Here is a 54,505-nt window from a genome sequence, read left to right as displayed (position 1 = left end):
TGCCTTCAATACCGGCCAGACGTTTCTTCAAGCGCTGATCCAGTGCATCCAGACGTTCATCGAACGCCTTGGCGTTGCTCTGATAGCGCTCGGCATTGGCCGGGTCTGCGGCGCTCAAGTCAGCAGCCATTTTGTCGGCAATAACCCGCGCGTTCACCGGCGATAGCCAGAGATGCGCATCGAGGCTGCCCGGACGATGATCGTGGTCGTGTTCGTCGGCTTCTTCGGCATGGGAATGACTGTCTGCGGCGAAGCGGCGCAGTTTCATGCCAGGCAGGTCCTGTACCGCGACGCTCGGCAACGTACGACCGTTCAGCACGCGAGGCAGGAAACTTTCCATGTCCGGGCCGATCCAGTACAGCAGGTCCACCGATTGCACCTTGCGCACGTCGGACGGACGCAACGCGTAGTTATGTGGCGAAGCCCCCGGTGGCAGCAGCACTTCGGGAATAGCCACGCCGTCCTGCACCGCAGCGGCAATCAGTTGCAGGGGCTTGATGCTGGTGAGGACTCTGACCTCGGCCTGAGCCGGACCGATCAGCAGAAAACCGGTGATGAATACGACAAAAACAGAAAAAAGTCGGGACACGATGACCACTCAATGAGGCGAGAACGGGTAACATAATAACGTCTCTAACCAAACTCGTCGCCGCTCATGCCTATTACACCGATTGCCAGCCGTCCTCACGACCACTCGCACTGCGTTCACAGCGCGCTGTCCGAGGCCGATGCCCTGTGTGCACAGAAAGGCTTGCGCCTGACCGCGTTGCGCCGGCGGGTGCTGGAACTGGTCTGGCAAAGCCACAAGCCGCTGGGCGCCTACGACATTCTGGCCGTGCTCAGCGAGCAGGACGGCCGCCGCGCCGCGCCGCCGACCGTATACCGGGCGCTGGATTTCCTGCTGGAAAACGGTCTGGTGCACCGCATTTCCTCGCTCAACGCCTTCGTCGGCTGCGTTCACCCTAAACATTCGCACCAGGGTCAGTTCCTGATTTGCCGCGAATGCCATGCCGCCATTGAACTTGAGCAAAAAACCATCAGCGACGCTATCGTTCACAGCGCCAAGGACGTCGGCTTCATCGTCGAGGCCCAGACCGTCGAAGTGGTCGGCCTCTGCTCCGGTTGCCGGGGGGCTTGATGAGCGATGCGCTGATCCGTCTGGAGCAGGTGGCGGTCCGGTTTGCCGGGCAGAACGTGCTGGACAACATTCACCTGAGCGTCGAACCGGGGCAGATCGTCACCCTGATCGGCCCCAACGGCGCCGGCAAGACCACGCTGGTGCGCGCCGTGCTCGGGCTGCTGAAACCCGACAGCGGCAGCGTCTGGCGCAAGCCGAAGCTGCGCGTCGGTTACATGCCGCAAAAACTCCACGTCGATCCGACCTTGCCGCTGTCAGTCCTGCGCTTTCTGCGGCTGGTGCCGGGCGTCGATCGTCCGCGTGCGCTGGCGGCACTCAAGGAAGTCGGCGCCGAGCACGTCATCGACAGCCCGGTGCAAAGCGTTTCCGGCGGTGAAATGCAGCGCGTGCTGCTGGCCCGTGCCTTGTTGCGCGAGCCGGAACTGCTGGTGCTCGACGAGCCGGTGCAGGGCGTCGATGTTGCCGGGCAAGCCGAGCTGTACAGCCTGATCACCCGTCTGCGCGACCGTCACGGTTGCGGTGTGCTGATGGTGTCCCACGATCTGCATCTGGTGATGAGCACCACCGATCAGGTGGTGTGCCTCAACCGTCACGTCTGCTGCTCCGGGCATCCCGAGCAGGTCAGCGGCGATCCGGCCTTCGTCGAGCTGTTCGGCAACAATGCGCCGAGCCTGGCGATCTATCACCACCATCATGACCACGCCCACGACCTGCACGGTTCGGTGGTCAAGGGGCCTTTGACGGGCCAACCTCACGTTCACGGAGATAGCTGCAAGCATGGCTGATTTTCTGTTCTACGCCCTGCTTGCAGGTCTGGCGCTGGCGGTGGTCGCGGGGCCGCTGGGCTCGTTCGTGGTCTGGCGGCGCATGGCCTATTTTGGCGACACGCTGTCCCACGCCGCACTGCTCGGCGTGGCGCTGGGCTTTCTGCTGGATGTCAGCCCGACCGTCGCGGTCACCGTGGGCTGCCTGCTGCTGGCGGTGCTGCTGGTGACCTTGCAACAGCGCCAGCCGCTGGCGTCCGACACACTGTTGGGCATTCTTGCGCCGAGCACGCTCTCTCTCGGGCTGGTGGTACTAAGCTTCATGCATGAAGTGCGGATCGACCTGATGGCCTATCTGTTCGGCGACCTGCTGGCGATCAGCCCGACCGATCTGGCGTGGATCCTCGGCGGCAGCGCAGCGGTGCTGGTGTTGCTGGTGACGCTGTGGCGGCCGCTGCTGGCGATCACCGTGCACGAAGAACTGGCCCGGGTCGAAGGCCTGCCGGTGGCCGGTTTGCGCATGGCGCTGATGCTGTTGATCGCAGTCGTGATCGCCGTGGCGATGAAAATCGTCGGTGTGTTGCTGATTACTTCGCTGTTGATCATCCCGGCGGCTGCGGCACAACGTCACGCCCGTTCGCCGGAACAGATGGCACTGGGCGCGAGCGTGCTGGGCATGCTCGCCGTGTGTGGCGGGCTGGCGTTGTCGTGGTTCAAGGACACCCCGGCAGGCCCGTCAATCGTTGTGACGGCGGCCGCACTGTTTCTGCTGAGTTTTGTTCTGCCCCGTCGAGGGGTGTAGACTTGCTCGTTTTTTGCGCAAATAGAGAGTCGCAGGAATGAAGCCGTTCGCCTCCCGTTATCTGCTCCTTGTGGCCTTTTCAGTGCTGCTGGGCGCCTGCCAAAGCACGCCGCCGGTGGCCGAAGTCCCCGATGCGCGGGCCACGGCCATCGCACAGCTGGAGCAAAGCCTGGCCAGCAGCGAACTGGCCACTGCCGAAGACCAATTGGCAGCCTTGCAGGCCGAAACCCCCAACGATCAATCCCTTGAGCAATACCAGCGTCAGTTGGCCGAAGCCTATCTGCGTCGCAGCCAGATCGTCCTGCAGAAGGGCGATGTGAATGCGGCCGCAACCGCGCTGGCCCGTGCCCGCGTGCTGATGCCCAAGGCCCCGGCACTGACCGGTGGCGTCAATGGCGCGATCACCGAAGCGCGCAAGGCCGAGCTGGAGAAAGCCGAAGCAGCGCTGCAGGCCGCTGAAGCCAAGCCGAAAGCCAAAGTGATCGATCCGACTGCCGAGAGCACCACGGTTGCGCTGAATATCACCGATAGCCGCAAACTTCGCCGCCAACTGGATGCGATCGCCGCCGATGTGGTGAATTACGACTGTGCGGTGAGCATTCAGGCCCCGCGCACCAATGATTACCCGTGGCTGGCGACGTTGATCACCAAGCGCGTTAAGAAGCTTGATCCGGACTTCGATCTGCAAATCAAAAAGCAGATCCTGCGCAGCGTTCCCGCTCAAGTGGTTTTGAGTCCTCGTAAACCATAAAAAATCGCGAGCAGGCTCGCTCCCACAGGTACAACATGATTCCTGTGGGAGCGAGCCTGCTCGCGATGACTGTTTCAGAAATTACAAAACTATCAAGCCGGAATCGCCTTGGCCTTAGGCTCCCGATCCCAGACCCGATGCTGCCCGATCGCAGCAAAGAATGGCTTGGTCAGCGCGCCTACATCCTTGCCTTCTAGCAACCCCGCATCCGCCTCCAGCTTCAGCACGTCCAGCAACTGTTTGGCCTCGCCATGCAGCGCAATCGCCTTCAGGTGTTTGTACGCCTCCAGCAGGTAATGCAACGCCACGCCGTCACCGCTTAACGCTTTAACCGACGCCGCGCCACCCGGCACGAACACCGCGTCGAACGCTACCGATGGCAAACCCTCCATCGACGCATCCACCGCCAGGCTTTTGCCATCCGCCGTTTTCACCGGCGCTGAGGTCGGGCCGAGCAATTTGGCGTGCGCACCTTCTGCCGCCAGCGCCTTCTTCATCGCATCAATCGCCGCACCATCGACGCCGTTGGCCGCAAGGATCGCAACTTTTCGTGTCTTGATGTTCTCCGGCAGCAGGTTGGCCTGACTCAGCGCCGGCGAACGATCCAGTGATGTTTCAGGCACGTCCACGGTACCTTTGCCTGGCGCTGGCAGACCCAGGTTGGCCGCCACGCGTTTGGCCAGCTCCAGATCGATGTTGGCGAGAATCTCGTTCACTTCTCGCGCCCGGATGAACTCACGCTCAACCTTGCCCAGTTCGAAACTGTAGGCGGCGATGATGTGCTCCTTTTCGTGCGGGCTCATGCTGTTGAAGAACAGCCGCGCCTGAGAGAAGTGGTCGCTGAACGACTCGCTGCGCTGACGGATCTTGTTGGCGTCGATACGTTCCGGGTAGCTCTCGAAGCCGCCGTCCTGCGCGGCCGGTGGCGTCTCTTTCGGCCAGCCGCCATCGATGGAATTGGGTTCATACGAGGCACGGCCCTTGTCGATCACCGTGCGGTGCTGGGCATCGCGCTGGCCGTTGTGGAACGGTGCGACCGGGCGATTGATCGGCAGCTCATGAAAGTTCGGCCCGCCGAGTCGGCTGATTTGCGTGTCCGTGTAGGAAAACAGTCGGCCCTGCAGCAGCGGATCATTCGAAAAGTCGATGCCCGGCACGATATGGCCGGGGCAGAACGCGACCTGCTCGGTCTCGGCGAAGAAGTTGTCCGGGTTGCGGTTGAGGGTCATCTTGCCCAACGGCGTGATCGGAACGATTTCTTCGGGAATCAGTTTGGTCGGGTCGAGGATGTCGAAGTCGAAGTCGTGCTCGTTTTCCTCCTCGATGATCTGAACGCCGAGTTCCCATTCCGGGTAGTCACCCATTTCGATGGCTTCCCAGAGATCGCGCCGATGGTAGTCGGTGTCTTTGCCCGCAAGTTTTTGCGCCTCGTCCCAAACCAAAGAACAGGTGCCGGCGGTAGGGCGCCAGTGGAATTTGACGAAGCGCGATTTGCCCTCGGCATTGATCAGCCGGAAGGTGTGCACGCCGAAGCCCTGCATGCTGCGCAGGCTTTTCGGGATGGCCCGGTCGGACATGGCCCAGATCACCATGTGCGCCGATTCCGGTACCAGCGACACAAAATCCCAGAACGTGTCGTGAGCCGAGCCGCCGGTAGGGATCTCGTTATGCGGTTCGGGTTTCACCGCGTGGACGAAGTCAGGAAACTTGATCGCGTCCTGAATGAAGAACACCGGCATGTTGTTGCCGACCAGATCGAAGTTGCCTTCGTCGGTGAAGAACTTCACGGCAAAACCGCGCACGTCACGGACGGTGTCGCCGGAGCCGCGCGGCCCCTGGACCGTGGAAAAGCGCACGAATACCGGAGTTTTCTTCCCCGGATCCTGCAGGAAACCGGCCTTGGTGAGCGCCGCATGGTTCTCGTAGCTTTGAAAGAATCCATGGGCGCCGGTGCCGCGGGCGTGAACGATGCGCTCGGGAATCCGTTCATGGTCAAAGTGCGTGATCTTTTCACGCATGATGAAGTCTTCCAAAAGCGACGGCCCGCGAGCTCCGGCCTTGAGGGTGTTCTGATTATCAGCAATTTTCACGCCCTGGTTGGTGCGCAGGGCCTGACCGGTAGCGTCGGAGCGAAACTTCTCCAGGCTGTCGAGTTTGGCATTGGTGTTGGCGCGATCCGGGGTATCGGTGCCGGCCAGTTGGCTTTTGTCATTGGCAGGTTTCTTGGTACTCATCAGTCATGAACTCCTGTTTGTCCCGGGATTGCTCCGGAACGCTTGAGTGTTTCCCAGGCACGGCACCCAGGGTTTTCAAGTCGCTTAAGTAGTGACTGACGAGGGTTTCGGGCGTTCCTTTTTTATGACCTTTGATCCTGTTATTGCCAAATCGAAGGTTATTTGCGAAATAAATGCTAAGAACCTCTATACGGACAGGCTAAAATGCGCGCCCGGCTAACCGCTGATCCTTTTCCAACGCGCCCCACAAGGTTCGCTACGTGATCGAGTTTCAAAACGTCCATAAGACTTACCGCGTCGCCGGTAAGGACATCACCGCGCTGCATCCGACCAGCTTCTCCATCGAGAACGGTCAGGTGTTCGGCCTGATTGGCCATTCCGGTGCGGGAAAAAGTACCCTGCTGCGTCTGATCAATCGCCTGGAGCAATCCAGTGGCGGCAAGATCATCGTCGACGGCGAAGAAGTCACCGCGCTGGACGCCAACGGCCTGCGCCGTTTCCGTCAGCAGGTCGGGATGATCTTCCAGCACTTCAACCTGCTGGCATCCAAGACTGTGGCCGACAACGTCGCGCTGCCGCTGACCCTGGCCGGTGAACTGTCCCGTGCCGAGATCGACCAGCGTGTGGCCGAGTTGCTGGCGCGGGTCGGTCTGTCCGATCACGCCAAAAAGTACCCGGCGCAGCTGTCCGGCGGTCAGAAGCAGCGCGTCGGCATCGCCCGCGCCCTGGCGACCAAGCCGAAGATCCTGCTGTGCGACGAAGCCACCAGCGCCCTCGACCCGCAGACCACCGCGTCGGTCCTGCAACTGCTGGCCGAGATCAACCGCGAGCTGAAACTGACCATCGTCCTGATCACCCACGAGATGGATGTGATCCGCCGCGTGTGCGATCAGGTCGGCGTGATGGATGCCGGCGTGATCGTCGAGCAAGGTTCGGTGGCCGATGTGTTCCTGCATCCGAAACACCCGACCACCAAGCGTTTCGTCCAGGAAAGCGAGCAGATTGATGAAAGCGAGCAGCGCGATGACTTCGCTCACGTGCCGGGCCGCATCGTGCGTCTGACCTTCCAGGGCGAAGCGACCTACGCGCCGTTGCTCGGTACCGTCGCCCGGGAAACCGGTGTGGACTACAGCATCCTGGCCGGTCGTATCGACCGCATCAAAGACATTCCTTACGGGCAATTGACCCTCGCCGTCACCGGTGGCGACATGGAAGCGGCGTTCGCCCGCTTCACCGCCGCTGACGTTCACATGGAGGTGTTGCGCTAATGGAAGACCTGATGAGTTTCTTCACCAATATCGACTGGTACGAAATCTGGCTCGCCACCGGCGACACCCTGATGATGCTCGGCGGTTCGCTGCTGTTCACCGTGCTGCTCGGCCTGCCGCTGGGCGTGTTGCTGTTCCTGTGCAGCCCGCGTCAGTTGCTCGAAGCCAAAGGCGTGTACGCGCTGCTGTCGTTGGTGGTGAACATCCTGCGTTCGCTGCCGTTCATTATTCTGTTGATCGTGATGATCCCGTTCACCGTGCTGATCACCGGCACCTCGCTGGGCGTGGCCGGTGCGATTCCACCGCTGGTGGTGGGTGCGACGCCGTTCTTCGCGCGGCTGGTGGAAACCGCCCTGCGTGAAGTCGATCGCGGCATCATCGAAGCGACCCAGTCGATGGGCGCGACCACTCGCCAGATCATCATGAACGCCCTGCTGCCGGAGGCCCGTCCGGGCATCTTCGCAGCAATTACGGTGACGGCGATTACACTGGTTTCCTACACGGCGATGGCCGGTGTGGTCGGTGCCGGTGGCCTGGGTGACCTGGCGATCCGTTTCGGCTATCAGCGTTTCCAGACCGACGTGATGATCGTCACCGTGGTGTTGCTGCTGATTCTGGTGCAAGTGCTGCAAATGGTCGGCGACCGACTGGTCGTGCACTTCTCGCGCAAATAACCGGTTTTGTAATGACATGAGCCGGCCATTCGCTGGCAGGCGCCAGACGGGCGCCGTAAAAAGGAGTTAGCTGAATGAAAAAACTGATTGTTGCCCTGGCTGCCTTTGCAGCGTTCTCGGCCCACGCCGACGAAACCCTGACCGTTGCTGCCACTCCGGTACCGCACGCGGAAATCCTCGAATTCGTGAAGCCGGCACTGGCCAAAGAAGGCGTGGATCTGAAGGTCAAGGTCTTCACCGACTACGTACAGCCGAACGTACAAGTGGCCGAGAAGCGTCTGGACGCCAACTTCTTCCAGCACCAGCCGTACCTCGATGAGTTCAACAAGGCCAAGGGCACCAGCCTGGTGTCCGTGACCGGCGTGCACCTGGAACCGCTGGGCGCCTACTCCAGCAAGTTCAAGAAAATCGAAGAGCTGCCAAGCGGCGCCAACGTGGTGATCCCGAACGACGCCACCAACGGCGGCCGTGCGCTGTTGCTGCTGGCCAAGGCCGGCGTGATCACCCTGAATGATCCGAGCAACATCCTGTCGACCGTCAAGGACATCGCCCAGAACCCGAAAGACCTGAAGATCCGTGAACTGGAAGCCGCGACCATCCCGCGCGTGCTGACCCAGGTCGACCTGGCGCTGATCAACACCAACTACGCGTTGGAAGCCAAGCTCGATCCGTCCAAGGATGCGCTGGTCATCGAAGGCAGCGACTCGCCTTACGTGAACATCCTGGTGTCCCGCGCGGACAACAAGGACAGCGACGCGATGAAGAAACTGGCCGCTGCGCTGCACAGCCCGGAAGTGAAGAAATTCATTACCGAGAAGTACAAAGGTGCGGTGTTGCCGGCGTTCTGATTTGATCGTGCCCATGCTCTGCGTGGGCATGCATCCCCGGGCGCTCCGCGTCCGCTGGGACGCAGAGCGTCCCTTGCTGCATTCCCACGCAGAGCGTGGGAACGATCAAAACGAAAAGGGGACGCCAGTGGCGTCCCCTTTTTTGTGCGTTCAGTTTTTACTTGCGGCTCAACATCACCGGCAACTGCGCCACCAGCTTGGCATTATTCAGCGGCGCCCGAATAAACCCGCGCTGTGTCCCGTCCGGCCCGATCACCGCCAGGTTGCCGCTGTGATCCACGGTGTAATTCGGCTTGCTGGTGTCCGCCGGAATGAACGGAATGCTCACCGCGTTCGCCACCTTCTGCAGCTCGTCGATGGACTTTGGCGTCAGGCCTATGAACTGTGGATCGAAGTAGCCCAGGTACTGTTTCAACTGCGCAGGGTTGTCGCGGTTCGGGTCGACGCTGACCAGCACGATCTGCAACTTGTCCACGGCATCCTTCGGCAGCTCGCTCTTGATCTGGCGCAACTGGGCGAGGGTGGTCGGGCAGATGTCCGGACAGAAGGTGTAGCCGAAGAACAGCAGGCTCCACTTGCCCTTGAGCTCGTTGATCGTGACCGGTTGGCCGTTCTGATTGGTCATCGTCACGTCCGGCAGGTTGCGGCTCTGCGGCAGCAGGATGATGCCGGCGTCGATCAGTGCGGTCGGGTCGCCCTGGCCCTTGCCGCTCAGCACTTTGTTGACGGTCAGGCCGAGGATCAGCGCGATCACGGCGACGAGGATGAAGACGGTTTTCTGGGTTCGAGTCATAGGTTCAACAGTAAGTAGTGGTCTACGAGCAGGGCGATGAACAGCAGAAACAGGTACCAGATAGAGTACTTGAAGGTGTTGATCGCCGCGTGCGGCCGAGTGCCACGGTACAGCACCACGGCCCATTGCAGAAACCTGGCGCCCAGCCCGAGCGCGCAGATCAGGTACAGCAGGCCGCTCATGTGGATCACGTACGGCAACAGGCTGACCGCCAGCAGGGCGAAGGTGTACAGCAGAATGTGCACCTTGGTGTAGTGCTCGCCATGGGTGACCGGCAGCATCGGAATGTCGGCCTTGGCGTATTCCTCTTTGCGGTGGATGGCCAGCGCCCAGAAGTGCGGCGGGGTCCAGGCGAAGATGATCAGCACCAGCAGCAGCGGTTCGGCACTGACGTGGCCGGTCGCGGCGGTCCAACCGAGCAGCGGCGGAGCGGCGCCGGCGAGGCCGCCGATGACGATGTTCTGCGGCGTCGCACGCTTGAGAAAACCGGTGTAGATCACCGCGTAGCCGAGCAGCGAGGCCAGGGTCAGCCAGGCAGTCAGCGGATTGGTGAAGGTCAGCAGCAGTGCCTGGCCGAGCAACGCCAGCACCAGCGCAAAGGTCAGTGCTCCTGTGGGCGAAACCCGGCCCTCCGCCAGCGGCCGTTTGTGGGTGCGGGCCATGACCGCATCGATGCGTCGGTCCACCACATGATTGACCGCCGCCGCGCCACCGGCACACAGCGCGATCCCCAGGTTGCCGAACACCAGCACCGTCCACGGCACCCCGGCGCGGGTCGCGAGGAACATGCCCACCAGCGAGGTGATGAGCATCAGCACCACGACTTTCGGTTTGGTCAGCTCCAGGTAATCACGCCACAGCGCCTGCGCCGGACGTTCGCCGATCAGAATCGCCATGGCGTCTCTCCTTTAATCGTGATGGGCGCCGCCGAGTGTTTGCGCGGGCTCAGGCGCCAGCGCGCGATCATCGGCTGCCTGACCCGAACCAGGCTGGTTCGCGCGTGATAGTTGACCAGCACCATGGTCAGCAGCAGCGCTGCGCCGCCAGCGTTATGCGCCACGGCCACCGGCAGCGGCAGATGAAACAGCACGTTGCTGATGCCGAGGGTGATCTGCGCGGCGAGGGCGATCAGCACCAGCCCGGCCAGTCGCGTCATGCCGACCACTTTCAGTTGCCAGGCCAGACCGAGCAGGACGACCGTCACCAGCAACGCGCCGATGCGGTGGGTCAGGTGAATCGCCGTGCGTGCATCGCTGTCGAGTTGCCCGCCGAGGTAGTTGGGGCCGATGTGTTGAGTCAGGTGAAAGCCGTTGGCGAAATCCGCCGGCGGCAGCCATTGGCCGTGGCAGGTCGGGAAGTCGATGCAGGCCACCGCCGCGTAGTTGGAACTGACCCAGCCGCCGAGAGCAATCTGGCCGATCACCAACAACAATCCGGCAGTCGCCCAATATTGCAGACGCTTGGGCACGGTCAGCGCCGGCAGTACGCCGGACAGTCGCAACGTCAGCAGAAACAGCAGGCTCAGGGTCGCGAAGCCGCCGAGCAGATGCCCGGTTACCACTTGCGGCCAGAGCTTGAGCGTCACCGTCCACATGCCGAACGCCGCTTGGGCGAACACCACCGCCAGCAGAAACAGCGGCAGTTTCAGCGGTTGCCCCGGATGACGACGATTGACCCACGCGCGACCGGCCAATACCGAGATCAGCAGGCCGAGGGTGCCGGCGAAGTAACGGTGGATCATCTCGTTCCAGCCTTTGTGCGCCTCCACTGGCGAGTCGGGGTAATGCAGTTCGGCATGGGCCAGCTGGGCTTCGCTTTTCGGCACGCTGATGAACCCGTAGCAGCCCGGCCAGTCCGGGCAGCCGAGGCCGGCGTGGGTCAGGCGGGTGTAGGCGCCGAGCAGCACGACGATCAGTGCCAGCAGGGTGGCAAACAGCGCGAGGCGAAATCCAGGTTTGGCCATGACGATGCCCTTATCCGATGTTCGACAGTTTCAGCAGGTGGCGCAGGTCGTTGAGCAGATCCTTGCCCTTGACGCTCGGGTCGTAGCGCAGCACGAGGTTGCCGTGGGGATCGATGATCCACAGTTGCGGCGTGGCCTTGTCGCCTGTGGCCTTGCTGAAGGTCGCCGGGTCCAGCGGGTAGCGTTGCAGCTGCGGGTATTCGCGGGTCAGCTTGGCTTCGTAGTCGGCAGTCAACGGTTGTGCAGCGGCCAGGGCGTGGCTGGCGCGCCCGGCTTCGCGGCCCAGGCCGATCTGGATCTGCCGCGCCAGGTACACCAGTTGCTGGCAGTCCACCGCACAGTCTTTCGGCGCGGTCACGAGCATCTGCCAGCGCGTTTCGTCAGCCTGGATACCGAGGTCAGCGCGGGTCTGGCCGTTGCCGATCAGTTCGCCGTGATAGCTGCGACCTTCCGGCACCCAGAACTGCAACTTGTACATGCCGGTGGCGAGGATCATCGGACCGACCACGCCGAGCACGATCAGCAGCAACTGGATGCGTCCGCGACGGCGACTGGCCGGGACTTTCGTTTCAGACATGCTGGGTGGATTCATGGCCGCTCCCATGGTGTTTCTCCTTTGCGTTGTGCCAGCCGAGATAGAGGTAGAGACCGAGCAGGGCGGTGGCCATGGCGAACCACTGCACGGCGTAACCGAGGTGTTTTTCCGGGCCCATCGCGACTACCGGCCAGTCGGCCTGATAGCTGGCGGGGCCGGGTTCGGCGCGTAATTCGTAGGCGAACCCGTCGCGTTCGAGGGTTTTCCACAGCTTCGCGGGTTCGATGGCGGTGACGGTCTGCGGCCAGGTGCTGCTGACCGGATCGGCATGCAGCTGGAAGGTGGCACCGGGGGCGACATACACCCAGGCATCGACATTCACGGCATCGGCTGGCGTATTGAATTGCGGGGCCGTGCGCCGGTCCGGCCACGGCAGCCAACCGCGATTGACCAGCAGCCACTGGCCGCTGCGTTGATCCTGAAACGGTTGCAGCAATTCGACGCCGACCTTGCCGTTGCGCTGGCGGTTGTCCAGCAACAGGCTGTGGGCGGCGTCGAACTGGCCGTGCAGATGCACCCGGCGAAAGGCCGGATCGGCGCTGTGCAGCAACTCGGTGCTGGCCATCGGTTCGGCGGCGCGGCGTTCGGCGTAGCTGGCGAGCAGGGCGGTTTTCTCCGCGCCCCGGCCCAGTTGCCAGAAGCCCAGCGAAATCAGCAACGGCAGCAGCAGGCCGACCACCAGTGTCGGCACCACACCCGGCCGGAAGCGCTTCATGGCCGCGCCAGAAAATCAGTGAACGCGATCGCTATACTCAAGTGCATCGCTTGTTCCCCCGGAGTTCTTCCCATGCTCAAAGCAGCCATCGTCCTGATGCTGATTGCCACGGTGGTCAGCCTGTTCAGCGGCCTGTTTTTCCTGGTCAAGGACGACAGCAGCTCGAATCGCCTGGTGATCGCCTTGAGTGTTCGGGTGGCGTTGGCCGCTGTCACCGTCGGCCTGATCGCCTGGGGTTTCTACAGCGGCCAACTGGTGTCCCACGTGCCGTGGTAGCTGCAAGCGCCAAGCTACAAGCTACAAGCCTTACCGTTTTGACTTGAAGCTCGCAGCTCGCGGCTTGCAGCTGCTGTTAAAGCACATAAACGAAGATGAACAAGCCGATCCACACCACATCGACGAAGTGCCAATACCAGCTCGCCGCTTCAAAGCCGAACTGATGTTCGTTGTCGAAATGGCCCTTCATGATCCGCATCAGCATCACGAACAGAATGATCGTGCCGATGGTCACGTGGGCGCCGTGGAAACCGGTGAGCATGAAGAACGTCGCGCCGTAGATGCCCGAGCCGAGGGTCAGCCCCAGTTCGTGGTAGGCGTGGATGTATTCTTCGGCCTGGAAACCCAGGAACGCGCAGCCCAGCAGCACGGTGATCGCCAGCCACAGTTTCAGCGCGCCGCGATGGCCTTTCTTCAGCGCGTGGTGGGCAATGGTGATGGTCACGCTGGAGCTCACCAGCAGGATGGTGTTGATCAGCGGCAGGCCCCAGGGGCTGATGACTTCCTTGGGCGGCGGGAACAGTTTCGGATCCGGCGTGTGCAGCAGCGGCCAGGTGAACTGGAAGTTCGGCCAGAGCATGTGGGCGATGCCTTTGGTGCCTTCGCCGCCCAGCGCCGGGCCGGAAATGTGCCGCACGTAGAACAGCGCGCCGAAGAAGGCGATGAAGAACATCACCTCGGAGAAGATGAACCAGCTCATGCCCCAGCGGAACGAGCGGTCCAGTTGCGGGCTGTACAACCCCGCGCGGCTTTCCTTGATCACCGTGCCGAACCAGCCGAACAGCATGTACGCCAGCAACAGACCGCCGACGAAAAAGATCAGCGGGCCGTGGGATTCCGGACGCGCTGCCTTCAGATCGTTGAACCAGGTCGCCAGGCCGTACACGGTGACGAACATCCCCACCGTGGCCACGATCGGCCACTTGCTCTGGGCCGGGACGTAATAGTGCTCATGAGTTGCCATTTATTGTTCTCCTTATCGGGCACGCTTAACCGCCAGTGTTTGCAGCCACCGGAGGATGTCGGGCGGTGATATCGAACAGCGTGTAGGACAGCGTCAGGTGCTTCACGTCCTTGGGCATGTCGCGGTCAACGATGAAACGCACCGGCATCTCGATCTGCTGACCGGGCTGCAGCACCTGCTGGGTAAAGCAAAAGCATTCGGTCTTGTGGAAGTACGCGGCCGCATTGCTCGGCGCGATGCTCGGTACGGCTTGAGCGCTCATCGGTTTGTCGGTGGGATTGCGCGCGATGAAGATCATCTCGTTCACCGCGCCGGGGTTGGCCGTCAGCTCGTCATGCTTGGGATAGAAATCCCATGGCATGTCGGCGGTGTTGGTCGACAGAAACTGCACCCGCACCTGCCGCGTAGCATCGACGGTCTGCTCGCCCTCGTACTGCCCGGCGGTCTTGCCGTTGATGCCGAACGCCTTGCACATCACGTCGTAGATCGGCACCAGGGCAAAGCCGAAGACGAACATCGCCACCACCACGCCGAGCAGTCGGGTGACCAGCTTCTTCATCGAGATCGAGTCAGCCATGGTGGCGGCCCTCAACGGCTACAGGGTTCATTTCACTTCCGGCGGTGTGGTGAAGGTGTGATACGGCGCCGGAGACGGCACGCTCCATTCCAGACCTTCGGCGCCATCCCACGGTTTGGCCGGAGCCGGTTCGCCGCCACGGATGGTCTTGATCACGATGAACAGGAAGAAGATCTGCGTGGCGCCAAACATGAACGCGCCGATCGACGAGACCATGTTGAAGTCGGCGAACTGCAGGTTGTAGTCCGGAATCCGTCGGGGCATGCCCGCCAGGCCCACGAAGTGCATCGGGAAGAACGTCAGGTTCATGCCGACGAAGGACAGCCAGAAGTGCAGCTTGCCCAGAGTTTCGTCGTACATGTGGCCGGTCCATTTCGGCAGCCAGTAATAGGCCGACGCGAAAATCCCGAAGATCGCCCCCGGCACCAGCACGTAGTGGAAATGCGCGACCACGAAGTAGGTGTCCTGGTACTGGAAGTCCGCCGGGGCGATGGCCAGCATCAGCCCGGAGAAACCGCCGATGGAAAACAGGATCACGAACGCCACGGCAAACAGCATCGGCGTCTCGAAGGTCATCGAGCCTTGCCACATGGTGCTGGCCCAGTTGAACACCTTCACCCCGGTTGGCACCGCGATCAGCATCGTCGCGTACATGAAGAACAACTCGCCCACCAGCGGGATGCCCACCACGAACATGTGGTGCGCCCAGACGATGAACGACAGGAACGCGATGCTCGCCGTGGCGTAGACCATCGAGGTGTAGCCGAACAGCGGCTTGCGCGAGAAGGTCGGGATGATCTGGCTGACGGCACCGAAGGCCGGCAGGATCATGATGTACACCTCGGGGTGGCCGAAGAACCAGAACACATGCTGGAACAGCACCGGGTCACCGCCACCGGCGGCACTGAAGAAACTGGTGCCGAAGTGGATGTCCATCAGCATCATCGTCACGCACCCGGCCAGCACCGGCATCACCGCGATCAGCAGGAACGCGGTGATCAGCCAGGTCCAGACGAACAGCGGCATTTTCATCAGGGTCATGCCGGGGGCGCGCAGGTTGAGGATGGTGGCGATCACGTTGATCGCGCCCATGATCGAGCTGATCCCCATCAAGTGAATGGCGAAGATGAAGAACGTCACGCTTTCCGGGGCATAGGTGGTGGACAGCGGCGCGTAGAACGTCCAGCCGAAGTTCGGCCCGCCACCGGGGGTGAAAAGAGTCGAGACCAGCAGCAGGAACGCCGCCGGCAGCAGCCAGAAGCTGAAGTTGTTCATCCGCGGCAGGGCCATGTCCGGCGCGCCGACCATCAACGGGATCATCCAGTTGGCGAGGCCGACGAACGCTGGCATCACCGCCCCGAATACCATCACCAGACCATGCATGGTGGTCATCTGGTTGAAGAATTCCGGCTGGACGATCTGCAGGCCGGGCTGGAACAGCTCGGCGCGGATCACCATGGCGAACGAGCCGCCGAGCAGGAACATGCAGAACGCAAACCACAGGTACAGCGTGCCGATGTCCTTGTGGTTGGTGGTCAGCACCCAGCGCATCAGGCCTTTGGCGGGGCCGTGGGCGTGGTCGTGCTCGGCATGACCGTGGTCATCGATGACAGCGCTCATGGCCGGTCTCCTTCAAGTGAGTGGACTGGGCAGGCCGGGACGCAGGGCCCCGACCGGTTCACGAAGTACGCAATAGACCGGCTCATTTGCTTTCCGCCTGTTTCAGCTCCAGCACTTCTTTTGGCGTGACCATGTCGCCCTTGTTGTTGCCCCAGGCGTTACGTTCGTAGGTCACGACCGCTGCGATATCGACTTCCGACAGCTGCTTGCCGAACGCCGCCATGGCGGTGCCGGGCTTGCCGTGGAAGACAATGCTCAGGTGCGCGTCTTTCGGGCCGGTGGCGATTTTCGAGCCCTTGAGTGCCGGGAACATCGGCGGCAGGCCCTGGCCTTCGGCCTGGTGACAGGCGACGCAGGTGGTGTGGTAAATCTTGTCGCCACGTTCCTTGAGTTCGTCGAGGGTCCATTCCTTGCTGGTCAGCTCCTTGAGCTGCAACGCTTCGGCCTTGCGCTCGGCGAGCCATTTTTCGTAGTCGGCCTTCTCCTTGACGTCGACCACGATCGGCATGAAGCCGTGGTCCTTGCCGCACAGTTCGGCGCACTGGCCACGGTAGAGGCCGGGCTTGTCGATGCGGGTCCAGGCTTCGTTGACGAACCCGGGGATCGCATCGCGCTTGACCGCGAAGGCCGGCACCCACCAGGAGTGGATCACGTCGGCGGAGGTCACGAGGAAGCGCACCTTGGCGCCGGTCGGCAGCACCAGCGGCTTGTCGACTTCGAGCAGGTAGTGCTCGCCCTTGGCCTCCTTGTTGTGGATCTGCTCGGCGGGCGTGGCCAGGTTGCTGAAGAACTCGACGTCCTGGCCCAGGTATTTGTAGTGCCACTTCCACTGATAACCGGTGATCTGGATATCGATATCCGGCTCACTGGTGTCGTACATCTTGATCAGGGTCGCGGTCGCCGGAACGGCCATCGCCACCAGGATCAGCAGCGGGACGACGGTCCAGAGAATTTCGACGGTGGTGCTTTCGTGGAATTTTGCGGCGACCTGCCCGGTAGAACGGCGGTGCACCATCATCGACCAGAACATGGCGCCGAAGACGATGATCCCGATCACCACACAGATCCAGAAAATGGTCATGTGCAGGTCGAATACTGCGTGACTGATTTCAGTCGCTCCAGGCGCCATATTCACAGTCCAGGCAGCGTGCACCGGGCTGAAAATCGACCACAACAGGAGGCCCATCCAGACGTGTGGATGTCGCATCATTGCGGGTTCCCCTTATCGTTCTTGTTATCCCGCCGGCTTTCACCAGAGGCAAGGGAGCGGCTGCATCAGACTACGAACTTGAATCGCCGGGCCTTGCTGCGTGGGCAGTCGGGCGTCATCAGCTAACTCCATTCAATGGCGAGTATAGACAGCCACCGAGAAATGCAATGTGCGGACGTAAATCGAATGAAACAGCTGACGCTTGCGTTCCAGGGCACGAATGGAGAAGGATGCAGACGAGTGGTGGCAAACCGATATAACGCCGGTGCATCAAGGATGAAATAATTATGACAAATGCGTCTTAGCATTTTTCGTAAGCCAGCTAAGTTATGTCTTCCCTATTTCATTGCCTTGTTTCCTGGAGTTTTCATGAACACCGCCGCATTGCGCGAGCAAATACACATAGCCCGACAACACGAGATTGAAACCGGAAAGCTGACCCGTCAGCTCGAAGCTCAAATGCAACACCTGCACCCGGCGATCCAGTTGCCGGAAACCGACGCCAACGGCGTGCTGACGCGATTTGTCGCCGCCTACATCGACGAAGTGCCAGACCTGCTGGATGCAGCCAATGAAGTCGCCAGGGAAGCGGGAATCGAGTCGCAGATCAAACCGGTGCTGAAAATCGCCGAGCAGTACTTCCTCCAGCCACCCGTGGGCCTGGACAGTCTGCTGGACGAAGCCTATCTGGCGCACCGTTTTGTCGAAGAGGTCAACGACCTGTACATCAAGCATTTCGGCCAGCCACTGATCCCCTTGGACATGACGGTCGCCAATCTGATTGCTCACCAGTTGATCGGTGAGGAATTTGCCAACCAACTCGACGAAGTGGTGCACCACGCGGTGGACAGCATGCTCGACGACGACAGCTTTGCGCTGGAGTCGGTGGAAGCCTACCGCGAGAAACTCAGCAGCCCGGACACCGGTGCGGCATGGAAACGCTGGCCGTGCATGAGCCGGCGTCTGGGCGTGGGCCTGGAGCTGGATCAGCCTGCGGCTTGATCTCGGCGCAAACGATTGGGGGAACAGATTGCTCTGTTCCCCCAAGTGTTTTCAGCCCGCCGCTCCGATCCCGGTGGTGGTGCGGATCCGCCCCTCGAGCCGTCGCTTCAACCCGCGAGACTCGATCAACAGTTTCGCCCCCTTGGCCGCATTCGCCCGGCCCCACTCTTCGAGCAGTTCCAGACACGAATGGTCGATGTAGCTCAGGTTATTGAGCGGCACGTGCACCGTTGTGCCCGGCGGAATGCTGCCCAGTACCTGAGTCAGCGCCGGCACCTTGAGGAACGTCGCGGCGCCCACCAGACGCAACTCCATTTCCCCTTCCTGCGGCAGATCGATGAGGCTGATTTTCAGGCGTGAAGCCTTGAACGCCAGTTTCAACAACGTCAGGCCGAAACCGATCAATACGCCCGTCAACAGGTCGGTGAAGATGATCGCCAGCGCCGTGGCGGCGTAGGTGAACATCGGCATCCGGCCATAACGCCCCAGACCACGAAACGCCTTGAGATCCACCAGTTTGAAACCGGTGTAGACCAGAACGCCCGCCAGACTCGCCACCGGAATGCTCTGCAACACGCTCGACAGCAACAGCACGAACGCCAGCAGCCACAGGCCATGGAAAATCGTCGAGTAGCGTGTGGTGGCGCCGGCCTGGACGTTGGCCGAACTGCGTACGATCACCCCGGTCATCGGCAGCGCGCCGACCAGACCACAGAGCATGTTGCCGACGCCTTGCGCCGACAGCTCACGGTCGAAATCCGAACGCGGGCCGCTGTGCATGCGATCCACCGCGGCGGCGGACAGCAGGGTTTCGGCGCTGGCGATGAAGGCGACGGCGAACGCGGCGATCAGCAGCGTCGGGTCGGCCAGGCTGAGCAGATCCGCCGGTGTCAGCCAGTCGATGGCTTCGGCCAGATTCGCCGGCACTTCAACCCGCTTCACTTGCAGCGCCAGCAGCAGGCTGGCGCCTGTCGCCAGTCCGACTCCGAGCAGCGCGCCCGGAATGAAACGCAGCGAATGCGGGCGGAATTTTTCCCACAGCCACATCACCGCGATGGTCGACAGCCCGAGCAGCCCGGCCTGCCAGCCAAAGGACGGCAAGGCCTGCGCCACCGCGCCGGGGAAAGCCGTGAGGTTGTCGAGACCGGAGGGTTTCGGTGAAGCGTCAAGCATCACATGCACCTGTGACAGCACGATCAGCACACCGATACCGGCAAGCATGCCGTACACCACCGCTGGCGCCGTGACCCGGAACCAGCAACCGAGCTTCAGGCGTCCCGCTACCAGTTGCAGGAAACCGGCGAGCAGCAGGATCGGCCCGAGCATTTCGATGCCGTGCTGGCGCACCAGCTCGAACACCAGCACCGCCAGACCCGCCGCCGGCCCGCTGACCTGCAACGGCGACCCCGCCAGCCAGCCCACCACCAGACCGCCGATGATCCCGGTGATCAGGCCTTTGGCCGGCGGCAGCCCTGACGCAATGGCAATGCCCATGCACAGCGGCAACGCGACCAGAAACACAACCACCGAAGCTAGCAGCTCCCGTGGCAACACAGCTTTCAATTGAGCCGCACGCATGGCGATACTCCCGAAGTTTTCTTCAGGCGTGGCAAGGCCTGGCCGCTGAAACAGCGGCCGGCGTCAAACCACACGGATTTTTAGGAGGATTTAGAAGCGCGCTTTGGGCGTCGCCACCGGAATCGGATGGCTGCCGTCGAGCGGCAGGAAGCATCCCTGATCCGCGTCGTAAGCTTTGATTTCGCTGGTTTCGATGTTGTAGACCCAGCCATGGATGAACAGATGACCGTTCGCCATGCGTGAGGCTACCGAAGGATGGGTACGCAAGTGCTGCAGTTGGGCGATGACGTTTTCCTCGGTGAGGATCGGCATGCTTTCTTTTTCGTCGGCGCAGTTGCAGTTGTCATGCACCATGGTTTTCGCGACTTCGGCGTGGCGCAGCCAGGCTTTGACCGTCGGCATCTTTTCCAGGCTGTCCGGATTGAGTACCGCACGCATGGCGCCGCAGTCGGAGTGGCCGCAAATGATGATGTGCTGCACGCCAAGTGCCAGAACCGCATATTCGATGGCGGTGGAAACGCCGCCGTTCATCTGGCCGTAGGGTGGTACGACGTTGCCGACGTTACGGGTCACGAACAGATCGCCGGGCGAACTCTGGGTGATCAGTTCAGGAACGATGCGCGAGTCGGCGCAGGTGATGAACATGGCCCGTGGCGACTGGGCCGTGGCGAGTTTCTTGAAGAGTTCTTCCTGCTGCGGAAAGACCTCATGATGAAAATGCAAAAAGCCGTCAACGATACGCTTCAACGCTGCATCGGCGGATTCCGCCACAGGGGCGGCTTGCGCCGACGCAGCCAACGGCTGTTTATCCTTGTCACTCATGATTCATCCTCATTGGCGGATTCGGGGAGTCGTTCCCGTGTATTCCGGTGTGAAGCCAGTGGCTGTTTAGAACATCCGGGTCATCCCGACCCGTCAGTCACTCGATGAACAAGGTAACTGCCGAAACTTAACTCAAACTGAATCAAGCGCTCTAGAACGTGTGTTCCAGGTCACAAAAAACGTGACCGGCGTAAACCGGCCAAGCATTCCTTCCTCTCAACCAAGGGCCAATTGTCGCTAAATCAGCGCCATCTGGCGACCCGGCGGACAGAAGGCCGTGCAGTCGAGGTTGTAGCCTTCGCGGTGATTGAGTCCCAAGCGCTTGATCGCTTTGGCGAAGCGCTGGGCGAGCAGATCGGCGAACGGACCCTCGCCACGCATCCGGGCCCCGAAACGACTGTCGTACAGCTCGCCGCCACGGCTCTGGCGGATCAGGCTCAGCACATGCGCCGCACGCTGCGGGTAGTGCGCCTCGAGCCATTCCTCGAACAGCGGCGCCACCTCCAGCGGCAGGCGCAGCATCATATAGGCCGCGCTCTGGGCGCCGGCCGCGTGGGCCTCGGTCAGCAGGCTTTCGATTTCGCTGTCGTTGATCATCGGAATCATCGGCGAACACAGCACGCCCACCGGAATCCCCGCCTCGCGCATCACCCGAATCGCCCGCAACCGGGCCTTGGGCGCAGCGGCGCGGGGTTCGAGAATGCGTTTGAGTTCGTCGTCCAGGGTGGTCAGGCTGATCATCACCGCCACCAGCCGCTGTTGTGCCAGTTCGGTGAGCAGGTCGAGGTCGCGCAGGATCAGCGAGCCCTTGGTAACGATGGTCACCGGATGCCGGTAGCGCAGCAGCACTTCGAGGGTCTGGCGGGTGATCCGGTGTTCGCGTTCGATCGGCTGATAGGGATCGGTGTTGGAGCCGAGGTTGATCGGCGCACATTGATAGCCTTTTTTCCCCAGCTGTTCTTCCAGCACCTGGGCGGCGTTGGTTTTGGCGATCAGTTTGGTTTCGAAATCCAGCCCCGGCGACATGTCCCAATAGGCGTGGCTGGGCCGTGCATAGCAATAAATGCAGCCATGCTCGCAGCCGCGATAGGGATTGATCGAACGGTCGAAGGGCAGGTCCGGCGAGGTGTTGCGGGTGATGATGGTCTTCGCGGTTTCGAAGCTGACTTCGGTGCCCTGAGTCAGTGGCACTTCCTGATACCAGCCATCATCTTCGGCCACCGAACGACTCGGCGCGAAGCGGTTGTGCGGGTTGGTCGCGGTGCCGCGACCGCGCGGGGGCAAGGGGCTGGTCATCACGGGTGTCCTTGGTCTGTACATGCATACAGTATCCGCAAGGTGATGGATGGTCCACTACCGTTCAGCCGTCCATCAATAAATCGCGCAGTTAGTTGTAAGTTTGTTTAGAGATAAAGTTGCAGTTGTGCAAATTGAAGAAACATAAGTTGGCTGTTCGTTCACTGTTCAAGTTCGTAGTATCCACTCCGCTTCACACCACTTGACTATATAAAAGACAAAAGGATTTGATGATGTCGTTTTTTAATTCGCGCGGTATTTTTCTGCAACTGATGCAGCCCGGCCCATCGGAACCCAATACACTGGTTTCCATGCAACTGGCGCGTAAGGAACTGGGCTGGGATGCCGAGGCCGGCGTACAGACCGAAATGCTGGTTGATCCGATTTTTGTCACCGCGACCTCCCGGGATGGCGGCCATACCTTCAGCATCGGCCGTCTGGAGCACGATGTGGATCGTGACGGTGAAATCGGTGAGCAGGATCGAGCCAAACTGGTTGCCCTGGCCAAAGCCTATGCCAGTATTACCAATCCGTAACAGCCATTAAATAAATAACCCCCGCATGATTAATCATGCAGGGGTTATTGCGCTTATTTGTGGCTTGTTACTTGGCCAAGATCACCGGCTGATGTTGTAGTCATATCGTCGGTGCGTAACTTGGCAATCTCTTTCGCGGTGACAGGGGATGCCTTGTTACCCCAACTTCCACGAATAAAACTCACGACATCCGCCACTTCCTGATCCGACAGACGCCAGGCGAAGCCAGGCATGGTGAACGTCGACGGCGCCGTGTGCGTCGCAGGCAGCGTGCCGCCCTTGAGCACGATGTGGATCAGCGAAGTCGGGTCGTCCGATTGCAACACCGGATTACCTGCCAACGCTGGGAACACCCGGGTGTAGCCATGGCCGTCGGTGCGGTGGCAGGCGGCGCAGTTGTCGATGTACACCGACGCGCCACGCTGACTGTCGTCACCATTCCACAAGGCCTTGGCGGCTTTTTCGTCGTACTGGTGCGGCTGGTCGGCAGGATCATTGGCCGGCAGCGATTTCAGGTAACGGGCAATCGCGGTCAGGTCGGCGTCGGTCATGTACTGCATGCTGTGGGTGACCACGTCGCTCATGCCGCCGAACACCGCGCTGCGGTCGCTGCGACCGGTCTTGAGAAACTGCACCAGTTGCTCTTCGCTCCAACTGCCGAGACCGTCCTTGTGGTCGCCGCGCAAACTTTTGGCGATCCAGCCTTCCAGCGGCGCACTGCCTGACAGAAAACTGCTGCCTTCGGCCGCGCTCAGGGATTTTTCCTGCATGGTCAGGGCCCGTGGCGTATGGCACGCGCCGCAATGTCCGAGGCCTTCCACCAGATACGCCCCACGGCTGACGACGGCGTCGTCCGACGCGGCTTTGTAATCCTCGACCTTCGGCGCGAACAGCCAGCGCCAGCCCATCAGCGGCCAGCGCATGCTCAATGGCCACGGGATATCGCTGGCCTTGTTCTCTTGCGCCACCGGTTCCACGCCGTGCATGAAGTAGGCGTAAAGCGCCTGCATGTCGGGTTCGCTGACACGGGCGTAGGACGGGTACGGCATCGCCGGGTACAAGGTACTGCCGTTTTTGGCCACGCCATGCCGCACGGCCTGGTCGAAATCCTCGAAACTGTAGTCACCGACGCCGGTTTTATCCGGGGTGATGTTGGTCGAGTAGATCGTGCCAATCGGAGTTTCCATCGGCAGGCCACCGGCGAACGGCTTGCCATCCTTTGCCGTGTGGCAGGCCACGCAGTCGCCGGCACGGGCGAGGTATTCGCCTTGTTTGATCAAGGATTGATCAACTTCGGCGCCATGAACGGCAGTGCAGCCGAGCAGCGCGAGGGTCGCGATAACGAGAGTCTTCATGGTCATCGCTCCTTAAGCCTGAACCAGCGGGCCGGGGTTTTTCAGGTATTGCTCGCGGATCGCTTTCGCCGACCAGTAGGTCAGCGCGGCAACCAGGCCGGTGGGGTTGTAGCCCAGCCCTTGCGGAAACGCCGAGGCACCCGGAACGAATACGTTGTGCACGTCCCAGCTCTGCAGGTAACGGTTCAGCGCGCTGGTCTTCGGATCGGTGCCCATGATCGCGCCACCGTTGAGGTGGGTGGTCTGGTACGACGCAGTGTTGAAGTGGTCGCCGACTTTCTTGCCGATCACGGCGATGGCTTTCGGGCCCATGGCCTCGGCGATCTTGCCCATTTTCTCGACCATGAAGCGGTTCATCTTGATGTCGTTTTCCTGCCAGTCGAACGTCATCCGCAGCAGCGGCATGCCGTAGGCATCGCGGTACACCGGATCCAGATCGAGGTAGTTGCCACGGTAGGACTGATGTGCGCCGTGGGCGTCCATCGACACCTGGTGGGTGTAGTAATCGGCGGTCGCGCGTTTCCACGCACTGCCCCAGGCCGGGGTGCCCGGCGGGTTGGAGGTGCCGGCGATCGGTCGGCTGCCGGCCTGGTTGACCCACATCGGCGAGCCACCGACGAAGCCATGCGGCCCGTGATCGAAGTTGTCGGCATTGAAATCATCCACCGCCACACCGTTGCCGCCGGCACCGATAAAGTTGTTGGTGTGGGTGTCCTTGTCGAAGAACGCCTTGATGGTGGCCATGTTCTGGTAGGCGAAGTTGCGCCCGACCACGCCTTCACCGCTGACCGGGTCGTAGGGTTTGCCGATGCCGGAGAGCAGCATCAGGCGCACGTTGTGCAACTGGAACGCGCCGAGGATTACCAGATCCGCCGGTTGCTCGATCTCGCGGCCCTGGCCGTCGACGTAGGTGACGCCGGTGGCTTTGGTTTTCGTACTGTCGAGGTTGACCCGCAGAACGTGGGCGTTAGGCCGCAGTTCGAAATTCGGCAGCGGCTTCAGCGCCGGCAGAATGTTCACGTTCGGCGAGGCCTTGGAATACATGTAGCAGACGTAACCGCTGCAGAAACCGCAGAAGTTGCACGGGCCCATCTGCGCGCCGTAAGGGTTGGTGTACGGCCCCGACGTATTTGCCGAAGGCAGGTTGTAGGGTTTGTAACCCACCTCCGTAGCCGCTTTACCGAACAGCTGTGCGGAAACCGTGTTCTTCTGCGCTTCCAGCGGGAACGGGTTCGAGCGATCCGGTGCGTACGGGTTGCCGCCCTTGCCCTGGCCGACCAGTTGGCCTTTCACGGTCCAGGCCTGGCCGGAGGTGCCGAAGACTTTTTCGGCGAAATCGAAGAACGGCTCCAGCTCTTCATAGCTGACGCCGAAGTCCTGGATGGTCATGTCCTTGGGGATGAAGCTTTTGCCGTAGCGCTCTTCGTAGTGGCTGCGCATGCGCAACTCGATCGGGTCGACCCGAAAGTGCACGCCCGACCAGTGCAGCCCGGCGCCGCCCACGCCATTGCCGGGCAGGAACGCGCCCAACTGGCGATTCGGCAGGGCGATGTCGTTGATGCTGTGGCGGATGGTGACGGTTTCCTTGGAAACGTCCTGGAAGAGTTTTTTCCGCACGCTGTAGGTGAGTTCGTCGATCACCTGAGGATAGTTGCCGTCCGGGTAAGTGTCCTGCATCGGCCCGCGCTCCAGCGCCAGCACGTTGAGTCCCGCTTCGGTCAGTTCCTTGGCCATGATCGCGCCCGTCCAGCCGAAACCGACGATCACTGCGTCGACCTTCTTCATTACCGTTGCCATGCTCACGCCCTCTCGCCGCGAATCGAAACTGCCGGGAAGGGGTACTGCTCGTTGCGTTCCACCCAATCCATGAAATCGGCGCGGGCGCCGGGGAAGCCGATCATGGTCCAGCCGACCATGCCTTTATTGCCGCCGTGGATCGGGTCGCAGAAGAACCCTTCCTTGGTGTTTTGCAGCAGCAGACTGAAGAAAATCTTCGCCGGAACCGCGTCGAATTGCGGTTTTCCAGCTTCAAGCTGCTTGAGCAGATCGTCTCGGGTAGCGCTGTCTTGCTCGGCAAATGTTTTACCGTTGATGGATTTTGCCCACTGATCCGTGGCGGCGATGCCGAGGCGATAGATCTCTTTCGGGACCAGTTTGCTCTGCCAGCCCATCTCCGGCGCGGCGTCGGCATTGAACGGGCCCTGCATGTACCAAAGGGCACCGGCGGCGTAGGGGGTGTTCATCTGACGGTCGATGTATTCCGGCACGCCAGCTTCGAGTGCACCTGGACCCTGCGCATCGTTGGGGATCAACTGCGCGACGGCGGCATTGATGAATGCCCACTCTTCTGCGGTGAAGTAGCTCGGCTGATAGGTGCTCGCTTCAACGGCGGCCGTTTTCGCCTGGGACGTGGCAGGCGCGCTTTCAGGCGCGGCTTGCAGCACCGTGCTGCCGAGACCGCTACCGGCGAGGGTGACGACCGGAATAAGGGTCAGGGATTTGCGCAAAAACTCACGCCGCGGGTTGTCTCGATCTTCATCAGACATGGGGATGCACCTCATCAGGCATTGATGGTTGTCAGCCGTTTCTGCGAACGGCTCAAGAATTTTCTGGCTGCGACGTGGCCGGAATGAACGGTAGAAGGGGGACGCGTCTGCAACATGATGTGACAAATGGTAGCAGGCTAAGCAACCGGATGAACCGATTCAGCCGAAAAAAGACCGCTTTTCGACCAAGGGAACCGGCCTATTCACGATTCTTTTACAAGCGCCTCACGGGGATTTGACTACGTGGCTAGCAAGCTGCGGTCTTCACTGACGAAACCCACACGGTCGCCGTAAAGCATGTTCCTGACGCGTTTTTCCTTCGCATTCTGTTTATCGCTGCTGGCCCTGTTCAGCTGGAGTCCAGCTCAGGCCGCGCAAAACCCGGCTTCCCGTCCCGTCGAGTGGGCGCAACCGGTAGAGGTGCAATACAACCTGTTCCAGATGTCGCCCACGCTGTATCGCAGCGCGCTCCCCGACGACGGCGCGGTACCGTTGCTGAACAACCTGAAAGTGGCCACGGTCATCAACTTTTTGCCGGAAGCGGATTCCAACTGGCTGAAAGCCCCCGGTATCCATCAGGTGCAATTGCCCTATCGCACCAATCACGTGGACGACAGCGATGTGCTCAAGACCCTGCGTGCCATTCAGTCCGCCGAAGCCGACGGCCCGGTGCTGATGCACTGCAAGCACGGCTCCGATCGCACCGGCCTGATGGCGGCGATGTACCGGATCGTCGTGCAGGGCTGGAGCAAGGAAGACGCGCTGAACGAAATGACTCAAGGCGGCTTTGGTGAGAGTGGGCACTTCCGGGACAGTGTGCGTTACGTGATGCAGGCCGATGTCGACAAATTACGCACCGCGCTGGCCAATGGCGATTGCAGCACCAGCGCGTTTGCCACGTGTTCGATGAAGAGCTGGTTTCAGACGGTCAATTTGAAGTAATGAGCCCGGCCTCCCCGTCAACGAGGCCGGCAACCGGCCGGCCGACGAACGCTTCCACCGCGTCCAGCAACGGACGCCCCGCACCCGGCGCAAAGAACGTTGCACGAAACTCACGACCGGTCTGCGCGTTGAACACCCAGTCCCGGCTGAAGCGCTTGAATGCTTCCTGGGCCAGCATGTTCGACCAGACATAGGCGTAAACCGAAGCGTCGTACTGGGTCACCATGTAATCGAAACCATTGGCGAACCGGTGATCGTCCGGTAATTGCAGATGAGTCAGAGTGCGCTGCACATCGTTGCAAACCTCTTCGACCGAGCGCCCGTCGCCGTGGGTCAGGTGCAGCTCGAAATCGATCATCGCCCCCATCAGCAACAAGGCCTGTTGCCGGCTGGAATGGGCCTGAGCAGCTGACAGTACCGCTTCGACCCGTGCGTCGCTCAAGCGTTCGCCGGTCTGAAAATGCGCACCCAGCCACAGCAAAAACTCCCGCGACTGACACCACTGCTCGAACAATTGCCCGGAAAACTCCGCCGCTTCATGCCCCAGTTGCAGGATGCCGGACAGGCTGTGATGGGGCGAGCGAGTCAGCACGTGCTGGAGGCAATGGCCAAATTCATGAAACAGCACCCGCAGATCGTCGATTTCGAGCCGGCACGGATGGGTGTCGGTGGCCGGTGTGAAATTGCTGTAGAGCAGCGCAATCGGCAGCGCCGGGCGACCTTCGGCGTTGATCCGGCGATTGCGCAGTGTGGTGGTGCCGGGAAAGTCCACCGCCTTGTCGCGGTGAAACGGGTCGAGGTAGATGTAGCCGATGACCTGTTCATGCTCGCTGATTTCCAGCAGGCGCACATCGTCATGCCAGTGCCCGCCGCCGGACTGCTCGACGATGCGGATCCCGAACATCCGTTCACAGAACAGAAAGAGCCTGCGCAGGGTGCCCTCGAGTGGGAAGTAATCACGCAGGTTTTCCAGTGCGCCGGGAAACTGCTGCTGGCGCCATTGTTCTGCGAGGAAGTCTTCATCCCACGGCTGGACCCGGTCGATCCCGCATTGCTGCGCAAAGGCCGCCAGTTGTTCTGCATCCTGCGCGAGGGCAGGTGCCAGCTGCGCCGCCTGACGCTGGAGAAAACCACTGACCCACGCCGTCGTCCCGGCGCTGTGTTTGGCCAGACTCAGTTGCGCGGCGTTTTCGTGGCCAAGCAAACGGGCTTTCTGCTGGCGCAAGGCGAGCAGTTTGGCCAGCACCGGGCCGTTATCGAAGCGTCCGGCCAGTGGGCCCCGATCAGAGGCACGGGTCAGGTAGGCCACATAGCATTCCTCCCGCAAGGCGCGGTTTTCGGCGTACTTGAGGATGTGCTGGCAGGTGTTCTGGTCCAGGCGGATCAGCCAGCCGTCATGCCCGGCCTGGCGTGCGGCGCGCGCCAGGCGATCCTTCATCGCCGGCGGCAGGCCCGTAAGCAGTGCCACATCGTCAACACGTTTGCTCCACGCCTCGGCCCAGCGCTCGAGGTTGTCCAGAAATACGAATTCCAACCCACCGATCTCGCGGTTCAACCGCGCCAGCTCCTGCTGCTGTTCAGTGGGAAGCTCAATGCCCGACTGCTTGAATCGGCGCAGAATCCGCGACAGTACGATGTTGCGCGTCTCATCGAAACTGCCGGCGATCGAGCTCTGCGCCAAACGCTGATAAGTCTCGTACAACGGGCGATTGCGGGATTTTTCAGAGCGATACTGATTGATCGCCAGATGCGCCTTGGCGCTTTCAACGAGCCAGACCGCATCGTCGGATCTGACCATCGACAACGTTTCGAGAATCGAGCGGAATTCACTGAGGCGGGCATCGGCTTCGTCGATGCTCAGCACCAGATCGTCCCAGCCGGGATGTTCGGACTGACTGGCGATCACTTGGGCGATGATGTGTCGATTGTCGGCAATGATGCGGTTGACTGCCGGCACGAGATGCTCGGCGCGAATCGCTGGCCAGGGTGGCAGCGTCCAATGTTGCAGGAGGGGATTGGTGTCGGGCATGGCAGCTTCCTTCGAGGCGTGGCGCAAAGGGCCAGCCTACGAAGCAAGTGCGGGGGGCAGGTGTTAAGCCAATACCACCTTCCACCGCCGAATCGGGGAAGGTGGTTGAGGATCAGTGCTGCTCGTCAGGCTTTTTCTTCAGCTTCGGATTCGGGAAGAACTGCACCGCCTGAACCGTTTTGTCCGGTGCAGGCTTGAGCGCGCTGGTGTTGACCCGCGTGCCCAGCTCTTTCGGCACCGACAGCCCCTGGGCATTGAGCGTGTCGCTGTAACCGCACGCCACGCATTCACGGTGCGGGACATCGTCCTCGCTCCACATCATCAGTTTGTCCGGCTCGCTGCACGCCGGGCAGACCGCCCCGGCGATAAAGCGTTTTTTGGTCTTCACGGGTGCCTCACTCATGCTGCCGCGTCCTCACTCAGGCCGCTGTGGCGCAAGAGTGCGTCAATCGACGGCTCACGGCCACGGAAGTCGACGAACAGCACCATCGGCGCCTGCGAACCACCGCGAGCCAGGATCGCTTCGCGGAAGGCGCGACCGGTGTCGGCATTGAGTACGCCGTCTTCTTCGAACTTGGAGAAGGCATCCGCCGACAGCACTTCCGCCCACTTGTAGCTGTAGTAACCCGCCGCGTAACCGCCGGCGAAGATGTGGGCGAAGCTGTTCGGGAAGCGGTTGTAGGCCGGCGGACGCATCACCGAGACTTCGTTGCGCACGCCTTCGAGCACCTGCGCGACGCTGCGGCCGTCACCGTGGGTGGCGTGCAGTTCGAAGTCGAACAGCGAGAACTCCAGCTGACGCACCATCATCAGGCCGGACTGGAAGTTCTTCGCCGCGAGCATTTTTTCCAGCAGATCCTGCGGCAGCGGTTCGCCGGTTTCGTAGTGGCCGGAGATCAGTGCGAGGCCTTCCGGCTCCCAGCACCAGTTTTCCATGAACTGGCTCGGCAGCTCGACGGCGTCCCACGCCACGCCGTTGATACCGGACACGCCGGCATGCTCGACGCGGGTCAGCAGGTGATGCAGGCCGTGGCCGAATTCGTGGAACAGAGTGGTCACTTCATCGTGGGTCAGCAGCGCAGGCTTGCCGCTGTCGGCCGGGGTGAAGTTGCAGACCAGGTTGGCCACCGGGCTTTGCAGCACGCCGTCGAGGGTGCGGCGACGGTCGCGAGCGCCGTCCATCCAGGCACCGCCGCGCTTGTTGGCGCGGGCGTAGAGGTCGAAGAAGAAGCGGCCGACGTGCTGGCCGTTTTCCTTGATCTCGAACAGGCGCACGTCCGGGTGCCAGGTGTCGAAGCCTTTCAGTTCGGCGATTTCGATGCCGTACAGGCGCTGAACGATGGCGAACAGACCACCCAGCACTTTGTCGATCGGGAAGTAGGCGCGCAGGGTTTCCTGAGCGACGCTGTAACGCTGTTCACGGAGTTTTTCACCGTAGAAACCGCTGTCCCAGCTTTGCAGATCGGCGCAGCCCTGCTCGGCGGCGTAAGCCTTGAGCTGTTGCAGATCCTGGGCGGCAAACGGTTTGCTGCGCTTGGCCAGATCGCGCAGGAAGCTCAGGACCTGATCGCTGGATTCGGCCATTTTGGTGGCCAGGCTCAGTTCGGAGAAGCTGGAGAAACCGAGCAGCTTCGCCAGTTCCTGACGCAGGTCGAGGATTTCGCCCATCACCGGGCCGTTGTCGTTCTGGCCGGCGTTCGGGCCTTGATCCGACGCACGGGTGCAGTAGGCGGCGTAGACTTCTTCGCGCAGCGCACGGTCCTGGGCGTAGGTCATCACCGCGTAGTAGCTCGGGAATTCCAGGGTGATCAGCCAGCCGTCGAGGCCTTTGGCCTGGGCGGCAGCAGCCATTTGCGCCTTGGCCGAATCGGTCAGGCCGGCGAGGGCGGCTTCATCGGTCAGGTGCTTGGTCCAGGCCTGGGTGGCGTCGAGCAACTGATTGGAAAAGCGGCTGCCCAGCTCGGACAGCTTGCTCTGCACTTCGGCGTAGCGTTTCTGTTCGGCTTCCGGCAGGTCGATACCCGACAGGCGGAAATCGCGCAGGGCATGTTCCAGAATGGTTTTCTGCGCCACGTCGAAGCCGGCGGCTTCCGGGCTGTTGGCCAGGGCCTCATAGGCCTGGAACAGCTCGCGGTTCTGGCCCATCTCGGTGGAGTAGGCGCTCAATGCCGGCAGGCACGACTCGTAGGCTTCGCGCAGTTCGGCGCTGTTGCACACGGCATTGAGGTGGCTGACCGGACTCCACGCGGCGCCCAGGCGATCATTGAGTTCGTCCATCGCCAGCACCAGCCCGGCCCAGGTCGGGTTCTGGCCCTGGGTCTTGAGGATTTCGGCGATGGCGGCGCGGTTGTCGGCCAGGATGGTTTCGATGGCCGGCTGCACGTGTTCGGCACGGATCGCGGAGAACGGCGGCAGGTCGTAGGACTGCAGAAGAGGGTTGTTCACGCTCACGGTTGGCACCTTGGCTGGAAGAAACATGCGCCCATCTTAATTACAATCGACACCCACCGCAGCTATCGGCGACAGAGAGAGAACTAATCGTGTCCCTTCGCAAGTACCAGAATCACACCCCACGCTTGAGCCCAGGCGCTTTTGTCGACGGCTCGGCGGTGGTGATCGGCGACGTCGAAATCGGCGAAGACAGCTCCGTGTGGCCGCTGACGGTGATCCGCGGCGACATGCACCGCATCCGCATCGGCGCGCGCACCAGCGTGCAGGATGGCTGCGTGTTGCACATCACCCACGCCGGCCCGTTCAACCCGGACGGCTTCCCGCTGCTGATCGGCGATGACGTGACCATCGCCCACAAGGTCATGCTGCACGGCTGCACCGTCGGCAGCCGCGTATTGATCGGCATGGGCAGCATCGTCATGGACGGCGCGGTGGTCGAGGACGACGTGATCATCGGCGCCGGCAGCCTGGTGCCGCCGGGCAAGCGCCTGGAAAGCGGATTTCTGTACGTGGGCAGTCCGGTGAAACAGGTTCGCCCGCTGACCGACAAGGAAAACGCCTTTTTCACCTACAGCGCGGCGAACTACGTGAAGCTCAAGGACCTGCATCTGGCTGAAGGCTACGACCAGCTCTGACTTTTCTCTCTATTTCCCGGAATTTTTCATGCATTACCAGACCGTACTGTTCGACCTCGATGGCACCCTCACCGATCCGCGCGAGGGCATCACCCGTTCCATCCAGTTCGCCTTGAGCAAACTCGGCATCGATGAGCCGGACCTGACCAAGCTGGAACACTTCATCGGCCCGCCGCTGTTGCAGGCGTTCATGCAGTTTTATGGTTTTGATGAAGCGAAGGCGTGGGAGGCGGTGAATTTCTATCGCGAGCGCTTCAAGGTCACCGGCCTCTACGAGAATCGGGTGTTCGAAGGCGTCACGCCGTTGCTGGAAACTCTGAGCGGCCAAGGCCGGCAGCTGTATATCGCGACGTCGAAGCCGTGGGTGTTCGCCCGGGAAATCGCCCGGCACTTCGATTTCGCCAGACACTTCAAGGTGATCTACGGTAGCGAACTGGACGGCACCCGCACCAACAAGGTCGAGCTGATTGCTCACCTGATCGCCGAGGAAGGGCTGGATCCGGCCAATACGCTGATGATCGGTGACCGCAAGCACGACCTGATTGGTGCTCGTAGCAACGGTCTGGACGCGGCGGCAGTGGGTTACGGTTTTGGCAGCCATGAAGAGCTGAGTGCTGAAGCACCGGCGTATCACTTCGAGACGCTGGCTGAGCTGCATCAGGCGTTTTTGCAGCGCTGATCGTCAATCCGGGCGAAGGGCAGCCAGCTCACGCAGCGCTGCCTTGCGCTTGTCCGCCGGCAATTTACCTAGCTGTTCGACCCGCGCATAAAATTGCGGCCAATCTCCCTTCACCTGCCTGAACAACGCCGCAAACGCCGGCACCCACTGGTCATACAGCCCGAACGGCAACAGCCGCGCGTTGTTCAACGGCGCATTGACCCAGGCGTCATAGCGTTTGTCGCCGGCCCACTGGCTATCGCGCATTGTTCGGTAGTCGTGTCGAAACCGTTCGAACTCCGCCGCCTTGCGCTCGCGCATCTGCGCTGCCGCCAATGGTTGTGCATAAAGCTTTTCAAGACGTGAGCGGGTATCGAGGATCAACTGAATGAATTGGTCCCGTTGCTTGAGCTTCGAGTCATTTTCCGGGGGCAAGCCCCGAAACGCTCGCCACTGCCGCGTACCTTCCTGCTCGACGAAGGTCGCGAAGGACTCGTTGAACTCGGTGTCGTCCTTCACATAGAAACGCTGGTGAGCCAGTTCATGGAAGATCAGCGTTGCCAGACGCTCGTCGCCCCAGCCCATCATCGAATTGAGGATCGGGTCATTGAACCAGCCCAGGGTCGAGTAAGCCTCGACGCCGCCGATCGACACGTCCATGCCTTGCAGGCGCTGAATCGCGGCTTCGCCCCGCGCCGCGCTCTGGCTGTAATAGCCGCGATAGGCCACGCAACCGGCAATCGGGAAGCAATGGTTCTGCGGGCTCAGGGAAAACTCCGGGGTGGCGAACACATTCCACACGACAAACGGCCGACCGATGTCGGCATAGAGGCGATAGCTTTGGTTGTCCGGCAGATGCAGGTGTTCGCTGGCAAAAGCCCGGGCTTTCTGGGACTGGGCCAGGTGAGTGCGCAGTTTGGCGTCGCGAGCCGGGTCGGCGATCACCTTGGCCACCGGCTCCCGCGCCCGCAAAAGCTGCAGCTGACCGCTGGCCAGCTGGCTGTAATAGCTCAGGCTTGAGCAACCGTTGAGCAACAAAATCATCACACCCGGAAACAAAATCCGCAAAACGCGATCAAGTAACCCATGGCTTGGAAGCGGCCTGATCAAAATAAGAAATCCCCCGGAAAGTCTGCCCAAGACTATCCCGCCCATTGGAGCTCCGCTATGCGCATGTTGATACTGACAGGAAGCGTGCTGACGCTGGCCGGTTGTGCCGGATTCGGAATACCGACCCCTGACCCCTCGCAAGCCTGGATCGATCTGGATGCCCGGCAACAGGACACGGCGCTGCAGGCGCTGGAAGTCGACGACAAGGCTGCCGTCGATCATCGTTACTTCGAAGTGCAGCCCGGCAGCCATGAGCTGAGGGTGCGTTATCAATTTCCGGTCGAGGCGACCAACATCGGCCCGGATGCCGAGCCGCTTTGGCGTGATTGTCAGTTGAACGTGAAATTCAAGGATTTCAACGCCGGCCAGCGTTATCAGTTGCAGGCGGGAAGCATCGGTTTCCGCCCGTGGGCCAAACTCTACGATCAACAACGCAACGTGGTGGGCCAGGGCACGCCGGCGGGCTGTCAGCGAACCTGATCGGCGTTATGCTGGATGTCCGAACTCACGGACATCCATCATGCGTACGATGATGCTGTTGCTCGCCGTCAGCCTGCTCGCCGGTTGCCAGACACCGTTGCCCCCCGTCGATCCGAACATGGCCTGGGTCGAGTTCTCGACGCCGTCCCCGGGCGGTAAGTTGCTGATGGCTGAGCGTCTCGACAATAAGCGACTGACTGACGGGCGTTTCTTTCAGGTAACGCCCGGCAGCCATGAGTTGCGGGTGCGCTTCGACTTTGAAGTGTTCGGCGGAGGCGGCAGCCTGATGACCGGCCCGGTGGAGCGGCTGTGCTACCTGACCATCCGCTACGATCATTTCGAAGCAGGGCAGCGTTACAGGCTGGAAGGCCGTTCTCTGGCGTTTACCCCGAGTGCGCGCCTGTACAACGACAAGCGGGAAATCGTCGCCGAAGACCGCGAGGTCAACTGCATCATCTGAGGCGTATCAGCGGTCGTTCTTCTGATAGATGATGGCTTTGGTGCCGTTGTCGCAGGTGCCGACGATCATGGCGATGTCGTGTTTTTCCGCCTCCTCTTTGGAAACTATCTCCAGGGTATAGGAGGGCACGGCATTCGCCTGAATCTTGATTTCGATCTCTTGCTTGAGTTCTTCGCAATCTTTGGGCGCTGCGAAGGCCGACGTTGCCAGCACGCCACAGATAACCGCCAAGGCAAAACGTTTCATGGTTGAAGCTCCATCGAAGCAGCGCGCACGAAGATGCGCGAAAGCTGCTGTCATTTATTCGACCACACTTTTGCCTGGCGGGTTCTGATCCGGCTCAAGGCAGTCAGCTGACCAGAGATGCGTCGAGACTGATCTTCGCATTCAGCACCTTCGACACCGGGCAACCTTCCTTGGCCTTGTTGCTCAGCTCTTCGAACTGCGCCTGGGTCGCTCCCGGAATTTTTGCCTTGAGGATCAGTTTCACTGCGGTGATTGCAAAACCGCCGTCCACCTGATCCAGCGTGACCTCGGCCTGGGTGTCGATGCTGTCGGCCTTGAGCCCGGCGTCACCGAGAATCATCGAGAACGCCATGGAGAAACAGCCCGCATGGGCGGCGCCGATCAGTTCTTCCGGATTGGTGCCCTTGCCGCCTTCGAAGCGGGCCTTGAAGCCGTAGGGCGCTTCACGCAGGACGCCGGTTTCGGTGGAAATCGAGCCGATGCCGGTTTTCAGGTCACCTTCCCAATGCGCGGATGCCTTCTTCACGATAGCCATGTGTGCCTCCTTCAAATCGGGCGCGAAATGCCGCGCCGTCGTGGTTTTTGCCTGCAAGGCTTCTGAGGATAGACGTCGGAACAAAGTTCAGCCCATGTGAATCGTTGACTTTTTTAGTAGGAAATTTCGGATCGGCTATTGAAACTCGGGTATATGCCCTCATTGCACACAACACGCTTATGAATTGGGCAGGTTCGCGTTCGCCAAGAACACACCTGCGCCCTCAATCGGAGATGCAGGTTTATGAAGCAACTGTCCAACGTAAAATTTTCCACCCTCGATCTGGTGCCGGTGCGCGAGAACGGCAGCCCGGCCCAGTCGCTGCGCAACTCGCTGGACCTGGCGCAGCATGTCGAGAAATTTGGCTACACGCGGTTCTGGGTCGCCGAGCACCACAACATGGACGGCATCGCCAGTTCCGCCACCTCGGTGTTGCTGGGTTATCTGGCCGGCGGCACGTCGACCATCCGGGTCGGCTCTGGCGGCGTGATGCTACCCAACCACGCACCGCTGGTGATCGCCGAGCAGTTCGGCACCCTCGAAAGCCTGTATCCGGGACGTATCGACCTCGGTCTGGGGCGTGCGCCGGGTTCCGATCAGATGACCGCCCGTGCCTTGCGTCGTGAGCGTTCCGGCAGTGCTGATGATTTCCCCGAAGACGTGGCTGAGCTGGCGCGCTTTCTTGGTCCGCGCACGCCGGATCAGCGGGTGATCGCGATGCCGGGCACCGGCACCAACGTGCCGATCTGGCTGCTCGGCTCGAGTCTGTTCAGTGCGCAACTGGCCGGTGAGCGCGGTTTGCCCTACGCCTTCGCCTCGCATTTCGCGCCGCGTTTCATGCACGAGGCGATTCGCGTCTACCGCAATCACTTCAAGCCATCGGCGGTGCTCGATAAACCGTATGTGATGCTCGGCGTGCCGCTGGTGGCAGCCGACACCGATGAACAGGCCGACTACCTGGCGACCTCCGTGTACCAACGAATCCTCGCGCTGATGCGTGGGCAAAGTCTGGTGCAGCGCCCACCGGTGAAAACCATGGACGGCCTGTGGCTGCCCCACGAGCGTGAGGCCGTGGGTGATTTCCTCGGTCTGGCGATGGTCGGCAGCCCGCAGAAAATCCGCGCGAAACTCGAAGTGCTGATCGAACAGACCCAGGCTGATGAGCTGATCTTCACCTGCGACCTGTACGAGCACGCCGATCGCCTGCATTCCTACGAACTGCTGGCGCAGGTGATGAAGGGCTGAGCCCGATAGCCGCGCACAAAAAAGCCGACGCATAGCGTCGGCTTTTGTTTTTCCGGCGTGATCAGCCGCGGGTGTAGACGATCTCTTTGGCGCCGCCTTCGCAGGTGCCGACGACTTTGCCGCCACTGGCCGCACCCTTGTCGACAATCTCCAGCGAATACCCGGAAACGCCCTTGGCATCCAGCTTGGCCGCGATTTCAGCCTTCAGTTCTTCACAGGGCTTGCCGGCAGCAAACGCACCACCCGCAAGGCTCAACAAACCTACTGCCAATATCAACTTCTTCATCGGTCGCACTCCCTGGTCGGATTAATTAAGGCGGGCATCGAGCCGTTCGCTCGATGCACTCACCTCGTAGCGCATTGCCATTCCTATGGCACTCGGCCAGCGCGCAAGTTCAGAAGCGTAGACCAAACTCAGCTGCTGGCTATCCGGAACCCGACTTTCAGGGTCACTTGAAAGTGGGCAGCCTTGCCATCCTTGATGTGGCCGCGGGTTTCGGTCACTTCAAACCATTCCAGATGCTTGATGCTCTTGTTGGCCTCGGCCAACGCATTGTTGATGGCGTCTTCGATGCTGCTGGTGGACGAACCGACCAGCTCGACTTTCTTGTAGGTGTGATGGTCACTCATGGTGTTCTCCTTGAAGTGTGCAATTGAGCCTAGCAGCGATTTGCCGTGTTGATTTCGGCGATCCGGACAAGAGGAAGTTCAGATTTTCTGCACTTTCCAGAAACGCTGAAGTCCCAACCAACACACGCCACTCATCACCAATGCAGGAGAGCCACCATGGCCAACACCTCGTTACGCAAAGCCTCGTTGCAAAGCATGGAAGCGGAGATCGAGAGTCTGCTCAAGTCGTTGGAAAGCCTGAAGGACGACGCTTCTGACGAGTCGCGCAAGACCCTCAAGGCGCTCAAGAGCAACGCTGAAAGCGCGCTGAAACATTCGCGCAGCCTGCTCAGCGATGCCTACGAAGAAGTCAAAGTCAAAACCCGCGAGACCGGGATCGCCACCCGCGATTACGCGCAGGAACACCCGTGGACGACTGCCGGTGTGGCGGTCGGTGCGCTGGGTCTGCTGGCCGCTTACTTGCTGTTCAAGCGCGGCGAGTGATCCGTCTGGCGCAGCTCGTTCCTGAGCCACTGCGCCAATTGCCGGGCGCGTCCGTCCGCGGCGCGCTTGGGTAGCCACAACGCCAGTTGCGCCGGGGTTTCACTGAAACCCCATGGCGCGACCAGGCGTCCGGCCTTCAAGTCTTCGGTCACCAGCGGTTCCGGTGCGATTGCCACGCCCAACCCGGCGACGGCCGCTTCCAGCAAGTAATACAAATGTTCGAAACCTTGCCCCAGTTTTAACGCCTTGGCGTCGAAGCCGCTTTGCTGCGCCCAGCTCGGCCAGGCTTGCGGGCGTGAAGTCGTGTGCAGCAAGGGCTCGTCCAGCAGGGCGATGGGCGGTGCCGATTGCAGGCGCTGGTAGCCGCTGAACAGCGGGCTCATGACCGGGCCGATGCGCTCGCTGGCCAGCTCGTAGACTTGCATGTCTGCCGGCCATGGCGGTTCGGCGAACAGCAGCAATGCATCCAGTCCCGGACGGCGCGGGTCGAGATCGCCTTCGCCGGCTGACAGGTGCAGACGTAAATCCGGCAGATCCGCATTCAAGCGTCCCAATCGCGGAATGAACCAGCGCGCCAGCAGGCTGCCGGAGCAACCGAGCACGAACGGCGCATCGGCGGTGCTTTGGGTCAGTTCGGCGCAGACGCTGCGCAAGCGGTCGAACGCCTCGCCGCTGGCATCGCGCAGGCGGATGCCGGCATCTGTGAGTTTCAGGCCACGACCGTCCTTGACGAAAAGACTGACGCCGAGATGCTCTTCCAGCACCTTGAGCTGGCGGCTGACCGCACCGTGGGTGACGTGCAGTTGCTCTGCAGCCTGGCTGACACTGTTCAGGCGGGCGGTGGCTTCGAAGGCGCGCAGGGCGTTCAGCGGGGGAAGGTCATGGCTCATGATATCTGTGAGTTTTCCTGACAGGTTGTGGCGATCTTATCGGTTTTCAGCCTGGAAGGTCAGGGGTAGAGTGAACGCCATTGTCTTCTCGTGAAATCCGCTGGAGCGAACCATGACCCAGACTTCGAACACCTCCGATCTGCGTAACGGCCCTGACGCCAACGGCCTGTTTGGCTCGTTCGGCGGCCGTTATGTCGCGGAAACCCTGATGCCGTTGATCCTCGACCTGGCCCGCGAATACGAGGCGGCCAAGGAAGATCCGGCGTTCAAAGAAGAATTGGCCTACTTCCAGCGCGACTACGTCGGACGTCCGAGCCCGCTGTATTTCGCCGAGCGCCTGACCGAGTTCTGCGGTGGCGCCAAGATCTACCTCAAGCGCGAAGAGCTGAACCACACCGGCGCGCACAAGATCAACAACTGCATCGGCCAGATCCTGCTGGCGCGGCGCATGGGCAAGAAACGCATCATCGCCGAGACCGGAGCCGGTATGCACGGCGTAGCCACCGCCACCGTGGCTGCGCGTTTTGGTCTGGACTGCGTGATCTACATGGGCACCACTGACATCGAACGCCAGCAGGCCAACGTGTTCCGCATGAAGTTGCTGGGCGCCGAGGTGATTCCGGTGGTCGCCGGCACCGGCACCCTGAAAGACGCGATGAACGAAGCGCTGCGTGACTGGGTGACCAACGTCGACAGCACCTTCTACCTGATCGGCACCGTGGCCGGTCCGCACCCTTATCCAGCCATGGTTCGTGACTTCCAGGCCGTAATCGGCAAGGAAACCCGCGATCAGTTGCAAACCCAAGAAGGTCGCCTGCCGGACAGCCTGGTGGCGTGCATCGGCGGTGGTTCCAATGCCATGGGCCTGTTCCACCCGTTCCTCGACGACAAGAGCGTCGAGATCATCGGCGTCGAAGCCGCCGGTTACGGCATCGAGACCGGCAAGCACGCGGCCAGCCTCAACGGCGGTGTACCGGGTGTGCTGCACGGCAACCGCACCTTCCTGCTGCAAGACGACGATGGCCAGATCATCGACGCCCACTCGATTTCCGCCGGCCTCGACTATCCGGGCATCGGCCCTGAGCACGCGTGGTTGCATGACATCGGCCGCGTCCAGTACACCTCGGTGACCGACGACGAAGCCCTGGCTGCGTTCCACCAGTGCTGCCGTCTGGAAGGGATCATTCCGGCACTGGAAAGCGCCCATGCCCTGGCCGAAGTCTTCAAACGCGCACCGAAACTGCCGAAGGATCACCTGATGGTGGTCAACCTGTCCGGTCGCGGCGACAAAGACATGCAGACCGTCATGCACCACATGGAACATTCTCAACAAGAGCAATCGAAGCAGGAGAAACACTGATGAGCCGCCTGCAAACCCGCTTTGCCGAACTCAAGGAACAGAACCGCGCCGCCCTGGTGACCTTCGTCACTGCTGGCGACCCGGACTACGACACCTCGCTGGCGATCCTCAAGGGCCTGCCGAAAGCCGGTGCCGACGTGATCGAACTGGGCATGCCGTTCACCGACCCGATGGCCGACGGCCCGGCGATTCAGCTGGCGAACATCCGTGCCTTGGGCGCCAAACAGAACCTGATCAAAACCCTGCAAATGGTTCGCGAGTTCCGTGAAGGCAACAGCGACACCCCGCTGGTGCTGATGGGTTACTTCAACCCGATCCACAAGTTCGGCGTCGAGCGCTTCATCGCTGAAGCCAAAGAGGCCGGCGTTGATGGCCTGATCGTGGTCGACATGCCGCCGGAGCATAACTCGGAGCTGTGCGACCCGGCCCAGGCGGCGGGCATCGACTTCATCCGTCTGACCACTCCTACCACCGATGATGCGCGTCTGCCGAAAGTGTTGAACGGCAGCTCCGGCTTTGTTTACTACGTGTCGGTTGCCGGTGTGACCGGCGCCGGTGCGGCGACTCTGGAACACGTCGAGGAAGCGGTGGCACGTCTGCGTCGTCATACCGATCTGCCGATCAGCATCGGTTTTGGTATCCGCACGCCGGAGCAGGCGGCGTCCATCGCACGCCTGGCCGACGGTGTGGTGGTGGGCTCGGCGCTGATCGATCACATCGCCAACGCGACCACACCGGACCAGGCCATCGACGGCGTGCTGAGCTTGTGTTCGGCGCTGTCCGAAGGCGTGCGTAAGGCTCGCGTCAGCTGAAGGTAAAGTTCCTGATACAGAGGAATTAGAGCCTCCAAGCACAGACTAACCAAGCAAGACCGAGGGATTCAGAACCACGTTCTGAATCCCTTTTTGCTGTCAGTGCAGTGAGGAAAGACCCGATGAAAATGCCGAAACGTCTGATTGCCAGTCTGGGCGTGCTGATAATCAGCGCGACACCGCTGCTGGCCAGCGCTGATCCGCGCGACGATCACGACCACGGCGGCCCGCAGCAGGGCCACTACGACAATCGCGGTGGTGATCACCATGATTGGCAAAGCAACCATCGCGGCGGCCCGCCGCCTCGGGACTTCGGCCCGGTGCGTCAGGTGATCCGCGACAATCATGGCTACTTCGTGCGCGGTGCGCCGCCACCTCCAGGCATCCACCTGGTACGTGGCCGGCCGCTGCCCCACGGCTATTACGGCGAGCGGCTGGATAACCGGGCGTTGAGTCGTCTGCCGTATTACCCGGGTTATGAATGGCGTCGTGCCGGCGGTGACATCGTGCTGATCGCGGTGGGCACTGGGGTCGTTTACGAAGTACTGGATGGCGTTCTGTACTGACCGTCAGGCAATAAAAAAGACCGCAGCCTTTACGGGCTGTGGTCTTTTGTTTTCAGGGCTGTTGTTCAGGGCAACTCCAATCCGCCCGAGGCTTTGTGCAGTTTGCGCAGATGTTCGCCGATCTGCTTTACGTTGGCCTCGCTGGCCGCAATCTCGGCTGCTCGTTTGGGCTCCAGCAGCGCGCGCACTTCCTTATCCAGATCGCCGGTCAGGGCCAGCAATTGTTTCTGGCGCTGGCTGCTTTCTGCTTCCAGTCGGCTGAATTCGCTAGGTTGCGGCAGGCCATAACCTCGGGAGTCGAGCAATTCTGCCGGTCGGCTGAGGAAGCCGCTGTTGGCGAGAATCTGCTGCAAGGTTGCGTTGGCCTTGTCCATGCCACCGTTCTCCAGCTCACGGGCGCCGAGGTAGCGTTGCTTGACCTCATCCTGAGCCAGCAGCAGTTGGCGGCGGAAACTGGCCTGTTCCAGCAATAGCAGTGCGGCACTGGTGCGCAGGTCGGCCCGTTCGAACCAGGGGCGACGCTCTTCGGCGGACAGCGAAAGCCATTCTTCAACGGTTGTCTGCTTGATCGGAAGCTGCTTCTTCAACACATCGAACATCGCCTGATAACGGTCACGGAACGAGTCAAAGCGATAACCCAGGCGCAGCGCTTCTTTCGGATCATCAAGCACGCTGGTGTCGGCCAGGCCGCGCCCCTTCAGCACTTCCAGCAAGCCGTTGGGCATGATGCTGTCGAGGCCGGTGAGCCGGGCGTTGTTGCTGCCGCTGCGCAACAGTTTCAGGCCTTCCACTGCACAGTTGTTGGAGAGGAAGAAGTAATTGCCGTCGTAGCTCCAGTGCATTTCGGCGGCGTGTTCGACCACTCCCTCGATTTCGCTGCGCGAGAGATTCAGCGGCACCGACGCCAGGCTGCGCAGTTCGGTCTTGGTGTATTCGTCGATCACCTGCGCCAGCGGCAACACGAATAGGCGCGACGGGTACTTGCCGACCAGCCCGTCCCAGCTCGACAACTGCACGTCGCCGACGAAGGCGCGGTATGACAGCACCAGATGCTGGTCCAGATCCAGTCGGCAGTCAGGCCCGCGTGGCCGCCCCGGTGCGCAGATCACCAGACGCAACATGCTGTGGCCCCAACGACTGACCCAGTTCTGGTTGGCTTCGGCCAACAGGTAATCCACCGCGTACACGCGTTCCGGATCGACCTGGCCCAGGGGCTGTTTGGCAAAATCGTTGCCGGCGTTGAGGAAGGCGAAGGTTTTGGCGCATTCATCCTTTGCTGGCGGTGCCCAGCCGAAGTGTTCCTGGTAATAGCGATACAGCGCCGGGCGACGGCAGGCGTAGCTCGGGTCGAGGAGGAAATACTCCATGTTGACCGCGACAAACTCCTTCGGGCTGGAGATTTCGTAGAGGTCGGGGCTGCGAGCGATCTGCCGGTTGTGCTGTTCCCGCTCACCCCGACGCCCGACGTATTGCTGCCAGCCGGCGAGATCGAGCAGGCGTGGATCATCGCTGAGGGTGAAGCGCCGACCGTTCTGGCCGCGGCACTCATCGGGAATGCCGATCAGCCCGGCGCTGTTATTGCGCCGGGTGCAGCGCTGGATCAGCGTGCGTTCGGCCGCCGGCCACAAGCGCGCGCGATCGTAAATGTGGGTGATTTCGTGCAGCACCGTGGCCAGCAGTTCTCGGCGAACGGTGCCATGGGGGCGATTGGTTTTTTCTTTGGCCGCGCTGCCATCGGTTAGTCCGGCGAGCAGTTTGCGGTTCAGGTCCAGCTCGGAGACGAGCGTTGCCTGGCCGTAGGCGTTGCCAGGCATATCGTCGGTCCAGCCGACATCGATGCGCCGGTCCAGGCGTTCGATGAAGCTCGGCGGCAATGCCTGCATGGCCTCATCGAGCAGCGCCTGGCTGGCCTGTTGTTGGGCGGGGCTCAAACCATCGGTCTTGAGCCGCAATTGCAGGCCGGCGTGGGCGCTGTTGCCAAGCAGCAACAACGCCCCGGCCAGCAGCCAGGCGCCGAGTGACCTCACAGTGCGAGGATGGCTTCGGCGAGTACCTGATCACTGGCGTCGCGGGCTTCCGGCACGCGGGTGCGCAAGGTTTTGAAGGCCGCTTCCAGGTTTGCACCACGGATATCACCGTCGCTGGCCACGAAACTGGCAGCGTCGTCATGGGCTTCGCGGATGATTTTCGAATCGCGAATCGACGTAGTGGTGTCGGAGGTGAAATCGATGGTGCGCTGGGAGGCGCGGACGATGATGTTACTGGTGGCTACCAGGGTGTGTGCCTGGGCCATATCGGCCAACAACAGCAGGCCAAGGGCGGCAGCAATCAGCGGGCTACGCATGGAACGACTCCGAAAGGACAGGGATGACTATTGGACGAGAATTGCCTGTGCCAGTTCAAGGTCACTGACATGAAGTTTTGGCCGGCTCTTGCGCAGGTAATGCAGCGCAGATTCGAGCTGTGCGCCGCGCATCTGGCCGTCACTGGCAACGAACGCTGCGGCATCGTCGTGCGCGGCGATGATCAGTTTACGGTCGAACGGTGCGGAAGAAACCATGCCCGTGGCCCAGACGCTGACGACGGTGTTCTGTGTGGACACATCGAAGGCGTCTGCCAGAGGAATCCAGCAGGCGGTGAGCAGTAAAGAAGGGATAAGCAGATTTGAAAGAAAACGCATGGGACTCGGCAACTGTTGGCGAGTCCCAAGGCTAGCGCAATGCCCGGACTAGAGCCAGCGCCGAAACATCGGGACACGACCGGCGTGTCCCGCGATGCCCCTGTCGCTTAGATCGTCAGAATGGCCTGGGCCAGCTGTGCGTCGGTCGCGTTCAGTTGCGGAGCCTGATGACGGATGTGATCCAGTGCGCTCTCCAGTTTCACGCCACGGATTTCACCTTCGCTGGCTACGAAGCTGGCAGCGTCGTCACGGGCAGCGAGCACGATCTTGTCGTCACGGAAGGACGAAGTAACGTCGGAGGTGGCATCGGAAGAGGACTTGAGCGCGCCAACTACGGCGTCGGTGGTCACGATGAAGCTGGTGGCGCTGGCGTTGGCGGCGACGGCCAGCAGAGCGGCGGCGCTGAGCAGACGAAGACGGGACATGGGAGAACTCCTGTGGATAAACCGTATTGAGAGGTGGCTCGGTGTCTGAAGGTCAGACGCCAGTTGCACAGCATTCGCCACGTTCTGAATGGAGCTTAGGCTTCCGTTGCAACTTCGCACAGTGGTCAGGATGCTGGCCTGAACCGATTTCTCGTAACTGTACCTGTCTTGAATTTAAGTATGAGAACTGTACCTGTCCGATGATCGAGGGTGGCTACTCGGTTTTCTCAGGGCACAAACGACAAGACCCGTCGCGGTTTCCCGCGACGGGTCTTGTTTATTCAATTCGGGTTGCTGGCGGTGGGTCTAGCGACCAGAGCCAGCGACGCTGCTTAGCGCCAGAACGGCTTGCTCAGCTCTTCGTAGCGTTGTGCTTCGCTGATACCGGCATCGGCCAGCAGACGCGAATCCAGGCGAGCCAGTTGGTGGCGGCTGGAGATGCGGCGCTGCCACAACATCAGGTTGGCGATAACGCGCAGAGGCAGGGAAGCCTGGGTTTTTACAGCTTTGTCTTCGAAGAACAGTTCGGAACTGAGTGTACGTTCCATGGTTGACATCCTTCCGCTTGTGGCGGGATTAGGTAGTGGTTTAACTGGTGCCCATGATCCTCTCGTTTGGCCAGACTCTCTAGATACAGTTCACCTGTATTGTGAGTGACCAGTTAACTGTTTATAGGGGGTGTACGGGTCAAAATTGCGCAAACTGTACTTGTCTGCGCTTATTTGGTGCATTTTTACCCAAATCGATGATTAGAGTAGGCAAAAGCCGTAGGAAAAGACCGGTACAGCAGTACAGTTTTTGACGGCTGCGGCGGTTTTCAAAATTCCGCTGACGAAACTGTGTTTGCGCCAGCGGAAAATCTGTGCGGATTACACCGCCAGCATGCGTCCGGTTTCTTCCAGATTGATGTGCCAGCTCAGGGCGTCACGCAGGATGTGCGGGGTGTGGCCGCCGATCGCACAGGCTTTTTCGAAGTAATCGTTCAGCGCCGGGCGGTAATCCGGGTGCACGCAATTATCGATGATGACCCGGGCGCGTTCCCGTGGCGCCAGGCCGCGCAGGTCGGCCAGGCCCACTTCGGTCACCAGGATGTCGACGTCATGCTCGGTATGGTCGACGTGGCTGACCATTGGCACCACGCTGGAAATCGCGCCGCCCTTGGCGATCGACTTGGTCACGAACACCGCCAGGTGTGCGTTGCGCGCGAAGTCGCCCGAGCCGCCAATGCCGTTCATCATCCGCGTGCCGCAGACGTGGGTGGAGTTGACGTTGCCATAGATGTCGAACTCAAGGGCGGTGTTGATGCCGATGATGCCCAGGCGCCGCACCACCTCCGGGTGGTTGGAGATTTCCTGCGGACGCAATACCAGCTTGTCCTTGTACTTCTCCAGATTGCCGAACACGTCGCTGTTGCGCCGCTCCGACAGAGTGATCGAGCTGCCCGAGGCGAAGCTCAGCTTGCCCGCATCAATCAGGTCAAAGGTCGAGTCTTGCAGCACTTCGGAATACATGGTCAGGTCTTCGAACGGCGAATCGATCAGCCCGCACATCACCGCGTTGGCGATGTTGCCGATTCCGGCCTGCAACGGGCCGAGCTTGTTGGTCATGCGCCCGGCATCGACTTCCTGCTTGAGGAAGGTGATCAGGTGATCGGCGATGGCTTTGGTATCGACATCCGGCGACGACACGGTGGACGGCGAGTCCGACTGTTGGGTGATGACGATGGCGACGATTTTCTCCGGCGGGATCGGGATCGCAGTGCTGCCGATGCGGTCGTCGACCTTTACCAGCGGGATGGGCGTGCGGGTCGGGCGATAGGTCGGGATATAGATGTCGTGCAGACCTTCGAGGTTGGCGTTGTGCGCCAGGTTGATCTCGACGATCACGTGTTTGGCGAAGATCGCGAAGCTCGCCGAGTTGCCCACCGAAGTGGTCGGCACGATGTGGCCCTGTTCGGTGATGGCCACAGCTTCGATGACGGCGATGTCCGGCAGCTTCAGTTGCTGGTTGCGCAATTGCTCGACAGTTTCCGACAGGTGCTGGTCGATGAACATCACTTCGCCGGCGTTGATTGCCTTGCGCAAGGTGCTGTCGACCTGAAACGGCATGCGCCGGGACAGCACGCCAGCCTCGGTCAGTTGCTTGTCGAGGTCATTGCCCAGACTGGCGCCGGTCATCAGGCTGATCTTCAGCGGCGTGACCTTGGCTCGCTCGGCCAGCGCATGGGGCACGGCCTTGGCTTCGCCGGCGCGGGTGAAGCCGCTCATGCCGACGGTCATGCCGTCCTCAATCAGCGCAGCGGCGTCGGCGGCGCTCATCACTTTATCCAACAACGAAGGCAGGCGAATACGGTCACGGTACATGGATTATTTTCTCGGGCAGCGAGTAGCAGGATGCGCAGTCTAGTGAATTTCGCGAGCGCCTGTCCCGCTACCAAGGTCGCAAACGAGGCGTCTATTTAGCGGGTTTCAAGTAAAACACCGTTACCGGATCTGCAACAACGCGGCAAATTGTCCGACGGTTTGCGCAAACAAAAACGCCCCGACAAGTCGGGGCGTTCGGTGTTGCCGGCGAGGGTTACTCGACCGCTTTGACCATGTCTTCGATGACTTTCTTCGCGTCGCCGAACACCATCATGGTCTTGTCCAGATAGAACAGTTCGTTGTCCAGACCGGCATAGCCACTGGCCATCGAGCGCTTGTTGACGATGATGGTCTTGGCCTTGAACGCTTCGAGGATCGGCATGCCGGCAATCGGCGATTTCGGATCGTTCTTGGCAGCCGGGTTGACCACGTCGTTGGCGCCCAGCACCAGCACCACGTCGGCCTGACCGAACTCGGAGTTGATGTCTTCCATCTCGAACACCTGGTCGTACGGCACTTCGGCCTCGGCCAGCAGTACGTTCATGTGCCCAGGCATCCGACCGGCCACCGGGTGGATCGCGTATTTCACGGTCACGCCATGGTGGGTCAGCTTCTCGGTCAGCTCTTTCAATGCGTGCTGTGCACGGGCCACCGCCAGGCCGTAACCCGGAACGATGATCACGGTGTCGGCGTTGGTCAGCAGGAACGTCGCGTCGTCAGCCGAACCGGATTTCACCGGACGGGCTTCCTTCTCACCGGCAGGACCGGCTTCTGCTGTATTGCCGAAACCGCCGAGCAGTACATTAAAGAAGGAACGGTTCATCGCCTTGCACATGATGTACGAGAGGATCGCACCGCTCGAACCCACCAGGGAACCGGCAATGATCAGCATCGAGTTGTTCAGCGAGAAGCCGATACCCGCCGCCGCCCAGCCGGAATAGCTGTTGAGCATCGACACCACCACCGGCATGTCGGCGCCGCCGATCGGGATGATGATCAGCACGCCCATGACGAACGCGAGAGCCAGCATCAGCGCGAACGCGGCGAGGTTGCCGGTCAGCATGAAGGTGACGCCGAGGATCAGCGTCGCCAGACCCAGTACCGCGTTCAGCTTGTGCTGACCGTTGAACTGTACCGGTGCACCCTGGAACAGACGGAACTTGTATTTGCCCGACAGCTTGCCGAACGCGATCACTGAACCGGAGAAGGTGATTGCACCGATGGCGGCGCCCAGGAACAGCTCCAGACGGTTACCCGCCGGGATCGAGTCGCCCAGTTGCTTGACGATGCCCAGCGACTGCGGCTCGACCACGGCAGCAATGGCGATGAACACCGCTGCCAGACCGATCATGCTGTGCATGAACGCAACCAGTTCCGGCATCTTGGTCATTTCAACGCGTTTGGCCATGATCGAACCGGCGGTGCCGCCGATCAGCAGGCCGACGATCACGTAACCGATGCCAGCAGTCGCAAGCTCAGCGCCCAGCTTATAGATAAGGCCGACAGTGGTGATGATTGCCAGTGCCATGCCGAGCATGCCGAACAGGTTGCCGCGGCGCGACGTGGTCGGGTGCGACAGACCCTTGAGGGCCTGGATAAAGCAGATCGACGCGATCAGGTAGAGCGTCGTGACGAGATTCATGCTCATTACTTCGGCGCCTCTTCTTTTGCTTTCGGGGCTTTCTTCTTGAACATCTCAAGCATGCGGCGGGTGACCAGGAAGCCACCGAACACGTTGACCGCGGCCAGTGCCACGGCGAGGGTGCCCATGGTCTTGCCCAGCGGGGTGACAGTCAGTGCGGCGGCGAGCATGGCGCCGACGATCACGATCGCCGAAATGGCGTTGGTTACTGCCATCAGCGGCGTGTGCAGCGCGGGTGTAACGTTCCAGACCACGTGGTAACCGACATAAATCGCCAGCACGAAGATGATCAGGTTGTAGATACCGGGGGAGATAAGCTCTTCCATCGTCTGAATCCCTGCTTAGGCGTTTTTGCGGATGACTTGGCCGTCGCGGCACATCAGGCACGCGGCGACGATGTCGTCTTCGAGGTTCACTTCGAACTGGCCTTCTTTGGTGAAGACCAGCTTCAGGAAGTCCAGCAGGTTGCGTGCGTACAGCGCCGAGGCGTCTGCGGCGACTTCACCGGCAAGGTTGGTCGGGCCGACGATGGTCACGCCGTTCTCGATCACGACCTGATCGGCCACGGTCAGCGGGCAGTTGCCACCCTGTGCTGCCGCGAGGTCGATGACCACCGAGCCGGGTTTCATCTGCGCCACGGTGTCCGCGCTCAACAGCGTCGGTGCCTTGCGGCCCGGGATCAGTGCGGTGGTGATGACGATGTCAGCCTGCCTGGCGCGCTCGTGCACGGCCTGGGCCTGACGCTGCATCCAGCTCGCCGGCATCGGGCGTGCGTAACCGCCGACGCCGACCGCGCATTCGCGTTCTTCATCGGTCTCGTAAGGCACGTCGACGAACTTGGCGCCGAGGGATTCGATCTGTTCCTTCACGGCCGGACGTACGTCGGACGCTTCGATGACGGCACCCAGACGTTTCGCCGTGGCAATCGCCTGCAACCCGGCCACGCCAGCCCCCAGAATCAGCACGCGCGCCGCTTTCACGGTGCCCGCAGCGGTCATCAGCATCGGCATGAAGCGCGGATAGTAGTGGGCGGCCAGCAGCACCGCCTTATAGCCGGCAATGTTCGCCTGGGACGACAACACGTCGAGGCTCTGGGCCCGGGAGGTGCGTGGCGCCGCTTCCAGGGCGAACGCGGTAATCCCGCACTCGGCCATCTTCGCGATGGTGTCGTTGTTGAACGGGTTGAGCATGCCCACCAGCACCGTTCCGCGCTTGATCAGCGTCAGTTCGGCATCGCTTGGCGCGACCACTTTGAGAATCAGCTCGGCGCCAAACGCGTCATTGGCACTGCCAATGGTTGCGCCTGCCGCTTCATAGGCACTGTCGACAACGCTGGCTTTAACGCCGGCGCCGGTTTGCACAGTGACCTTATGACCTTGGCTGATCAGCTTTTTAATGGTTTCCGGGGTTGCAGCAACCCGTGTTTCACCGGTCTGGGTTTCGAGAGGAACACCAATGTGCACGTCAAATCTCCTGCGTGATCTTATTGAGTAAACCCATGCACTACGGATGGTGCGACTGGGGCGGCCGATCAGCACGATCCCGCCAAATCAGGGCGGGGCGCGGCATTTTGCAGGCGAAGTTTATGCCCTTCAAGGGATTATGACGGGTGACGGAAAATTAACTACAAGTCATCCCGTGACCGAATGTCGCAGATGGCCAGTTGAATCCCTTGCAGGCCGTGCCTTTCAAGGAGTCTGGATGAATTTGAAGAATTTTCTCATCGGTGACGTGAATAGGTCGCAATGAGTCGCGAATGAGGGCGCAAAGCCACGTCGTCAGGCGCTTGTGGGACGTCTGTACGACTTTCGGATACAGTCTGTCTATTTGCGACAAATAGTTATATCTGTAGGGCTTTGGTTTTCCTGACTACGGGGTTAGTAATCGCTGAGGCCCTTTATCCTTCTAGGTTGTAGCTGTGTGCCTGGTTCACCAGCCAATCGCGAAAAGCCTTGAGTGACGCCGATTCGACCTTTCGCTCCGGAATCATCAGGTAATACGCCTTGATGCTGGAGAGCGCGTTTGGGTTGGCAATCACCAGGCGTTTCTCGGCCAGTTCGCGCTGAATCAGGAACGGTGGGATCAGCGCGATGCCCATGTCGTGCATGGCAGCCTGGGCCAGCATGGAGAATAGCTCGTAGCGCGGACCTGTCATGTCGCGGGGGATGTTCAGGTGTTGCGAGTTGAACCACTGTCGCCAGGCGTAGGGGCGGGTGGTTTGCTGGAGCAGCGGCAGATCGGCGATTTTATCGGGTGTCAGATGCGTCTTGTTGCCGAGCAGGGCGGGACTGCATACCGGCATCGGATTCTCGCCCATCAACCTGTGGGATTCGGTACCGGACCAGTCGGCATCGCCAAAGTAGATGGCGGCATCGAAGTCAGTGTCGGCAAACAGGAATGGGCGCGTGCGATTCGTCAGGTTGACCGTCACTTCCGGGTGCTTGAGCTGGAAGTCCTTCAGCCTTGGCAACAACCATTGCGTGCCGAAGGTGGGCACCACGGCGAGTTCGATCACGTTGGTACCTTGCTGGCCCATCACCGACAGGGTGTCGCGTTCAACGGCGTCGAGTTGAGTGGCAACCCGGCGGCTGTAGGAAAGGCCCGCTTCTGTCAGTTTCACCCCGCGACGCGAGCGTCGGAAGAGTTCGACGCTGAGGAAGTCTTCCAGGCTGGCGATCTGTCGGCAAATGGCGCCCTGGGTGAGGGAAAGTTCTTCGGCGGCCTTGGTAAAGCTCTCGTGACGGGCGGCGGCTTCGAAGCTGATCAGGGCGGTGGTGCTGGGTATCTTGCGGCGCATGTACGTCAACCTCACTAATACATCGCTTAATCGGCATTTCGCGACGTTTCGGAGTGAGAAATTAGCACAACAGGATGCGAAATCCTCGTTTGCCGGGATGGCGAAGCGGGCCTAGGATCAATGCCACGTTAATTCACCCGATTTGCGAGGACTCACTCATGGGCGGTAAAGCTAGCTTCAACTGGATCGATCCACTGCTGCTGGATCAACAGCTGACTGAAGAAGAACGCATGATCCGCGACACTGCCGAGCAATTCGCCCAGCAGAGCCTCGCGCCACGCGTTCTGGAAGCCTTCCGCCATGAGAAGACCGATCCGGCGATCTTCCGTGAAATGGGCGAAGTCGGCCTGTTGGGCGCAACCATTCCCGAGCAGTACGGTGGCAGCGGCCTCAACTACGTCAGCTATGGCCTGATTGCCCGTGAAGTCGAGCGTGTCGACTCTGGCTACCGTTCGATGATGAGCGTGCAGTCTTCGCTGGTGATGGTGCCGATCAACGAATTCGGTACCGAAGCACAGAAACAGAAGTACCTGCCGAAACTGGCTTCCGGCGAGTGGATCGGCTGCTTCGGTCTGACCGAACCGAACCACGGCTCCGACCCGGGCGCGATGATTACGCGTGCACGCAAGGTCGATGGCGGCTACAGCCTGACCGGCGCCAAGATGTGGATCACCAACAGCCCGATCGCCGATGTGTTTGTGGTCTGGGCCAAAGATGATGCCGGCGACATCCGTGGCTTCGTACTGGAGAAGGGCTGGAAAGGCCTGAGCGCCCCGGCGATTCACGGCAAGGTCGGCCTGCGGGCTTCGATCACCGGCGAAATCGTCATGGATAACGTGTTCGTGCCGGAAGAGAACATCTTTCCGGACGTGCGTGGTCTGAAAGGTCCGTTCACCTGCCTCAACTCTGCACGTTATGGCATTTCCTGGGGTGCGCTGGGCGCGGCCGAGTTCTGCTGGCACACCGCTCGCCAGTACACCCTGGATCGTCAACAGTTCGGCCGTCCGCTGGCCGCTACTCAGTTGATCCAGAAGAAGCTGGCTGACATGCAGACCGAAATCACCCTGGCACTGCAAGGCTGCCTGCGTCTGGGGCGCATGAAGGATGAGGGCACTGCTGCGGTTGAAATTACTTCGATCATGAAGCGCAACTCTTGCGGCAAGTCTCTCGAGATCGCTCGTATGGCGCGTGACATGTTGGGCGGCAACGGGATCTCTGATGAGTTCGGTGTGGCCCGTCACCTGGTCAACCTAGAAGTGGTGAATACCTATGAAGGTACGCACGACGTTCACGCGCTGATCCTCGGCCGTGCGCAGACCGGCCTGCAGGCGTTCTATTAATAGGAGAGCGACCATGGGCGCGCTGTCGCATCTGCGGGTACTGGATTTATCGCGAGTGCTGGCCGGCCCGTGGGCTGGTCAGATCCTGGCCGATCTCGGGGCGGAAGTGATCAAGGTCGAGCGCCCGGGCAATGGTGACGACACTCGCGCCTGGGGGCCGCCCTTCCTGAAGGACGCTTACGGCGAGAACACCAGCGAGGCGGCTTATTACCTGTCGGCCAACCGCAACAAGCAATCGGTGACGATAGACTTCACGCGTCCCGAAGGTCAGAAGTTGGTTCGGGAGCTGGCAGCCAAGTCCGACATCCTGATCGAGAATTTCAAGGTGGGTGGTCTGGCGGCCTATGGCCTGGATTACGAGTCGTTGAAGGCGATCAATCCTGATCTGATCTATTGCTCGATCACCGGTTTCGGTCAAACCGGACCGTATGCGAAGCGTGCGGGTTATGACTTCATGATCCAGGGGCTCGGCGGTCTGATGAGCCTGACCGGGCGGCCCGAAGGTGATGAGGGTGCGGGGCCGGTGAAGGTGGGTGTGGCGCTCACGGATATCCTGACGGGGCTGTATTCGACCGTGGCGATTCTGGCGGCGCTGGCCCACCGTGATCACGATGGTGGTGGGCAGCATATCGATATGGCTTTGCTGGATGTGCAGGTGGCGTGCCTGGCCAACCAGGCGATGAACTACCTGACGACGGGCACTGCGCCAAAGCGGCTGGGGAATGCGCATCCGAATATTGTGCCGTACCAGGATTTTCCTACGGCTGACGGCGACTTCATTCTCACGGTGGGTAATGACGGGCAGTTCCGCAAGTTCGCCGAAGTGGCGGGGCAGCCGCAGTGGGCGGATGATCCGCGTTTCGCGACTAATAAGCTGCGAGTGGCGAATCGGGCCGTCCTGATTCCGCTGATCCGCCAGGCGACCGTTTTCAAGACCACCGCAGAGTGGGTAAGTCAGCTGGAGCAGGCGGGCGTGCCATGTGGGCCGATCAATGATCTATCACAGGTGTTCGAGGATCCACAGGTGAAGTCTCGCGGCTTGGCAATTGAGTTGCCTCACGTGCTGGCGGGGATGGTGCCGCAGGTGGCCAGCCCGATCCGGTTGTCGCGTACGCCTGTCGAGTATCACCGTGCGCCTCCTTTGCTGGGCGAGCATACGCTGGAGGTTTTACAGCGCGTGCTGGGCTTGGGGGCGGGTGCAGTGGCTGCGATGAAGGAGGATGGAGTGCTCTGAGAGTTCTCTCTATATAGAAAGGGTGCTGAATCCTTCTTCTATATAGAAGGACTTGAGTGCTTTTTGGCCTATCGGCAAGTTATTGAAAGAAAAGCGAAATTAAGTGTTGACGGCAGATTCTGAGTCTCTATAATTCGCCCCACTTCCGGCGCAGTCGAAACGGAA

At 60.9% G+C, this 54,505-nt stretch carries 58 protein-coding genes (1 of these 58 cut by a window edge); 22 read left to right on the top strand and 36 right to left on the bottom strand.

The genetic code is table 11. The annotated features are described in order from the left end of the window. Positions 1-598, bottom strand: the 5' portion of a protein-coding gene (locus tag AC07Y2_RS07330) for a zinc ABC transporter substrate-binding protein (RefSeq protein WP_074689753.1). 332 nt of this gene lie to the left of the window's left edge; 598 of the gene's 930 nt are visible here — the first part of the coding sequence; its start codon is at positions 596-598; its stop codon lies beyond the left edge, outside the window. Between the two features lie 57 nt (positions 599-655). Between AC07Y2_RS07330 and zur the strand changes: the two genes are divergently transcribed. Genes zur through AC07Y2_RS07310 form a run of 4 tightly spaced genes read left to right on the top strand, consistent with a single transcriptional unit; the run spans position 656 to position 3,455 of the window. Beyond that, a complete protein-coding gene (zur, locus tag AC07Y2_RS07325; RefSeq protein WP_011331783.1) occupies positions 656-1,138 on the top strand; it encodes a zinc uptake transcriptional repressor Zur in 483 nt (160 codons plus the stop codon). Beyond that, positions 1,138-1,923: a zinc ABC transporter ATP-binding protein ZnuC gene (gene znuC / locus AC07Y2_RS07320; RefSeq protein WP_039764852.1), complete on the top strand. Its 786-nt coding sequence runs from the start codon at positions 1,138-1,140 to the stop codon at positions 1,921-1,923. The genes zur and znuC overlap by 1 nt, the downstream gene beginning before the upstream one ends. Then, positions 1,916-2,704 (top strand): zinc ABC transporter permease subunit ZnuB, encoded by a 789-nt coding sequence (gene znuB / locus AC07Y2_RS07315; RefSeq protein WP_085647186.1) that lies wholly within the window; start codon positions 1,916-1,918, stop codon positions 2,702-2,704. The genes znuC and znuB overlap by 8 nt, the downstream gene beginning before the upstream one ends. 37 nt (positions 2,705-2,741) lie before the next feature. Next, a complete protein-coding gene (locus AC07Y2_RS07310) occupies positions 2,742-3,455 on the top strand; it encodes a PA5502 family lipoprotein (RefSeq protein WP_064592487.1) in 714 nt (237 codons plus the stop codon). 92 nt (positions 3,456-3,547) lie between these two features. On the opposite strand, the gene katE is transcribed toward AC07Y2_RS07310, so the two are convergent. Continuing rightward, the gene (katE, locus tag AC07Y2_RS07305) at positions 3,548-5,689 is read right to left on the bottom strand and encodes a catalase HPII (protein WP_103385830.1); all 2,142 of its coding nucleotides are present in this window, start codon (positions 5,687-5,689) and stop codon (positions 3,548-3,550) included. A 260-nt stretch (positions 5,690-5,949) separates the two neighbouring features. Here katE and AC07Y2_RS07300 point away from each other — a divergent pair, with 260 nt between their 5' ends. From AC07Y2_RS07300 to AC07Y2_RS07290, 3 genes are all read left to right on the top strand, one after another. After that, positions 5,950-6,957, top strand: coding sequence for a methionine ABC transporter ATP-binding protein (locus AC07Y2_RS07300; protein WP_007953999.1), 1,008 nt, complete (start codon positions 5,950-5,952; stop codon positions 6,955-6,957). Next, positions 6,957-7,631 carry a methionine ABC transporter permease gene (locus tag AC07Y2_RS07295; protein ID WP_011331789.1) on the top strand — a complete coding sequence of 225 codons (675 nt, stop codon included), beginning with the start codon at positions 6,957-6,959 and terminating at the stop codon, positions 7,629-7,631. Before AC07Y2_RS07300 ends, AC07Y2_RS07295 begins: the two co-directional genes overlap by 1 nt. Positions 7,632-7,705: 74 nt before the next feature. Further along, positions 7,706-8,479 carry a MetQ/NlpA family ABC transporter substrate-binding protein gene (locus AC07Y2_RS07290; protein ID WP_103385831.1) on the top strand — a complete coding sequence of 258 codons (774 nt, stop codon included), beginning with the start codon at positions 7,706-7,708 and terminating at the stop codon, positions 8,477-8,479. 157 nt (positions 8,480-8,636) lie between these two features. On the opposite strand, the gene AC07Y2_RS07285 is transcribed toward AC07Y2_RS07290, so the two are convergent. The 5 genes from AC07Y2_RS07285 to AC07Y2_RS07265 are packed head-to-tail and all read right to left on the bottom strand — an operon-like array spanning position 8,637 to position 12,545. After that, positions 8,637-9,272, bottom strand: a complete 636-nt coding sequence (locus AC07Y2_RS07285; protein WP_039764844.1) for an SCO family protein — start codon at positions 9,270-9,272, stop codon at positions 8,637-8,639. Next, the gene (gene cyoE / locus AC07Y2_RS07280) at positions 9,269-10,168 is read right to left on the bottom strand and encodes a heme o synthase (protein WP_007953992.1); all 900 of its coding nucleotides are present in this window, start codon (positions 10,166-10,168) and stop codon (positions 9,269-9,271) included. Before cyoE ends, AC07Y2_RS07285 begins: the two co-directional genes overlap by 4 nt. Beyond that, positions 10,156-11,235: a COX15/CtaA family protein gene (locus tag AC07Y2_RS07275; protein ID WP_103385832.1), complete on the bottom strand. Its 1,080-nt coding sequence runs from the start codon at positions 11,233-11,235 to the stop codon at positions 10,156-10,158. Before AC07Y2_RS07275 ends, cyoE begins: the two co-directional genes overlap by 13 nt. Positions 11,236-11,245: 10 nt before the next feature. Further along, the gene (locus tag AC07Y2_RS07270; protein ID WP_085654030.1) at positions 11,246-11,839 is read right to left on the bottom strand and encodes a PA_0111/PP_0108 family redox-active disulfide protein; all 594 of its coding nucleotides are present in this window, start codon (positions 11,837-11,839) and stop codon (positions 11,246-11,248) included. Next, positions 11,805-12,545 (bottom strand): SURF1 family protein, encoded by a 741-nt coding sequence (locus tag AC07Y2_RS07265; protein WP_085667441.1) that lies wholly within the window; start codon positions 12,543-12,545, stop codon positions 11,805-11,807. The genes AC07Y2_RS07270 and AC07Y2_RS07265 overlap by 35 nt, the downstream gene beginning before the upstream one ends. A 72-nt stretch (positions 12,546-12,617) precedes the next feature. On the opposite strand from AC07Y2_RS07265, the gene AC07Y2_RS07260 reads away from it, so the two are divergent. Continuing rightward, the gene (locus AC07Y2_RS07260) at positions 12,618-12,821 is read left to right on the top strand and encodes a twin transmembrane helix small protein (RefSeq protein WP_011331797.1); all 204 of its coding nucleotides are present in this window, start codon (positions 12,618-12,620) and stop codon (positions 12,819-12,821) included. A 76-nt stretch (positions 12,822-12,897) separates the two neighbouring features. Here AC07Y2_RS07260 and AC07Y2_RS07255 read toward each other — a convergent pair whose 3' ends face one another. The 4 genes from AC07Y2_RS07255 to coxB form a co-directional block, all read right to left on the bottom strand. Then, entirely contained in the window at positions 12,898-13,785 is an 888-nt protein-coding gene (locus tag AC07Y2_RS07255) for a cytochrome c oxidase subunit 3 (protein ID WP_011331798.1), read from the bottom strand. 25 nt (positions 13,786-13,810) lie between these two features. Then, positions 13,811-14,362, bottom strand: a complete 552-nt coding sequence (locus AC07Y2_RS07250; protein WP_085606414.1) for a cytochrome c oxidase assembly protein — start codon at positions 14,360-14,362, stop codon at positions 13,811-13,813. 27 nt (positions 14,363-14,389) lie between these two features. Beyond that, positions 14,390-15,982 carry a cytochrome c oxidase subunit I gene (gene ctaD, locus AC07Y2_RS07245; protein WP_039764837.1) on the bottom strand — a complete coding sequence of 531 codons (1,593 nt, stop codon included), beginning with the start codon at positions 15,980-15,982 and terminating at the stop codon, positions 14,390-14,392. Between the two features lie 82 nt (positions 15,983-16,064). After that, complete coding sequence (coxB, locus tag AC07Y2_RS07240; protein ID WP_039764835.1) at positions 16,065-17,192, bottom strand: cytochrome c oxidase subunit II; 1,128 nt, start codon at positions 17,190-17,192, stop codon at positions 16,065-16,067. Between the two features lie 369 nt (positions 17,193-17,561). On the opposite strand from coxB, the gene AC07Y2_RS07235 reads away from it, so the two are divergent. Then, positions 17,562-18,194: a hypothetical protein gene (locus AC07Y2_RS07235; RefSeq protein ID WP_039764833.1), complete on the top strand. Its 633-nt coding sequence runs from the start codon at positions 17,562-17,564 to the stop codon at positions 18,192-18,194. Between the two features lie 51 nt (positions 18,195-18,245). Here AC07Y2_RS07235 and AC07Y2_RS07230 read toward each other — a convergent pair whose 3' ends face one another. The 3 genes from AC07Y2_RS07230 to AC07Y2_RS07220 all read right to left on the bottom strand — a co-directional run bounded on the left by AC07Y2_RS07230 (position 18,246) and on the right by AC07Y2_RS07220 (position 21,890). Next, a complete protein-coding gene (locus AC07Y2_RS07230; RefSeq protein WP_103385833.1) occupies positions 18,246-19,772 on the bottom strand; it encodes a SulP family inorganic anion transporter in 1,527 nt (508 codons plus the stop codon). 90 nt (positions 19,773-19,862) lie between these two features. Next, positions 19,863-20,594 carry a carbonic anhydrase gene (locus tag AC07Y2_RS07225; RefSeq protein WP_064592510.1) on the bottom strand — a complete coding sequence of 244 codons (732 nt, stop codon included), beginning with the start codon at positions 20,592-20,594 and terminating at the stop codon, positions 19,863-19,865. Positions 20,595-20,831: 237 nt separating this feature from the next. Continuing rightward, entirely contained in the window at positions 20,832-21,890 is a 1,059-nt protein-coding gene (locus AC07Y2_RS07220) for a PA0069 family radical SAM protein (RefSeq protein WP_103385834.1), read from the bottom strand. Positions 21,891-22,123: 233 nt separating this feature from the next. On the opposite strand from AC07Y2_RS07220, the gene AC07Y2_RS07215 reads away from it, so the two are divergent. Beyond that, positions 22,124-22,426, top strand: coding sequence for a hypothetical protein (locus tag AC07Y2_RS07215; RefSeq protein ID WP_007953977.1), 303 nt, complete (start codon positions 22,124-22,126; stop codon positions 22,424-22,426). Between the two features lie 53 nt (positions 22,427-22,479). Here AC07Y2_RS07215 and AC07Y2_RS07210 read toward each other — a convergent pair whose 3' ends face one another. From AC07Y2_RS07210 to AC07Y2_RS07200, 3 genes are read right to left on the bottom strand one after another with little or no spacing between them, the layout of a single operon-like run. Then, positions 22,480-23,781 (bottom strand): c-type cytochrome, encoded by a 1,302-nt coding sequence (locus tag AC07Y2_RS07210; protein WP_039764825.1) that lies wholly within the window; start codon positions 23,779-23,781, stop codon positions 22,480-22,482. Between the two features lie 12 nt (positions 23,782-23,793). Next, the gene (locus AC07Y2_RS07205) at positions 23,794-25,578 is read right to left on the bottom strand and encodes a GMC family oxidoreductase (RefSeq protein ID WP_103385835.1); all 1,785 of its coding nucleotides are present in this window, start codon (positions 25,576-25,578) and stop codon (positions 23,794-23,796) included. A 2-nt stretch (positions 25,579-25,580) separates the two neighbouring features. Further along, positions 25,581-26,327 (bottom strand): gluconate 2-dehydrogenase subunit 3 family protein, encoded by a 747-nt coding sequence (locus tag AC07Y2_RS07200; protein ID WP_103385836.1) that lies wholly within the window; start codon positions 26,325-26,327, stop codon positions 25,581-25,583. 297 nt (positions 26,328-26,624) lie between these two features. Here AC07Y2_RS07200 and AC07Y2_RS07195 point away from each other — a divergent pair, with 297 nt between their 5' ends. After that, positions 26,625-27,269, top strand: a complete 645-nt coding sequence (locus AC07Y2_RS07195; protein WP_103385837.1) for a phosphatase domain-containing protein — start codon at positions 26,625-26,627, stop codon at positions 27,267-27,269. On the opposite strand, the gene AC07Y2_RS07190 is transcribed toward AC07Y2_RS07195, so the two are convergent. From AC07Y2_RS07190 to prlC, 3 genes are all read right to left on the bottom strand, one after another. Further along, a complete protein-coding gene (locus AC07Y2_RS07190) occupies positions 27,256-29,298 on the bottom strand; it encodes a M3 family metallopeptidase (protein WP_103385838.1) in 2,043 nt (680 codons plus the stop codon). The two genes, AC07Y2_RS07195 and AC07Y2_RS07190, sit on opposite strands and share 14 nt — an antisense overlap. A 112-nt stretch (positions 29,299-29,410) precedes the next feature. Further along, complete coding sequence (locus AC07Y2_RS07185; RefSeq protein ID WP_007953955.1) at positions 29,411-29,701, bottom strand: YheV family putative zinc ribbon protein; 291 nt, start codon at positions 29,699-29,701, stop codon at positions 29,411-29,413. Beyond that, positions 29,698-31,776: an oligopeptidase A gene (gene prlC / locus AC07Y2_RS07180; RefSeq protein WP_178082845.1), complete on the bottom strand. Its 2,079-nt coding sequence runs from the start codon at positions 31,774-31,776 to the stop codon at positions 29,698-29,700. Before prlC ends, AC07Y2_RS07185 begins: the two co-directional genes overlap by 4 nt. 62 nt (positions 31,777-31,838) lie before the next feature. On the opposite strand from prlC, the gene AC07Y2_RS07175 reads away from it, so the two are divergent. Then, complete coding sequence (locus AC07Y2_RS07175; protein ID WP_074689744.1) at positions 31,839-32,384, top strand: gamma carbonic anhydrase family protein; 546 nt, start codon at positions 31,839-31,841, stop codon at positions 32,382-32,384. Positions 32,385-32,412: 28 nt separating this feature from the next. Beyond that, positions 32,413-33,063: an HAD family hydrolase gene (locus AC07Y2_RS07170; protein ID WP_103385839.1), complete on the top strand. Its 651-nt coding sequence runs from the start codon at positions 32,413-32,415 to the stop codon at positions 33,061-33,063. A 3-nt stretch (positions 33,064-33,066) separates the two neighbouring features. On the opposite strand, the gene AC07Y2_RS07165 is transcribed toward AC07Y2_RS07170, so the two are convergent. After that, a complete protein-coding gene (locus AC07Y2_RS07165; protein ID WP_103385840.1) occupies positions 33,067-34,152 on the bottom strand; it encodes an aminopeptidase in 1,086 nt (361 codons plus the stop codon). A 57-nt stretch (positions 34,153-34,209) separates the two neighbouring features. Between AC07Y2_RS07165 and AC07Y2_RS07160 the strand changes: the two genes are divergently transcribed. Both AC07Y2_RS07160 and AC07Y2_RS07155 read left to right on the top strand, forming a co-directional pair. After that, positions 34,210-34,632, top strand: coding sequence for a PA0061/PA0062 family lipoprotein (locus AC07Y2_RS07160; protein ID WP_103385841.1), 423 nt, complete (start codon positions 34,210-34,212; stop codon positions 34,630-34,632). Between the two features lie 40 nt (positions 34,633-34,672). Further along, positions 34,673-35,092 carry a PA0061/PA0062 family lipoprotein gene (locus AC07Y2_RS07155; RefSeq protein ID WP_074689740.1) on the top strand — a complete coding sequence of 140 codons (420 nt, stop codon included), beginning with the start codon at positions 34,673-34,675 and terminating at the stop codon, positions 35,090-35,092. A 6-nt stretch (positions 35,093-35,098) separates the two neighbouring features. Here the strand turns inward: AC07Y2_RS07155 and AC07Y2_RS07150 are convergent, their stop codons facing one another. Both AC07Y2_RS07150 and AC07Y2_RS07145 read right to left on the bottom strand, forming a co-directional pair. Further along, entirely contained in the window at positions 35,099-35,338 is a 240-nt protein-coding gene (locus tag AC07Y2_RS07150; RefSeq protein WP_007953935.1) for a DUF1161 domain-containing protein, read from the bottom strand. A 103-nt stretch (positions 35,339-35,441) separates the two neighbouring features. Continuing rightward, positions 35,442-35,873: an OsmC family protein gene (locus tag AC07Y2_RS07145; RefSeq protein ID WP_011331817.1), complete on the bottom strand. Its 432-nt coding sequence runs from the start codon at positions 35,871-35,873 to the stop codon at positions 35,442-35,444. Between the two features lie 243 nt (positions 35,874-36,116). Here AC07Y2_RS07145 and AC07Y2_RS07140 point away from each other — a divergent pair, with 243 nt between their 5' ends. After that, on the top strand, positions 36,117-37,118 hold the full coding sequence (locus tag AC07Y2_RS07140) for an LLM class flavin-dependent oxidoreductase (RefSeq protein WP_103385842.1): 1,002 nt from the start codon (positions 36,117-36,119) through the stop codon (positions 37,116-37,118). A gap of 61 nt (positions 37,119-37,179) precedes the next feature. Here the strand turns inward: AC07Y2_RS07140 and AC07Y2_RS07135 are convergent, their stop codons facing one another. Beyond that, positions 37,180-37,404: a DUF1161 domain-containing protein gene (locus AC07Y2_RS07135; protein ID WP_039764805.1), complete on the bottom strand. Its 225-nt coding sequence runs from the start codon at positions 37,402-37,404 to the stop codon at positions 37,180-37,182. A 128-nt stretch (positions 37,405-37,532) separates the two neighbouring features. Beyond that, on the bottom strand, positions 37,533-37,748 hold the full coding sequence (locus tag AC07Y2_RS07130) for a dodecin (RefSeq protein WP_007953919.1): 216 nt from the start codon (positions 37,746-37,748) through the stop codon (positions 37,533-37,535). Positions 37,749-37,904: 156 nt separating this feature from the next. Between AC07Y2_RS07130 and AC07Y2_RS07125 the strand changes: the two genes are divergently transcribed. Further along, positions 37,905-38,231: an ElaB/YgaM/YqjD family protein gene (locus AC07Y2_RS07125; RefSeq protein ID WP_011331820.1), complete on the top strand. Its 327-nt coding sequence runs from the start codon at positions 37,905-37,907 to the stop codon at positions 38,229-38,231. Here the strand turns inward: AC07Y2_RS07125 and AC07Y2_RS07120 are convergent. Next, a complete protein-coding gene (locus AC07Y2_RS07120) occupies positions 38,204-39,121 on the bottom strand; it encodes a LysR family transcriptional regulator (protein WP_039764803.1) in 918 nt (305 codons plus the stop codon). The genes AC07Y2_RS07125 and AC07Y2_RS07120 overlap by 28 nt on opposite strands. Before the next feature lie 112 nt (positions 39,122-39,233). Between AC07Y2_RS07120 and trpB the strand changes: the two genes are divergently transcribed. From trpB to AC07Y2_RS07105, 3 genes are all read left to right on the top strand, one after another. Next, complete coding sequence (gene trpB / locus AC07Y2_RS07115) at positions 39,234-40,481, top strand: tryptophan synthase subunit beta (RefSeq protein ID WP_103385843.1); 1,248 nt, start codon at positions 39,234-39,236, stop codon at positions 40,479-40,481. Beyond that, positions 40,481-41,293, top strand: a complete 813-nt coding sequence (gene trpA, locus AC07Y2_RS07110) for a tryptophan synthase subunit alpha (RefSeq protein WP_074689738.1) — start codon at positions 40,481-40,483, stop codon at positions 41,291-41,293. The genes trpB and trpA overlap by 1 nt, the downstream gene beginning before the upstream one ends. A gap of 122 nt (positions 41,294-41,415) precedes the next feature. Beyond that, positions 41,416-41,859 carry an anti-virulence regulator CigR family protein gene (locus AC07Y2_RS07105; RefSeq protein ID WP_103385844.1) on the top strand — a complete coding sequence of 148 codons (444 nt, stop codon included), beginning with the start codon at positions 41,416-41,418 and terminating at the stop codon, positions 41,857-41,859. A gap of 65 nt (positions 41,860-41,924) precedes the next feature. Here the strand turns inward: AC07Y2_RS07105 and AC07Y2_RS07100 are convergent, their stop codons facing one another. From AC07Y2_RS07100 to AC07Y2_RS07055, 10 genes are all read right to left on the bottom strand, one after another. Beyond that, positions 41,925-43,886, bottom strand: coding sequence for a DUF7844 domain-containing protein (locus tag AC07Y2_RS07100; protein WP_039764797.1), 1,962 nt, complete (start codon positions 43,884-43,886; stop codon positions 41,925-41,927). Beyond that, on the bottom strand, positions 43,883-44,203 hold the full coding sequence (locus AC07Y2_RS07095) for a DUF2388 domain-containing protein (protein WP_039764795.1): 321 nt from the start codon (positions 44,201-44,203) through the stop codon (positions 43,883-43,885). The genes AC07Y2_RS07100 and AC07Y2_RS07095 overlap by 4 nt, the downstream gene beginning before the upstream one ends. A gap of 27 nt (positions 44,204-44,230) precedes the next feature. Beyond that, a complete protein-coding gene (locus AC07Y2_RS07090) occupies positions 44,231-44,539 on the bottom strand; it encodes a DUF2388 domain-containing protein (RefSeq protein ID WP_064592548.1) in 309 nt (102 codons plus the stop codon). A gap of 107 nt (positions 44,540-44,646) precedes the next feature. Then, positions 44,647-44,964: a DUF2388 domain-containing protein gene (locus AC07Y2_RS07085; RefSeq protein WP_007953908.1), complete on the bottom strand. Its 318-nt coding sequence runs from the start codon at positions 44,962-44,964 to the stop codon at positions 44,647-44,649. Positions 44,965-45,296: 332 nt separating this feature from the next. Then, on the bottom strand, positions 45,297-45,512 hold the full coding sequence (locus AC07Y2_RS07080; RefSeq protein ID WP_011331828.1) for a DUF1127 domain-containing protein: 216 nt from the start codon (positions 45,510-45,512) through the stop codon (positions 45,297-45,299). Between the two features lie 321 nt (positions 45,513-45,833). After that, entirely contained in the window at positions 45,834-47,327 is a 1,494-nt protein-coding gene (gene scpC / locus AC07Y2_RS07075; protein WP_074689736.1) for a succinyl-CoA:acetate CoA-transferase ScpC, read from the bottom strand. A 214-nt stretch (positions 47,328-47,541) separates the two neighbouring features. Then, a complete protein-coding gene (locus AC07Y2_RS07070) occupies positions 47,542-48,975 on the bottom strand; it encodes an NAD(P)(+) transhydrogenase (Re/Si-specific) subunit beta (protein ID WP_074689735.1) in 1,434 nt (477 codons plus the stop codon). After that, complete coding sequence (locus tag AC07Y2_RS07065; RefSeq protein ID WP_003220416.1) at positions 48,975-49,295, bottom strand: NAD(P) transhydrogenase subunit alpha part 2; 321 nt, start codon at positions 49,293-49,295, stop codon at positions 48,975-48,977. The genes AC07Y2_RS07070 and AC07Y2_RS07065 overlap by 1 nt, the downstream gene beginning before the upstream one ends. 15 nt (positions 49,296-49,310) lie before the next feature. Then, on the bottom strand, positions 49,311-50,432 hold the full coding sequence (locus AC07Y2_RS07060; RefSeq protein WP_039764785.1) for a Re/Si-specific NAD(P)(+) transhydrogenase subunit alpha: 1,122 nt from the start codon (positions 50,430-50,432) through the stop codon (positions 49,311-49,313). Between the two features lie 434 nt (positions 50,433-50,866). Continuing rightward, positions 50,867-51,766, bottom strand: a complete 900-nt coding sequence (locus tag AC07Y2_RS07055) for a LysR family transcriptional regulator (protein WP_074689734.1) — start codon at positions 51,764-51,766, stop codon at positions 50,867-50,869. A 158-nt stretch (positions 51,767-51,924) separates the two neighbouring features. Between AC07Y2_RS07055 and AC07Y2_RS07050 the strand changes: the two genes are divergently transcribed. Further along, a complete protein-coding gene (locus AC07Y2_RS07050; RefSeq protein WP_011331834.1) occupies positions 51,925-53,106 on the top strand; it encodes an acyl-CoA dehydrogenase in 1,182 nt (393 codons plus the stop codon). A 13-nt stretch (positions 53,107-53,119) separates the two neighbouring features. Next, the gene (locus tag AC07Y2_RS07045; protein WP_103385845.1) at positions 53,120-54,340 is read left to right on the top strand and encodes a CaiB/BaiF CoA transferase family protein; all 1,221 of its coding nucleotides are present in this window, start codon (positions 53,120-53,122) and stop codon (positions 54,338-54,340) included. The last annotated feature ends 165 nt before the right edge of the window (positions 54,341-54,505 follow it).

The organism is Pseudomonas sp. GW456-12-1-14-TSB6 (assembly GCF_059424205.1).
This window is presented reverse-complemented; position numbering and strand designations above follow the sequence as displayed.

Excerpts from the sequence above, each read along its gene's own strand:
- zur (WP_011331783.1), top strand. The coding sequence starts at position 656 with ATGCCTATTACACCGATTGCCAGCCGTCCTCACGACCACTCGCACTGC.
- znuC (WP_039764852.1), top strand. The coding sequence starts at position 1,138 with ATGAGCGATGCGCTGATCCGTCTGGAGCAGGTGGCGGTCCGGTTTGCC.
- znuB (WP_085647186.1), top strand. The coding sequence starts at position 1,916 with ATGGCTGATTTTCTGTTCTACGCCCTGCTTGCAGGTCTGGCGCTGGCG.
- AC07Y2_RS07310 (WP_064592487.1), top strand. The coding sequence starts at position 2,742 with ATGAAGCCGTTCGCCTCCCGTTATCTGCTCCTTGTGGCCTTTTCAGTG.
- katE (WP_103385830.1), bottom strand. The coding sequence starts at position 5,689 with ATGAGTACCAAGAAACCTGCCAATGACAAAAGCCAACTGGCCGGCACC.
- AC07Y2_RS07295 (WP_011331789.1), top strand. The coding sequence starts at position 6,957 with ATGGAAGACCTGATGAGTTTCTTCACCAATATCGACTGGTACGAAATC.
- AC07Y2_RS07290 (WP_103385831.1), top strand. The coding sequence starts at position 7,706 with ATGAAAAAACTGATTGTTGCCCTGGCTGCCTTTGCAGCGTTCTCGGCC.
- AC07Y2_RS07285 (WP_039764844.1), bottom strand. The coding sequence starts at position 9,272 with ATGACTCGAACCCAGAAAACCGTCTTCATCCTCGTCGCCGTGATCGCG.
- cyoE (WP_007953992.1), bottom strand. The coding sequence starts at position 10,168 with ATGGCGATTCTGATCGGCGAACGTCCGGCGCAGGCGCTGTGGCGTGAT.
- AC07Y2_RS07275 (WP_103385832.1), bottom strand. The coding sequence starts at position 11,235 with ATGGCCAAACCTGGATTTCGCCTCGCGCTGTTTGCCACCCTGCTGGCA.
- AC07Y2_RS07270 (WP_085654030.1), bottom strand. The coding sequence starts at position 11,839 with ATGGGAGCGGCCATGAATCCACCCAGCATGTCTGAAACGAAAGTCCCG.
- AC07Y2_RS07265 (WP_085667441.1), bottom strand. The coding sequence starts at position 12,545 with ATGAAGCGCTTCCGGCCGGGTGTGGTGCCGACACTGGTGGTCGGCCTG.
- AC07Y2_RS07260 (WP_011331797.1), top strand. The coding sequence starts at position 12,618 with ATGCTCAAAGCAGCCATCGTCCTGATGCTGATTGCCACGGTGGTCAGC.
- AC07Y2_RS07255 (WP_011331798.1), bottom strand. The coding sequence starts at position 13,785 with ATGGCAACTCATGAGCACTATTACGTCCCGGCCCAGAGCAAGTGGCCG.
- AC07Y2_RS07250 (WP_085606414.1), bottom strand. The coding sequence starts at position 14,362 with ATGGCTGACTCGATCTCGATGAAGAAGCTGGTCACCCGACTGCTCGGC.
- ctaD (WP_039764837.1), bottom strand. The coding sequence starts at position 15,982 with ATGAGCGCTGTCATCGATGACCACGGTCATGCCGAGCACGACCACGCC.
- coxB (WP_039764835.1), bottom strand. The coding sequence starts at position 17,192 with ATGATGCGACATCCACACGTCTGGATGGGCCTCCTGTTGTGGTCGATT.
- AC07Y2_RS07235 (WP_039764833.1), top strand. The coding sequence starts at position 17,562 with ATGAACACCGCCGCATTGCGCGAGCAAATACACATAGCCCGACAACAC.
- AC07Y2_RS07230 (WP_103385833.1), bottom strand. The coding sequence starts at position 19,772 with ATGCGTGCGGCTCAATTGAAAGCTGTGTTGCCACGGGAGCTGCTAGCT.
- AC07Y2_RS07225 (WP_064592510.1), bottom strand. The coding sequence starts at position 20,594 with ATGAGTGACAAGGATAAACAGCCGTTGGCTGCGTCGGCGCAAGCCGCC.
- AC07Y2_RS07220 (WP_103385834.1), bottom strand. The coding sequence starts at position 21,890 with ATGACCAGCCCCTTGCCCCCGCGCGGTCGCGGCACCGCGACCAACCCG.
- AC07Y2_RS07215 (WP_007953977.1), top strand. The coding sequence starts at position 22,124 with ATGTCGTTTTTTAATTCGCGCGGTATTTTTCTGCAACTGATGCAGCCC.
- AC07Y2_RS07210 (WP_039764825.1), bottom strand. The coding sequence starts at position 23,781 with ATGAAGACTCTCGTTATCGCGACCCTCGCGCTGCTCGGCTGCACTGCC.
- AC07Y2_RS07205 (WP_103385835.1), bottom strand. The coding sequence starts at position 25,578 with ATGGCAACGGTAATGAAGAAGGTCGACGCAGTGATCGTCGGTTTCGGC.
- AC07Y2_RS07200 (WP_103385836.1), bottom strand. The coding sequence starts at position 26,327 with ATGTCTGATGAAGATCGAGACAACCCGCGGCGTGAGTTTTTGCGCAAA.
- AC07Y2_RS07195 (WP_103385837.1), top strand. The coding sequence starts at position 26,625 with ATGTTCCTGACGCGTTTTTCCTTCGCATTCTGTTTATCGCTGCTGGCC.
- AC07Y2_RS07190 (WP_103385838.1), bottom strand. The coding sequence starts at position 29,298 with ATGCCCGACACCAATCCCCTCCTGCAACATTGGACGCTGCCACCCTGG.
- AC07Y2_RS07185 (WP_007953955.1), bottom strand. The coding sequence starts at position 29,701 with ATGAGTGAGGCACCCGTGAAGACCAAAAAACGCTTTATCGCCGGGGCG.
- prlC (WP_178082845.1), bottom strand. The coding sequence starts at position 31,776 with ATGTTTCTTCCAGCCAAGGTGCCAACCGTGAGCGTGAACAACCCTCTT.
- AC07Y2_RS07170 (WP_103385839.1), top strand. The coding sequence starts at position 32,413 with ATGCATTACCAGACCGTACTGTTCGACCTCGATGGCACCCTCACCGAT.
- AC07Y2_RS07160 (WP_103385841.1), top strand. The coding sequence starts at position 34,210 with ATGCGCATGTTGATACTGACAGGAAGCGTGCTGACGCTGGCCGGTTGT.
- AC07Y2_RS07155 (WP_074689740.1), top strand. The coding sequence starts at position 34,673 with ATGCGTACGATGATGCTGTTGCTCGCCGTCAGCCTGCTCGCCGGTTGC.
- AC07Y2_RS07150 (WP_007953935.1), bottom strand. The coding sequence starts at position 35,338 with ATGAAACGTTTTGCCTTGGCGGTTATCTGTGGCGTGCTGGCAACGTCG.
- AC07Y2_RS07145 (WP_011331817.1), bottom strand. The coding sequence starts at position 35,873 with ATGGCTATCGTGAAGAAGGCATCCGCGCATTGGGAAGGTGACCTGAAA.
- AC07Y2_RS07140 (WP_103385842.1), top strand. The coding sequence starts at position 36,117 with ATGAAGCAACTGTCCAACGTAAAATTTTCCACCCTCGATCTGGTGCCG.
- AC07Y2_RS07135 (WP_039764805.1), bottom strand. The coding sequence starts at position 37,404 with ATGAAGAAGTTGATATTGGCAGTAGGTTTGTTGAGCCTTGCGGGTGGT.
- AC07Y2_RS07130 (WP_007953919.1), bottom strand. The coding sequence starts at position 37,748 with ATGAGTGACCATCACACCTACAAGAAAGTCGAGCTGGTCGGTTCGTCC.
- AC07Y2_RS07125 (WP_011331820.1), top strand. The coding sequence starts at position 37,905 with ATGGCCAACACCTCGTTACGCAAAGCCTCGTTGCAAAGCATGGAAGCG.
- AC07Y2_RS07120 (WP_039764803.1), bottom strand. The coding sequence starts at position 39,121 with ATGAGCCATGACCTTCCCCCGCTGAACGCCCTGCGCGCCTTCGAAGCC.
- trpB (WP_103385843.1), top strand. The coding sequence starts at position 39,234 with ATGACCCAGACTTCGAACACCTCCGATCTGCGTAACGGCCCTGACGCC.
- trpA (WP_074689738.1), top strand. The coding sequence starts at position 40,481 with ATGAGCCGCCTGCAAACCCGCTTTGCCGAACTCAAGGAACAGAACCGC.
- AC07Y2_RS07105 (WP_103385844.1), top strand. The coding sequence starts at position 41,416 with ATGAAAATGCCGAAACGTCTGATTGCCAGTCTGGGCGTGCTGATAATC.
- AC07Y2_RS07095 (WP_039764795.1), bottom strand. The coding sequence starts at position 44,203 with ATGCGTAGCCCGCTGATTGCTGCCGCCCTTGGCCTGCTGTTGTTGGCC.
- AC07Y2_RS07090 (WP_064592548.1), bottom strand. The coding sequence starts at position 44,539 with ATGCGTTTTCTTTCAAATCTGCTTATCCCTTCTTTACTGCTCACCGCC.
- AC07Y2_RS07085 (WP_007953908.1), bottom strand. The coding sequence starts at position 44,964 with ATGTCCCGTCTTCGTCTGCTCAGCGCCGCCGCTCTGCTGGCCGTCGCC.
- AC07Y2_RS07080 (WP_011331828.1), bottom strand. The coding sequence starts at position 45,512 with ATGGAACGTACACTCAGTTCCGAACTGTTCTTCGAAGACAAAGCTGTA.
- scpC (WP_074689736.1), bottom strand. The coding sequence starts at position 47,327 with ATGTACCGTGACCGTATTCGCCTGCCTTCGTTGTTGGATAAAGTGATG.
- AC07Y2_RS07070 (WP_074689735.1), bottom strand. The coding sequence starts at position 48,975 with ATGAGCATGAATCTCGTCACGACGCTCTACCTGATCGCGTCGATCTGC.
- AC07Y2_RS07065 (WP_003220416.1), bottom strand. The coding sequence starts at position 49,295 with ATGGAAGAGCTTATCTCCCCCGGTATCTACAACCTGATCATCTTCGTG.
- AC07Y2_RS07055 (WP_074689734.1), bottom strand. The coding sequence starts at position 51,766 with ATGCGCCGCAAGATACCCAGCACCACCGCCCTGATCAGCTTCGAAGCC.
- AC07Y2_RS07050 (WP_011331834.1), top strand. The coding sequence starts at position 51,925 with ATGGGCGGTAAAGCTAGCTTCAACTGGATCGATCCACTGCTGCTGGAT.
- AC07Y2_RS07045 (WP_103385845.1), top strand. The coding sequence starts at position 53,120 with ATGGGCGCGCTGTCGCATCTGCGGGTACTGGATTTATCGCGAGTGCTG.